The sequence below is a fragment of the Elioraea sp. genome, assembly GCF_051860475.1.
Lineage (GTDB): Bacteria > Pseudomonadota > Alphaproteobacteria > Acetobacterales > Acetobacteraceae > Elioraea.
On sequence record NZ_JBHYDW010000014.1, the window covers coordinates 1 to 54,570 of the forward strand.

52 protein-coding genes and 1 pseudogene (1 of these 53 only partly in view) are annotated in these 54,570 nt (G+C 72.0%); 20 read left to right on the plus strand and 33 right to left on the minus strand.

Features of this window, described 5'->3' with window-relative positions; genetic code table 11:
- Positions 1-53: 53 nt before the first annotated feature.
- The 5 genes from ACTIFU_RS04515 to ACTIFU_RS04535 form a co-directional block, all read right to left on the minus strand.
- The gene (locus ACTIFU_RS04515; protein WP_439577148.1) at positions 54-1,196 is read right to left on the minus strand and encodes a flagellar motor protein MotA; all 1,143 of its coding nucleotides are present in this window, start codon (positions 1,194-1,196) and stop codon (positions 54-56) included.
- Entirely contained in the window at positions 1,196-2,092 is an 897-nt protein-coding gene (locus ACTIFU_RS04520) for an OmpA family protein (RefSeq protein ID WP_439577097.1), read from the minus strand. Before ACTIFU_RS04520 ends, ACTIFU_RS04515 begins: the two co-directional genes overlap by 1 nt.
- An 82-nt stretch (positions 2,093-2,174) precedes the next feature.
- Positions 2,175-2,960 (minus strand): inositol monophosphatase family protein, encoded by a 786-nt coding sequence (locus ACTIFU_RS04525; RefSeq protein ID WP_439577149.1) that lies wholly within the window; start codon positions 2,958-2,960, stop codon positions 2,175-2,177.
- 48 nt (positions 2,961-3,008) lie between these two features.
- Positions 3,009-3,578: an elongation factor P gene (efp, locus tag ACTIFU_RS04530; protein ID WP_439577098.1), complete on the minus strand. Its 570-nt coding sequence runs from the start codon at positions 3,576-3,578 to the stop codon at positions 3,009-3,011.
- Positions 3,579-3,727: 149 nt separating this feature from the next.
- Positions 3,728-6,052, minus strand: a complete 2,325-nt coding sequence (locus ACTIFU_RS04535; protein ID WP_439577099.1) for a xanthine dehydrogenase family protein molybdopterin-binding subunit — start codon at positions 6,050-6,052, stop codon at positions 3,728-3,730.
- A 93-nt stretch (positions 6,053-6,145) separates the two neighbouring features.
- On the opposite strand from ACTIFU_RS04535, the gene ACTIFU_RS04540 reads away from it, so the two are divergent.
- A complete protein-coding gene (locus tag ACTIFU_RS04540) occupies positions 6,146-7,234 on the plus strand; it encodes an AI-2E family transporter (protein ID WP_439577100.1) in 1,089 nt (362 codons plus the stop codon).
- On the opposite strand, the gene ACTIFU_RS04545 is transcribed toward ACTIFU_RS04540, so the two are convergent.
- Positions 7,220-7,936, minus strand: coding sequence for a trypsin-like peptidase domain-containing protein (locus ACTIFU_RS04545; RefSeq protein WP_439577101.1), 717 nt, complete (start codon positions 7,934-7,936; stop codon positions 7,220-7,222). The two genes, ACTIFU_RS04540 and ACTIFU_RS04545, sit on opposite strands and share 15 nt — an antisense overlap.
- Positions 7,937-8,064: 128 nt before the next feature.
- On the opposite strand from ACTIFU_RS04545, the gene ACTIFU_RS04550 reads away from it, so the two are divergent.
- The 5 genes from ACTIFU_RS04550 to ACTIFU_RS04570 are packed head-to-tail and all read left to right on the plus strand — an operon-like array spanning position 8,065 to position 12,683.
- Complete coding sequence (locus tag ACTIFU_RS04550) at positions 8,065-8,859, plus strand: ABC transporter ATP-binding protein (RefSeq protein WP_439577102.1); 795 nt, start codon at positions 8,065-8,067, stop codon at positions 8,857-8,859.
- Positions 8,852-9,544 carry an ABC transporter ATP-binding protein gene (locus ACTIFU_RS04555; protein ID WP_439577103.1) on the plus strand — a complete coding sequence of 231 codons (693 nt, stop codon included), beginning with the start codon at positions 8,852-8,854 and terminating at the stop codon, positions 9,542-9,544. The genes ACTIFU_RS04550 and ACTIFU_RS04555 overlap by 8 nt, the downstream gene beginning before the upstream one ends.
- A gap of 32 nt (positions 9,545-9,576) precedes the next feature.
- A complete protein-coding gene (locus ACTIFU_RS04560; protein ID WP_439577104.1) occupies positions 9,577-10,821 on the plus strand; it encodes an ABC transporter substrate-binding protein in 1,245 nt (414 codons plus the stop codon).
- Between the two features lie 52 nt (positions 10,822-10,873).
- Positions 10,874-11,758 (plus strand): branched-chain amino acid ABC transporter permease, encoded by an 885-nt coding sequence (locus ACTIFU_RS04565; RefSeq protein WP_439577105.1) that lies wholly within the window; start codon positions 10,874-10,876, stop codon positions 11,756-11,758.
- A 1-nt stretch (position 11,759) separates the two neighbouring features.
- Positions 11,760-12,683 (plus strand): branched-chain amino acid ABC transporter permease, encoded by a 924-nt coding sequence (locus tag ACTIFU_RS04570; protein ID WP_439577106.1) that lies wholly within the window; start codon positions 11,760-11,762, stop codon positions 12,681-12,683.
- 93 nt (positions 12,684-12,776) lie between these two features.
- On the opposite strand, the gene ACTIFU_RS04575 is transcribed toward ACTIFU_RS04570, so the two are convergent.
- Positions 12,777-14,345, minus strand: coding sequence for an MBL fold metallo-hydrolase RNA specificity domain-containing protein (locus ACTIFU_RS04575; RefSeq protein WP_439577107.1), 1,569 nt, complete (start codon positions 14,343-14,345; stop codon positions 12,777-12,779).
- A gap of 32 nt (positions 14,346-14,377) precedes the next feature.
- Between ACTIFU_RS04575 and ACTIFU_RS04580 the strand changes: the two genes are divergently transcribed.
- On the plus strand, positions 14,378-14,593 hold the full coding sequence (locus ACTIFU_RS04580; protein WP_439577108.1) for a hypothetical protein: 216 nt from the start codon (positions 14,378-14,380) through the stop codon (positions 14,591-14,593).
- On the opposite strand, the gene ACTIFU_RS04585 is transcribed toward ACTIFU_RS04580, so the two are convergent.
- Together ACTIFU_RS04585 and ACTIFU_RS04590 are read right to left on the minus strand one after the other, a co-directional pair.
- A complete protein-coding gene (locus ACTIFU_RS04585) occupies positions 14,587-14,913 on the minus strand; it encodes a hypothetical protein (RefSeq protein WP_439577109.1) in 327 nt (108 codons plus the stop codon). The genes ACTIFU_RS04580 and ACTIFU_RS04585 overlap by 7 nt on opposite strands.
- Positions 14,910-15,401, minus strand: coding sequence for a hypothetical protein (locus ACTIFU_RS04590; RefSeq protein ID WP_439577110.1), 492 nt, complete (start codon positions 15,399-15,401; stop codon positions 14,910-14,912). Before ACTIFU_RS04590 ends, ACTIFU_RS04585 begins: the two co-directional genes overlap by 4 nt.
- Positions 15,402-15,532: 131 nt before the next feature.
- On the opposite strand from ACTIFU_RS04590, the gene ACTIFU_RS04595 reads away from it, so the two are divergent.
- A complete protein-coding gene (locus ACTIFU_RS04595; protein ID WP_439577111.1) occupies positions 15,533-16,804 on the plus strand; it encodes an amidase in 1,272 nt (423 codons plus the stop codon).
- A 23-nt stretch (positions 16,805-16,827) separates the two neighbouring features.
- On the opposite strand, the gene ACTIFU_RS04600 is transcribed toward ACTIFU_RS04595, so the two are convergent.
- Both ACTIFU_RS04600 and ACTIFU_RS04605 read right to left on the minus strand, forming a co-directional pair.
- Positions 16,828-17,460: a YeeE/YedE thiosulfate transporter family protein gene (locus ACTIFU_RS04600; RefSeq protein WP_439577112.1), complete on the minus strand. Its 633-nt coding sequence runs from the start codon at positions 17,458-17,460 to the stop codon at positions 16,828-16,830.
- 18 nt (positions 17,461-17,478) lie between these two features.
- A complete protein-coding gene (locus ACTIFU_RS04605; RefSeq protein ID WP_439577113.1) occupies positions 17,479-18,201 on the minus strand; it encodes a YeeE/YedE thiosulfate transporter family protein in 723 nt (240 codons plus the stop codon).
- Between ACTIFU_RS04605 and ACTIFU_RS04610 the strand changes: the two genes are divergently transcribed.
- A complete protein-coding gene (locus ACTIFU_RS04610) occupies positions 18,122-18,439 on the plus strand; it encodes an ArsR/SmtB family transcription factor (RefSeq protein WP_439577114.1) in 318 nt (105 codons plus the stop codon). The genes ACTIFU_RS04605 and ACTIFU_RS04610 overlap by 80 nt on opposite strands.
- Here the strand turns inward: ACTIFU_RS04610 and ACTIFU_RS04615 are convergent, their stop codons facing one another.
- The 8 genes from ACTIFU_RS04615 to ACTIFU_RS04650 form a co-directional block, all read right to left on the minus strand.
- A complete protein-coding gene (locus ACTIFU_RS04615; protein ID WP_439577115.1) occupies positions 18,440-18,871 on the minus strand; it encodes a GNAT family N-acetyltransferase in 432 nt (143 codons plus the stop codon).
- Positions 18,868-20,511 carry an NTP transferase domain-containing protein gene (locus ACTIFU_RS04620; RefSeq protein ID WP_439577116.1) on the minus strand — a complete coding sequence of 548 codons (1,644 nt, stop codon included), beginning with the start codon at positions 20,509-20,511 and terminating at the stop codon, positions 18,868-18,870. Before ACTIFU_RS04620 ends, ACTIFU_RS04615 begins: the two co-directional genes overlap by 4 nt.
- Positions 20,508-21,227, minus strand: coding sequence for an XdhC family protein (locus tag ACTIFU_RS04625; RefSeq protein WP_439577117.1), 720 nt, complete (start codon positions 21,225-21,227; stop codon positions 20,508-20,510). The genes ACTIFU_RS04620 and ACTIFU_RS04625 overlap by 4 nt, the downstream gene beginning before the upstream one ends.
- Positions 21,224-21,547 carry an XdhC family protein gene (locus tag ACTIFU_RS04630; RefSeq protein ID WP_439577118.1) on the minus strand — a complete coding sequence of 108 codons (324 nt, stop codon included), beginning with the start codon at positions 21,545-21,547 and terminating at the stop codon, positions 21,224-21,226. The genes ACTIFU_RS04625 and ACTIFU_RS04630 overlap by 4 nt, the downstream gene beginning before the upstream one ends.
- A complete protein-coding gene (locus ACTIFU_RS04635; RefSeq protein ID WP_439577119.1) occupies positions 21,544-22,746 on the minus strand; it encodes a vWA domain-containing protein in 1,203 nt (400 codons plus the stop codon). Before ACTIFU_RS04635 ends, ACTIFU_RS04630 begins: the two co-directional genes overlap by 4 nt.
- A 124-nt stretch (positions 22,747-22,870) precedes the next feature.
- Positions 22,871-23,773 carry an AAA family ATPase gene (locus tag ACTIFU_RS04640; protein ID WP_439577120.1) on the minus strand — a complete coding sequence of 301 codons (903 nt, stop codon included), beginning with the start codon at positions 23,771-23,773 and terminating at the stop codon, positions 22,871-22,873.
- A gap of 91 nt (positions 23,774-23,864) precedes the next feature.
- Entirely contained in the window at positions 23,865-24,461 is a 597-nt protein-coding gene (locus tag ACTIFU_RS04645) for an SRPBCC family protein (RefSeq protein WP_439577121.1), read from the minus strand.
- Positions 24,462-24,575: 114 nt separating this feature from the next.
- A complete protein-coding gene (locus ACTIFU_RS04650; RefSeq protein ID WP_439577122.1) occupies positions 24,576-25,283 on the minus strand; it encodes a DUF4339 domain-containing protein in 708 nt (235 codons plus the stop codon).
- Between the two features lie 225 nt (positions 25,284-25,508).
- Between ACTIFU_RS04650 and ACTIFU_RS04655 the strand changes: the two genes are divergently transcribed.
- Together ACTIFU_RS04655 and prpB are read left to right on the plus strand one after the other, a co-directional pair.
- Complete coding sequence (locus ACTIFU_RS04655; RefSeq protein ID WP_439577123.1) at positions 25,509-26,927, plus strand: sodium:proton antiporter; 1,419 nt, start codon at positions 25,509-25,511, stop codon at positions 26,925-26,927.
- Positions 26,928-26,951: 24 nt separating this feature from the next.
- On the plus strand, positions 26,952-27,875 hold the full coding sequence (gene prpB / locus ACTIFU_RS04660) for a methylisocitrate lyase (RefSeq protein WP_439577124.1): 924 nt from the start codon (positions 26,952-26,954) through the stop codon (positions 27,873-27,875).
- 3 nt (positions 27,876-27,878) lie between these two features.
- On the opposite strand, the gene ACTIFU_RS04665 is transcribed toward prpB, so the two are convergent.
- Both ACTIFU_RS04665 and ACTIFU_RS04670 read right to left on the minus strand, forming a co-directional pair.
- Entirely contained in the window at positions 27,879-29,270 is a 1,392-nt protein-coding gene (locus ACTIFU_RS04665; RefSeq protein WP_439577125.1) for a C13 family peptidase, read from the minus strand.
- 54 nt (positions 29,271-29,324) lie between these two features.
- On the minus strand, positions 29,325-29,687 hold the full coding sequence (locus ACTIFU_RS04670; protein ID WP_439577126.1) for a hypothetical protein: 363 nt from the start codon (positions 29,685-29,687) through the stop codon (positions 29,325-29,327).
- 46 nt (positions 29,688-29,733) lie between these two features.
- Between ACTIFU_RS04670 and ACTIFU_RS04675 the strand changes: the two genes are divergently transcribed.
- Both ACTIFU_RS04675 and ACTIFU_RS04680 read left to right on the plus strand, forming a co-directional pair.
- Complete coding sequence (locus ACTIFU_RS04675) at positions 29,734-30,138, plus strand: YraN family protein (RefSeq protein WP_439577127.1); 405 nt, start codon at positions 29,734-29,736, stop codon at positions 30,136-30,138.
- A gap of 75 nt (positions 30,139-30,213) precedes the next feature.
- Positions 30,214-32,572, plus strand: a pseudogene (locus ACTIFU_RS04680) (xanthine dehydrogenase family protein molybdopterin-binding subunit).
- 201 nt (positions 32,573-32,773) lie between these two features.
- Here the strand turns inward: ACTIFU_RS04680 and ACTIFU_RS04685 are convergent.
- The 8 genes from ACTIFU_RS04685 to ACTIFU_RS04720 all read right to left on the minus strand — a co-directional run bounded on the left by ACTIFU_RS04685 (position 32,774) and on the right by ACTIFU_RS04720 (position 43,744).
- Positions 32,774-34,996 (minus strand): N,N-dimethylformamidase beta subunit family domain-containing protein, encoded by a 2,223-nt coding sequence (locus tag ACTIFU_RS04685; protein WP_439577128.1) that lies wholly within the window; start codon positions 34,994-34,996, stop codon positions 32,774-32,776.
- On the minus strand, positions 34,993-35,424 hold the full coding sequence (locus ACTIFU_RS04690; protein WP_439577129.1) for a MaoC/PaaZ C-terminal domain-containing protein: 432 nt from the start codon (positions 35,422-35,424) through the stop codon (positions 34,993-34,995). Before ACTIFU_RS04690 ends, ACTIFU_RS04685 begins: the two co-directional genes overlap by 4 nt.
- A gap of 3 nt (positions 35,425-35,427) precedes the next feature.
- Positions 35,428-36,987, minus strand: a complete 1,560-nt coding sequence (locus ACTIFU_RS04695) for an acyl CoA:acetate/3-ketoacid CoA transferase (RefSeq protein ID WP_439577130.1) — start codon at positions 36,985-36,987, stop codon at positions 35,428-35,430.
- Positions 36,984-39,065, minus strand: a complete 2,082-nt coding sequence (locus tag ACTIFU_RS04700) for a dipeptide ABC transporter ATP-binding protein (RefSeq protein ID WP_439577131.1) — start codon at positions 39,063-39,065, stop codon at positions 36,984-36,986. Before ACTIFU_RS04700 ends, ACTIFU_RS04695 begins: the two co-directional genes overlap by 4 nt.
- On the minus strand, positions 39,065-39,925 hold the full coding sequence (locus tag ACTIFU_RS04705) for an ABC transporter permease (RefSeq protein ID WP_439577132.1): 861 nt from the start codon (positions 39,923-39,925) through the stop codon (positions 39,065-39,067). Before ACTIFU_RS04705 ends, ACTIFU_RS04700 begins: the two co-directional genes overlap by 1 nt.
- Entirely contained in the window at positions 39,922-40,932 is a 1,011-nt protein-coding gene (locus ACTIFU_RS04710; protein ID WP_439577133.1) for an ABC transporter permease, read from the minus strand. The genes ACTIFU_RS04705 and ACTIFU_RS04710 overlap by 4 nt, the downstream gene beginning before the upstream one ends.
- 92 nt (positions 40,933-41,024) lie before the next feature.
- Positions 41,025-42,125 (minus strand): LacI family DNA-binding transcriptional regulator, encoded by a 1,101-nt coding sequence (locus ACTIFU_RS04715; protein ID WP_439577134.1) that lies wholly within the window; start codon positions 42,123-42,125, stop codon positions 41,025-41,027.
- A complete protein-coding gene (locus ACTIFU_RS04720; protein ID WP_439577135.1) occupies positions 42,122-43,744 on the minus strand; it encodes an ABC transporter substrate-binding protein in 1,623 nt (540 codons plus the stop codon). The genes ACTIFU_RS04715 and ACTIFU_RS04720 overlap by 4 nt, the downstream gene beginning before the upstream one ends.
- A gap of 109 nt (positions 43,745-43,853) precedes the next feature.
- Here ACTIFU_RS04720 and ACTIFU_RS04725 point away from each other — a divergent pair, with 109 nt between their 5' ends.
- The gene (locus ACTIFU_RS04725; RefSeq protein WP_439577136.1) at positions 43,854-44,714 is read left to right on the plus strand and encodes a shikimate dehydrogenase family protein; all 861 of its coding nucleotides are present in this window, start codon (positions 43,854-43,856) and stop codon (positions 44,712-44,714) included.
- 226 nt (positions 44,715-44,940) lie between these two features.
- On the opposite strand, the gene ACTIFU_RS04730 is transcribed toward ACTIFU_RS04725, so the two are convergent.
- On the minus strand, positions 44,941-46,338 hold the full coding sequence (locus ACTIFU_RS04730; protein WP_439577137.1) for an aminotransferase: 1,398 nt from the start codon (positions 46,336-46,338) through the stop codon (positions 44,941-44,943).
- Between the two features lie 67 nt (positions 46,339-46,405).
- Positions 46,406-47,545 (minus strand): glycosyltransferase family 4 protein, encoded by a 1,140-nt coding sequence (locus ACTIFU_RS04735; RefSeq protein ID WP_439577138.1) that lies wholly within the window; start codon positions 47,543-47,545, stop codon positions 46,406-46,408.
- A gap of 46 nt (positions 47,546-47,591) precedes the next feature.
- On the opposite strand from ACTIFU_RS04735, the gene ACTIFU_RS04740 reads away from it, so the two are divergent.
- Positions 47,592-48,347: an alpha/beta fold hydrolase gene (locus tag ACTIFU_RS04740; protein WP_439577139.1), complete on the plus strand. Its 756-nt coding sequence runs from the start codon at positions 47,592-47,594 to the stop codon at positions 48,345-48,347.
- Here ACTIFU_RS04740 and ACTIFU_RS04745 read toward each other — a convergent pair.
- Positions 48,297-49,190 (minus strand): SDR family NAD(P)-dependent oxidoreductase, encoded by an 894-nt coding sequence (locus ACTIFU_RS04745; RefSeq protein WP_439577140.1) that lies wholly within the window; start codon positions 49,188-49,190, stop codon positions 48,297-48,299. The two genes, ACTIFU_RS04740 and ACTIFU_RS04745, sit on opposite strands and share 51 nt — an antisense overlap.
- Positions 49,191-49,259: 69 nt before the next feature.
- Between ACTIFU_RS04745 and ACTIFU_RS04750 the strand changes: the two genes are divergently transcribed.
- The 5 genes from ACTIFU_RS04750 to ACTIFU_RS04770 are packed head-to-tail and all read left to right on the plus strand — an operon-like array spanning position 49,260 to position 53,582.
- Entirely contained in the window at positions 49,260-50,237 is a 978-nt protein-coding gene (locus tag ACTIFU_RS04750; RefSeq protein ID WP_439577141.1) for a DctP family TRAP transporter solute-binding subunit, read from the plus strand.
- Complete coding sequence (locus tag ACTIFU_RS04755; RefSeq protein WP_439577142.1) at positions 50,234-50,707, plus strand: TRAP transporter small permease; 474 nt, start codon at positions 50,234-50,236, stop codon at positions 50,705-50,707. The genes ACTIFU_RS04750 and ACTIFU_RS04755 overlap by 4 nt, the downstream gene beginning before the upstream one ends.
- Positions 50,704-51,990: a TRAP transporter large permease gene (locus ACTIFU_RS04760; protein ID WP_439577143.1), complete on the plus strand. Its 1,287-nt coding sequence runs from the start codon at positions 50,704-50,706 to the stop codon at positions 51,988-51,990. The genes ACTIFU_RS04755 and ACTIFU_RS04760 overlap by 4 nt, the downstream gene beginning before the upstream one ends.
- Positions 51,991-52,015: 25 nt before the next feature.
- Complete coding sequence (locus tag ACTIFU_RS04765) at positions 52,016-52,681, plus strand: cyclase family protein (RefSeq protein WP_439577144.1); 666 nt, start codon at positions 52,016-52,018, stop codon at positions 52,679-52,681.
- A 37-nt stretch (positions 52,682-52,718) separates the two neighbouring features.
- Positions 52,719-53,582: a tetratricopeptide repeat protein gene (locus tag ACTIFU_RS04770; RefSeq protein ID WP_439577145.1), complete on the plus strand. Its 864-nt coding sequence runs from the start codon at positions 52,719-52,721 to the stop codon at positions 53,580-53,582.
- 4 nt (positions 53,583-53,586) lie between these two features.
- On the opposite strand, the gene ACTIFU_RS04775 is transcribed toward ACTIFU_RS04770, so the two are convergent.
- On the minus strand, positions 53,587-54,570 hold the 3' portion of the coding sequence (locus tag ACTIFU_RS04775; RefSeq protein ID WP_439577146.1) for a caspase family protein. Its footprint extends 546 nt past the window's final position; only the last 984 of its 1,530 coding nucleotides appear in the window; the start codon falls outside the window, past its right edge — the gene reads right to left on this strand; the stop codon is at positions 53,587-53,589.

Genomic DNA, 54,570 nt, shown 5'->3' on the forward strand with positions numbered 1-54,570 from the left:
TGGCCCCTGCCAGGGGGTGCCGGGGGACGGCGTCCCCCGGCGCACGCGAAGCGTCATCGCTGCTGATCCTCCGCGATCGCCGCAATCGTGCGCGCGAGCAGTTTGATCTCCGAGCGGATTTCGTTGGTGGTCTGCGTCCGCCCCTGCATCATCTCCTCCAGCATCCGCGCCATGTAGAGCTCGAGATTGCGGATATGCCCGCGCGTCGCATCGTCGATCGCACCGTTCGCCTGCACATCCGCCAGCCGCGACAGCACCGGCCGCAACTCGCTCTGCCCCTCGGCGACACGCAGCAGCAACTGCTGGTTCGCCCGCATCTGGTCGGTGAGCTGGCCGAGCCGCTCCGTCAGCCCGATCACCGCCTGATTGGCCGCGATCCGCCCTTCCTCGCCGCGACCCAACGTGCGCTGCAGCCCTTCGAGGTTCTCGGCGGTCTGCTCCAGGAGCGCCTGGACATAGACCGGCACCGAACCGCCCTCGCCCTCCATCCCGCCGATCGCGCCCGACGACAGGCGCGTCTGCTGCGCCAGCAGGTCCTCGAGATCGTTGAAGAACCGGTTCTGCGCCTGCCCCGCCGTCAGATCGAGAAACCCGAGCACCAGGGCGGCGGCGAGACCGAACAGCGAGGTCGAGAACGCCGTGCCCATGCCCGCAAGCGGCGCCTGCAACCCGCTCTGCAACTGGCCGAACAGCTGCGTGATCTCGCCCGTGCCGATGCTCATCCCGCCGATCACGGCGCCGATCGCGTTGATCGTCAGCAGCAGCCCCCAGAACGTGCCGAGCAGGCCGAGGAAGATCAGCAGCCCCACCATGTAGCGGGAGAGCTCGCGGCTCTCGTCGAGCCGGCTCTGGATGCCGTCGAGAAGGCTGCGCATCGCCAGCGCCGAGAGCGTGAACCGCTCGCGCTTCTCCGACATCATCGAGGCCATCGGTGCGAGCAGCCGGGGCTGGCCGAGCCCCGCGAGCCCGGGCTTGTTGCGCTTGAAGGTCTCGAGCCACTCCACCTCGCGCGTCAGCGCCGAGACCTGGCGGAACACATAGAGGATGCCGATGAACAGCACGGCCAGGATCAGCCCGTTGAGCACCGGGTTGGCCTGGAAGGCGTGGATCAGGTGCTCGTGCAGCAAGGCGGCGAGTGCCAGCACCGCGGCGAGGAAGCCGAGCATGCGGAGCAGGAAGCGCCGCGGGCGAGTGATCATCGAGGGGGTCCTACGAGAACATCGACGCGATCGGGCGGACCGTCGCCGGCATTGAGCCCGAGTGCGCGCACGTCGATCCGGGTCGAGCGCACGCCCGCCTCCATCAGCGCGGTGCGCACCGCGAGCGCGCGCGACAGCGAGGCGCGCCGGGCGAGCCCCGGGTTGGCCGCATCGCCCGCCGCATAGGCGTTGACCGTCAGGCGCGGCGCATCGGCATCAGGGAGCGCCGCGGCGAGCGCGCGCAATTCCGCGCGCATCGCCTCGCTCAGCTCCTGGGCCTCGCGCGGGAACAGCAGCTGCACGCGCTCGGGCAGCGGCCCGGGCTCAGGGCGCGCGCCTGCCGGCTGGGCGGCCGGTGCGGATGGCGGTGCGGATGGCGGTGCTGCGGCGACCTCGGCAGGCCGCGTCGGCTCCGGCGCGGCCACCACCGCCGGCGGCGCTGGCGTCGGCGCGGCGACCGATGGCGGCGGCGCTGGCACGGGCGCCGCGACCACGGGCGGCGGAACGGGCAGCGGAGCGGACGGCGCCGGCGGCACCGGCGGAATGGGCAGAGGTGCAGGCGCGGCGATCGGCGGCAGCCCGGGCGGTTCCTCGGGCGGCAGCGGCAGCGGCAGGGACGGCGCCGCCGGCCGCACGGCCCGCCGGGCGGGCGCGGGCCGCGACCGCTGGGTCGGTCGGCGCTGCGGGGTGGCCTGCGGCACGGCGTCGGGCGCGAGCGGCAACCCGCCCGCGCGCGGCGAACCGCCCGGCATGCGCGGTGCGGGCGGCGGCGGGCCAAGGCTTTCGATCACGCCCCGATCGATCCGCACCGAGGGGTCGCGCGCCTCCGCCGCCGTCGTCATCATCGGAACGACGGCGAGGAGCGCGAGAATCGTCCGGGGCAAGCGCGCCATGTCGCGGAAATTGCTGGCCTTCCCGTGGGGTGGCGACACCTTACGCGATCACGATCCGGCGCACCAACCGCCGGATCGGCACTCAGCCGCGTCCGGCCGCGGCGCCGGCGGCGACGATCTCGCGCAGCGGCACGTGCAGGTGCGGATTGGCCGCGACCACGTTGCCCGAGGCCAGCGGATCGCCACCCTGCTCGTCGGTGACGAAGCCGCCCGCCTCGCGCACCATCAGGACGCCGGCGGCGATGTCCCAGGGGTTCAGGTTCAGCTCCCAGAACCCCTCATAGCGGCCGGCCGCCACCCAGGCGAGGTCGAGTGCCGCCGCGCCGAAGCGCCGCACCCCGGCGACCTGCGGCATCAGCCGCTCGAGCGTGGCCGAGAACGCGCCCTGGGTCGGGATGGTGGCGAACGGGATGCCGGTGGCGAACACTGCCTCCTTCATCTCCCGCCGGGCCGAGACGCGCAGCCGCCGGTCGTTCAGGAACGCGCCCACGCCCTTCTCGGCGACGAACATCTCGGCCTGCGCCGGCGAGTAGATCACCCCGGCGACGATCTCGGTGGTCTTGCCGAGCCGGCGCTCGAGCGCGATCGAGATCGCCCAGTGCGGGATGCCGTGCAGGAAGTTCGTCGTGCCGTCGAGCGGATCGACGACCCAGCGGAACTTCCACGGATCGGGGCCCGAAGCGCCACCCTCCTCCATCAGGAACGCGAACTCGGGGCGGCCCTTGCCGAGTTCGGCCTTCAGCGACGCCTCGGCGCGCAGATCGGCCTGGCTGACGAAGTCCGACGGCCCCTTCACCGACACCTGGAGCTGCTCGACCTCGCCGAAGTCGCGCAACAGGCGCTTCGCGGCCTTCTGGGCCGCCGTCATCATCGTGTTGACGGCGGGGGAGAAGCGCGGCGGGGCCACGGGGGCTGATCAGCCCTTCGCGCGCTCGACGTAGGAGGCGTCCTCGGTGCGCACGACGATGCGGTCGCCCGCCTCGACGAAGGGCGGCACCATGGTCTTCGCCCCGTTCGACAGGATCGCCGGCTTGTACGACGACGACGCGGTCTGGCCCTTCACCACCGGGTCGGCCTGGGCGACCTCCAGCGTGACGGTCTGCGGCAGGTGGATCGCCACCGGCTCGCCCTCCACGAGGTCGACCAGCAGCACCATGCCCTCCTGGAGGAACTGCTTGGCCTCGCCGCACAGGCTGGAATCGACCTCGATCTGCTCGAAGCTCTCCTTGTCCATCAGCGTCAGCCGGTCGCCGTCGGCGAACAGATAGTCGTACTCCTTCTCCTCCGTCATCAGCCGCTCGACCGTGTCGATGGTGCGCCAGCGCTCGTCCTTCTTGGACCCGGTGCGCAGGTTGCGCATCTCGACCTGGATCACGGCCGCGCCCTTGCCCGGCGTGTTGATCTGGCTCTTGAGCACGGTCCAGCGCTGGCCCTCGTGCTCGATCACGTGGCCGGGGCGCATCTGGTTGGCCTGCATCTTGGGCATGGCGTGTCCGTCGGGCGATGGCGGGGCGGGCCGGGGTGTTACCGGCTTTCGCCCGGAGCGGCAACCGGGGTGGCTCTCCCGCCCGCCACCGCAACCATCACCCTACGCCCGCCGCGGCCACCAAACGCGAGGAAGTCTGGCGAGGGCGCTCACGCTGCCTTCGCCGCCGCGATCGTCCGCCACAGCCGCTCCGGCGTGACCGGCATGTCGACATGCTTCACGCCGTCCTCGGCCAGCGCATCGACCACCGCGTTGATCACCGCCGGCGGGCTGCCGACCGCGCCCGCCTCGCCCGCGCCCTTCACCCCGAGCGGGTTCGTTTCGCACGGGATCTCGAGCAGATCGACGTCGATGTCGGGCAGGTCGTCGGCGCGCGGGATGCCGTAGTCCATGAAGCTGCCCGAGACGAGCTGGCCGTTGCCCGGGTCGTACACGGTGTGCTCCAGCACCGCCTGGCCGATCCCCTGCGCCACGCCGCCATGCACCTGGCCGCGCACGATCAGCGGATTGATCGCGTGGCCGACGTCGTCGCAGACGATGTAGCGCACCACGTCGAGGGCGCCGGTCGCGGGATCGATCTCCACCTCGGCGATGTGGCAGCCATTCGGGAAGGTGTGCGCCTTGATCTCGGCCACCTCGGCGGCGTCGAGCGTGGTGGCGTCCTGCCCGGCGGCGGCCTTCTTCCGTTGCGTCAGCGCAAGGTCGATGATGCCGATGCGCCGGTCGGTGCCGACCACGCTGAACGCGCCGCCCTCGAACACGATGTCCGCGGGCGCCACCTCCAGTGCCTCGCCCGCGGCGCGCCTGCCCTTCTCGATCACCGTCGCGGTGGTGGCCAGGATCGCCTGGCCTTCGGAGTACAGGCTGCGCGCCCCGCCCGTGCCGCCGCCGGTGGGGATCTCGTCCGAGTCGCCCTGCACCACGCGGATCTTCCCGGTCGGGACGCCGAGCTCGTGCGCGGTCAGCATGATGTAGGCGGTCTCGTGGCCCTGACCGGTGGACTGCGTGCCGACCAGCACGTCCACCATGCCGTCCTCGGCGAAGCGGATCTCGGCACGCTCGGTCGGCGCCCCGCCCGTCGCCTCGAGATAGTAGGCGAGCCCGATGCCGCGCCGCTTGCCCCGCCGCGCCGCCTCCTGGCGCCGCTGCGGGAACCCGGACCAGTCGATCTTCTTCAGCCCGGCATCCAGCACGCTGGTGAAGTCGCCGCTGTCGTAGGTGGCGCCGGTCGGCGTCTTCCACGGCATCGCCGAAGGCGGAACCATGTTGCGCTTGCGCAGTTCCACGCGGTCGATCTTCATCTCGCGCGCGGCCGCGTCGATCAGCCGCTCGACGACGTAGTTCGCCTCCGGCCGCCCCGCGCCGCGATAGGCATCGACCGGCGTCGTGTTGGTCAGCAGGCCGAGCACGTTCACGTAGACGGATCTGAACCCGTAGACGCTCGGCAACACCTTCGAGCCGGCCCCCGTGGGGATGAACGGCGCGTAGTTCGACAGATAGGCGCCCATGTTCGCAAGTGTGCGCGTGCGCAGCGCGAGGAAGCGGCCGTCCCGGTCGAGGGCCAGTTCGCCGGTGGTGATGTTGTCGCGCCCGTGGGTGTCGCACAGGAACGCCTCGGTGCGGTCCGACGCCCACTTCACCGGCCGGCCGAGCGCGCGCGCGGCGAAGCACACCATCACGTGCTCGGGGTAGAGGAACAGCTTCATGCCAAACCCGCCGCCGACATCCGGCGTGATCACGCGGAACGTCTCGGCGGGCAGCTTGAACACGTGCTGCGCCAGCATGTCCTTGACCTGCCAGGAGCCCTGGGTGTTGGCGTGCAGCGTGAACCGGCCCGACGCCGCGTCGTACTCGGCGACCGCGGCACGCGCCTCCACCGAGGCGACGACGATGCGGTTGTTCACCACCGTCAGCTTCGTGACGTGCGCGGCCTGCGTGAACAGACGCTCGGTCTCGGCCCGGTCGCCGGTTTCCCAGTCGAAACAGAGATTGCCCTTCGCCGTGTCCCACACCAGCGGCGCGTTCGCCTCGTGCGCCCGGGCGAGATCGGTCACCGAGGGCAGCTCCTCGTAGTCCACCGCCAGCGCCTCGGCGCCGTCGCGCGCGGCCTGGAGCGTCTCGCCCACCACGAAGGCGACCGCATCGCCGACATGGCGCACCCGCCCGACCGCGAGCGCCGGGTGCGGCGTCTCGGTGCGCGGCGAGCCGTCGCGGCTCTTGAGCGGGATCACGCAAGGCACGTCGCCGAGCCCGGCCGCGCGGAGATCCTCGCCGGTGAACACGCCGAGCACGCCGGGCACCGCGAGCGCGGGCGCCGTGTCGATCGACCGGATCGCGGCATGCGCGTAGGGGCTGCGCAGCACCACGCCCCAGCTCTGGCCGGGCAGGCTGACGTCGTCGGTGTAGCGCCCGTCGCCGCGCAGCAGGCGCGGATCCTCGACACGGCGCATCGGCTGGCTGAGCCCGAACTTCATCCTGACGCTCCCCGGGGTTGCAACGTTTCGCCGCACAGCATGTGGCGGAGCAGTATGCTTCGCCAAGCCCCCCGGCGTCTTCGGAGTCGCCCCGTGCCCCCAGACCCTCCCACCGGCTACATCCAGTTCGAACGCCTCCTGGCCCTGGCGCTGCCGGGGCTGCTGGTGGTCGCCTGCCTGATCGTGATCGCGCCCTTCGCCGCGGCGCTGCTGTGGGCGGCGGTGATCGTGGTGTCGGTCTGGCGCCCGCTCGAGTGGCTGACCGCGCGGCTGGGCGGGCGGCGCGGGCTGGTCGGGTCGCTGCTCACGGTCACGACGCTGGCCGTGATCGTCGGCCCGGCGGTGGCGCTTGGCGATGCCGCGGTCTCGGCGATCCCCGAACTCCGCGCCATGGCCGGCGATCTCGGCGCGGCCGCACGCACGCACGGACCGGCGCTGCTTGCCCAGCTGCCGCTGGTGGGCGAGCGGGCGGCGGCGGCCTGGACCGCGCTGGTCGAGGATGTCGGACCGCTGGTCGACGCGCTCGGCGCGCTCGCGCCGGAGATCGGCGGCTGGCTTGCGCGCCAAACCCTGGCGCTTGGCGTGACGGTGCTGCAGCTGCTGCTGGTCGCGCTCGGCACGGGCGTGATGTACGCGCGCGGTCCGGCCGGGGCGCAGCTGGTCGGGCGCCTTGCCGAGCGGATCGGCGGCGCGGAGGGAACCGAGACCCTGGACGTGGCGGTGCGCGCGATCCGCGCGGTCTCGACCGGCGTAGTCGGCACCGCCGCGGTGCAGGCCGTGCTGGCCTGGCTCGGCTTCGCGCTCGCCGGCGTGCCGGCGCCGTTCGCGCTGTCGATCGGCGTGCTGGTGCTCGGGATCGTGCAGATCGGGCCGCTGCCGGTCTGGCTGCCGGTGGTGGTGTGGATGTTCGCGACCAGCGACGACACGCTGGCCAACGTCCTTCTGCTGATCTGGAGCGCGGGCGTGGTTCAGACGGTGGACAACGTGCTGCGGCCGCTGCTGATCAGCCGTGGCGCGCGGCTGCCGCTGCTGCTGATGCTGGTCGGCGTGCTGGGCGGGCTGATCTCGATGGGGCTGATCGGCGTGTTCCTGGGCCCCACCATCCTCGGCGTCGGCTACGTGCTGCTGCGCCGCTGGCTGGGGCTCGAGCCGATTCCGATCGCGCCGTCAGCGTCCGGCTGAGGCGATCAGCCGGCGCGCCTCGTCGATCGCCGGGCCGATGCCGAGCACGAACACCTCGCGCCCCTCGGCGCGCAGCAGACCGTCCACGTCGGCCCCGGTCAGCATGCCCAGCAGCGGGGCCGCACCGGGTGCCACGAGAGCCGTGGTGAGGCCGAGCACCGCGCCGTCCGGGCCGACCACCGGGCCGCCCGAATAGCCCATCAGCGCGCCCATCCGGGCGATGAAGCCCTGCCCGAGCCCGTCGATCTCGGCGTCATGTTCCATCACCCAGCCCTTGGCGAGGCCGGGCCCGACCGTGGTGGTGCCGGCCGCCCAGACCGGCTGGGCCGGCAGCGGGCCCGCCCTGGCGGCGCGGGCCGGGGCGAGGAACCCCTCCGGCATGCGGAGCACGGCGAGGTCCATCGCGTCCGAGCGCCCGACCAGGGTTGCGCTCGCGCGCGAGCCGTCGTCGCGCACCAGCGTGGCGCTCTCGACCGCCATGCCCGCAAGCCGCATCACGTGGCTGTTGGTCACGACGTGCCGCTCGTCGATCGCGACCGCCGAGCCCAGCCCGCCGAGCAGGGGCGGCGCGCCGATCACCACCGCGGCGTAGCTCTGCCGCGCCACCGGCTCGGCCGGCGTGCCGACCGTGGAGGGGCCAGGGACCGAGGCACAGGCGGCGGTGGCGAGCGCGAGGGCAAGGGCGAGGAGGGAGGGACGCATCGCGGCGATCCTTGGATGCAGGGGCATGCCTGGATGAAACCGCAATTGCCTGAACGAAGAATGAACAGACGATCGTAGGCAGGGCGCAGTGTCCTGCGTCGGGCGCAATCCGCCCCTTGCGCCGCAGCATGGCTTTTTGGCAGGCTGGTTGGGGTAGGGGGAGGCCATTGGGCAACGACGTCGTTCTCGAGACCGAGGGACTGACCAAGGAATTTCTTGGCTTCGTCGCCGTGAAGGACGTCGCACTCCGGGTGCGGCGCGGAACGATCCATGCCGTGATCGGCCCGAACGGCGCGGGGAAGACCACGGTCTTCAACCTGCTGACCAAGTTCCTCCAGCCCACCGCCGGCACGATCCGTTTCGAGGGGCGCGACATCACCAGGCTGAAACCCGCCGAGGTGGCGCGGCTGGGGATGGTGCGCAGCTTCCAGATCTCGGCGGTGTTTCCGCATCTGACCGCGCTGGAGAACGTGCGTCTCGCGCTCCAGCGCGAGCGGGGCTCCTCCTACGACTTCTGGCGCGCCGAGCGGCTGCTCTCCCGCTACGAGGACCGCGCCCGCGCGCTGCTCGCCGATGTCGGGCTGGACGGCTACGAGGATGTGCAGGCGGGGCTGCTGCCCTATGGCCGCAAGCGCGCGCTCGAGATCGCCACCACGCTCGCGCTCGACCCGCCGATGATGCTGCTCGACGAGCCGACCGCGGGGATGGCGCACGAGGACGTCGACCGCGTCGTGGCGCTGGTGCGGCGGGTGCGCGAGGGGCGGACGATCCTGCTGGTCGAGCACAACCTGAAGGTGGTCGCCGGCCTCTCCGACACCATCACCGTGCTGACGCGCGGGCAGGTGCTGGCCGAGGGCGACTACGCCGCGGTCAGCTCCAACCCCGACGTGAAGGCCGCCTATATCGGGTCGGACGATGCTTGAGGTGCGCGGGCTGGAGGCTTGGTACGGCGAGAGCCACGTGCTGCACGGCGTCCATCTCGACGTCGCCGACGGCGAGATCGTCACCCTGCTCGGCCGCAACGGCGCCGGCAAGTCCACCACGATCAAGGCGATCATGGGCGTGGTGGAGAACCGCAAGGGCGCGGTGCGGTTCAACGGCACCGACACGATCGCGCTGTCGCCGGACCGGATCGCCAGGCTCGGCATCGCCTGGTGCCCGGAGGAGCGCGGCATCTTCGCCAGCCTGACGGTGAAGGAGAACCTGCTGCTGCCGCCCGAGATCGCGCCGAGCCAGGTCGATCTCGACCGCATCTATACGCTGTTCCCCAACCTGAAGGAGCGGCTCGGCAGCCCCGGCACCAAGCTCTCGGGCGGCGAGCAGCAGATGCTCGCGATCGCGCGCATCATGCGCACCGGCGCCAAGCTCATGCTGCTCGACGAACCGACCGAGGGGCTCGCCCCGGTGATCATCCAGCAGATCGGGCGGACCGTGCAGGCGCTGAAGGAGATCGGCCTGACGGTGCTGCTGGTGGAGCAGAACTTCCGATTCGCGCAGAAGGTCGCGGATCGGCACTATGTGATGGAGCACGGGCGGATCGTCGACATGATCCCCCGCGCCGAACTCGGAGCCAGCATGGACCGCCTGCACACCTATCTGGGCGTGTAGCAACGGCCGGAAACACAGGGAGAGACCGAACCATGGCATTCAACCGACGCACGCTTCTCGCAGGCGCCGCCGCCGGCGCGGCGCTGCCGCTCGTCACGCCGCTGCGCCATGCGCGCGCGCAGGCCGCGAACACGATCCGGATCGGCGTGATGAACGACCAGTCCGGCCTGTACCGCGACCTGACCGGCCCGGGCTCCACGCAATGCGTGCGGCTGGCCGTGCAGGAGAGCGGCATCACCCAGAAGGGCGTCAATGTCGAGGTCGTCGAGGCCGATCACCAGAACCGCCCCGATGTCGGCTCCACCGTGGTGCGCCAGTGGCTCGACCGCGACAACTTCGACGTGATCGTCGACGTGCCGACCTCCTCGGTGGCGCTGGCGGTGAACACGCTCTGCCGCGAGCGCAACAAGGTGTTCCTGTGCTCGGGGGCGGCGACCTCCGACCTCACCGGACCCGCCTGCTCGCCGAACACGATCCACTGGACCTACGACACCTGGATGCTGGCGCGCGGCACGGGCGGGGCGATGGTGGCGGCGGGCGGCCGCACCTGGTTCTTCATCACCGCCGACTACGCGTTCGGCCATGCGCTGGAGCGCGACGTGTCGAACTTCGTGCGCAACGCCGGTGGCCAGATCCTCGGCGCCGTGCGCACCCCGTTCCCCGGCACGACCGACTTCTCCTCGTTCCTGCTCCAGGCGCAGCAGAGCCGCGCGCAGGTGATCGGCCTCGCCAACGCGGGCGGCGACACGATCAACTCGATCAAGCAGGCGGCCGAGTTCGGCATCACCCGCCGCGGCACGCGCCTCGCGGGCCTGCTGGTGTTCATCTCCGACGTGCACGCGCTCGGCCTGCCGACCGCCCAGGGCCTCGTCTTCACCGAGACCTTCTACTGGGATCTGAACGACCGCACGCGCGCCTTCAGCCAGCGCGTCGGCCGGATGCCGAACGACATCCGCCCGTCGATGATCCAGGCCGGCTGCTACTCGGCGGTGCTGCACTACCTCAAGGCGGTCGACGCGATGGGTGGCGCGGCGGCGAAGGCGTCCGGCGCGGCGGCGATCGAGCGGATGAAGGCGATGCCGACCTCGGATGACTGCTTCGGCGAGGGCACGATTCGCCCGGACGGGCGTAAGATCCATCCCGCCTATCTGTTCCAGGTGAAGACCCCCGAGGAGAGCCGCGGACCCTGGGACTACTACAATCTGCTCGGCACGATCCCGGCGAACGAGGCGTTCCGCCCGATCACCGAGGGCAATTGCCCGCTGGTCCGCACCTGACGGGCGCGGGGGCGGGGTCACCCGCCCCCTTTCCGGTGCACAGCCGCGAGCCATGACCGATTTCTGGTACGACCTCGAGCCGTTCCTGCAGCAGGGCACGCTCGGCCTGGTCAACGGTGCGTTCTACGCCCTGCTGTCGCTCGGACTCGCCGTGATCTTCGGCATGCTGAACGTGATCAACTTCGCCCACGGGGCGCAGTTCATGCTCGGCGCCGTGGTCGCGTGGATGCTGCTGAGCTATGCCGGCATCGGCTACTGGGGTGCCCTGATCCTGAGCCCGCTGATCGTCGGGCTGTTCGGGGTGGTGATCGAGCGGACGATGATCAGCCGGCTCTACAAGCTCGATCATCTCTACGGGCTGCTGCTGACCTTCGGGCTCGCGCTGATCATCGAGGGACTGGTGCGCAACCAGTACGGCGTCTCCGGACTGCCCTACGGGGTGCCGGACGCGTTCCGCATGCCTCCGGTCGATCTCGGCTACATGCTGATGCCGGCCTACCGGTTCTGGATCGTGGTCGTGTCGATCACCGTGTGCCTCGGCACCTGGTACGCGATCGAGAAGACCAAGCTCGGCAGCTATCTGCGCGCCGCGGTGGAGCGGCCGCAGCTGGTGCAGGCGTTCGGCATCAACGTGCCGCTGATGATGACCGCCACCTACGGCGTGGGCGTGGCGCTCGCCGCCTTCGCCGGCGTGCTCGCCGCGCCGATCTACAGCGTGCATCCCGGCATGGGGGCGAACTTCATCATCATCGTGTTCGCGGTGGTGGTGATCGGCGGGATGGGCTCGATCATGGGCTCCGTCGTCTCCGGCTACGCGCTCGGGATGATCGAGGGGTTCACGCGGGTCTATTATCCGGAGGCGTCGGCGACGGTGGTGTTCGTGATCATGGCGATCGTGCTGCTGGTGCGGCCGACCGGTCTGTTCGGGCGCACCTGAGATGCCGAACTCGCAGCGCGTCACCCTCGCCGCCATGGTCGCGCTGATCGCGATCGGCCCGTTCCTGTTCTTTCCCGTGTTCCTCATGAAGGTGCTGTGCTTCGCGCTGTATGCGAGCGCCTTCAATCTGCTGCTCGGCTATGCGGGGCTGCTGTCGTTCGGTCATGCCGCCTATCTCGGCATGGGCTCGTATCTGTCCGCCCATGCGGCGAAGGTCTGGGGCCTGACACCCGAGCTTGCGATCCTGACCGGCGGGCTGACGAGCATGGTGCTGGGCGCCGGGTTCGGCTTCCTCGCGATCCGGCGCCAGGGCATCTACTTCGCGATGATCACCCTGGCGCTGGCGCAGATGGTCTATTTCTTCTGCGTGCAGGCGCCCTTCACCGGCGGCGAGGACGGCATCCAGGCGGTGCCGCGCGGCCATCTGTTCGGCGTGCTCGATCTGCGCGACGACTTCACGCTCTACTGGGTGGTGGCGGCGATCTTCCTCGCCTGTTTCCTGTTCCTCTACCGCATCGTGCACAGCCCGTTCGGCCAGGTGCTCAAGGCGATCCGCGACAACGAGCCGCGCGCGACCTCGCTCGGCTATCGCACCGACAGCTACAAGCTGATCGCATTCGTGCTGTCGGCGACGATCGCGGGGATCGCGGGCGGCACCAAGGCGATCGTGTTCCAGATCGCGACACTGACGGACGTGAACTGGCCGATGAGCGGCGAGGCGGTGCTGATGACGCTGGTGGGCGGGATCGGCACGATGTTCGGCCCGGCGATGGGGGCGCTGGTGATCGTGACCATGCAGAACGAGCTGGCCCAGTTCGGCGCCTGGGTGACGGTGATCCAGGGCGTGATCTTCGTCGCCTGCGTGCTGGCGTTCCGGCGCGGGATCATCGGCGAGCTTCAGGCGAAGCTGCGGCAACCCCTGTAGGGACTGCGGCTGGGCAAGAGCCCGTCCGGCCCCTCCATCGTGAGCCCAGTCGGGGTCGCGGAGCTTCCTTCGCCGGGCGGCGTCGCGCGCCGCTCAACCCCGCAGCGCCTCGCGCACCCGTCGCAGCAGCGCCTCGCGCGCCCGGTCGTCGCCTTCCTCCTCCACGCGGCGGCGCAGCTCCAGCAGAAGGGCGGCGCGCTCGTTGTGCCAGTCGAACGGCGCGTGCGTCGCCTCGGGCGGCAGCCGGGGGGCGGCACCGCGGGGCTGGGCCGCACCCCGCTCCGGCAGGGCGTAGGAGGCGTCCATCTCGGGCAGGTCCACCGCGAGGCCGCGCTCGCGCAACGCCCGCGCCAGCGCCTCGCGGGCCTCCTGCTCGCCATGCACCAGGAACACGCCGCGCCGGATCGTGCGCCGCGCCGCCACCCAGTCCAGCAGTCCCTGGCGGTCGGCGTGGCCGGAATACACGTCCAACCTGCGGATGCGCGCGCGCACCGCAATGTCCTGGCCCATGATCGAGACCTCGGAGGCACCGTCCACCAGCAGCCGGCCGAGCGTGCCCGGCGCCTGGTAGCCGACGAACAGCACGGTCGCCTCGGGCCGCCAGAGATTGTTGATCAGGTGATGGCGGATCCGCCCCGCATCCGCCATGCCCGAGGCCGACAGGATGATCATCCCACCTGCGACCTGGTTCAGCTTCTTGCTCTCCTCGACCGAGGCGGTGACGCGGATGTTGGGGCCCGACAGGAAGGTCTCGGCGGGTTCGCTCTCCTCCGGCAGCTCCTTGAGATGCGCGCGGAAGGTGCGCGTCGCTTCGGCCGCGAGCGGGCTGTCGATCACCACCGGCACCGCCGGCAGTTCCCCCTGCTCCATCAGCAGGTCGAGATCGTGCAGCAGTTCCTGCGTGCGCTCGACCGCGAAGGCCGGGATCAGCAGGTTGCCGCCGGCGGCCAACGCCGCCTCGACCTCCGCGCGCAGCATCGTCCGACGCCCTGCCGGCGTCGGGTCGTCGCGCTCGCGATCGCCGTAGGTGGACTCCAGCACCAGCCAGTCCGGATCGTGCGGCGCCTCGGCGTCCTCGACGAAGGGCTTCGCGCCCGGACCGATGTCGCCGCTCACCAGCAGGGTCCCGCTGCCCGGCAGGATCAGCTCGACCGAGGCCGAGCCGAGCAGATGACCCGCGTTCCAGAACCGGGCGCGCATCCCGCCGGGCAGGTCGATCCAGCGGTCGTAGTCCACGCCCCGGAACCGGCCGAGTGCCGCATCGGCGTCGCGCTTCGTGTAGATCGGACGCACCGGCGGGCGCCCGCGCGCGGCGTTGCGGCGGTTCAGCCGGTCCACCTCGGCCTCCTGGATGAAGCCCGAATCCGGCAGCATGAAGCGGCAGAGATCGACGCTCGCCGGGGTCGCGTAGGCGGGGCCGCGGAAGCCCTCCTTGACGAGGCGCGGGATCAGCCCCGAATGGTCGATATGCGCATGGGTCAGCACCAGCGCGTCGATCGCGCGCGGGTCGAACGGCAGCGGGCGCCAGTTCAGTTCCTTCACCGTCTTCGGCCCCTGGAACAGGCCGCAATCGACCAGCACCCGGGCTCCGCCCGCCTCGACCAGCAGGCACGAGCCCGTGACCGTGCCGGCCGCGCCGTGGAAGGTGATGGCGGGATCCATGGGATTATCCTCGACCGGGACGGAGGGAGGCGATGGAGACCTGGCAGATCGTCGGCCTGATCTGGGCGGCGGGCGCGCTCGCGCTGGTGCTGCCGGGACTCGGCGCGCGGCTGCGCCAGGGGCAGCCGGTGGTCCGCTGGGGCCTGATGTGGCTGGTCGCCATCCTGAGCCTTGTGCTCGCCTACGAGGTGCTGCTCGCCCTCGGGCTCGACCTCACGCCCGCGGGGCGCTGGCGGGCCGCCTACTGACGCAGCTCGACCGGCGCGGTGGGCGCGGGCGCGCCGGCAGGCGCCTGTGCGGCCGAGGCCCGGCCGAGGCAGTCGCGGTAGAGCCGGTCGCGATCGAGGATCTCGGTGGTGCGGATGCGCTGGGCCTCGAACCCGCCGCCGCTGAAGCGGGATTCGAGCTCGTCCAGCCGCGGACGGTCGGCGCGCGTGCGCGTCATCATCATCCGTTCCGCCTCGGCGCGGCAGGCAGCCTCGACCGACGCCTCGGCGCGCACGGCCGGCTGGGGACGGGCGCAGGCGGCCAGCACCGCGAGGCCGAGCAGGGCGAACAGACGGATCATCGGACGGACCCCGTGAGACGCGTGGCGAGCGCGCGGCGGATGCCGGCATGGTCGAACCGCCCGTCGGGCTCGAGCGGCGCGCGCGCGGCGGCGGCGAGCAGGGCCGGGTGCAGCGTGGTGCCGTCGGGCGCGATGTCGAACAGCCCGCGCGCCCAGGGGGCGGAGGCGAGCAGCTCGATCAGCCCGAGCAGGCGGAAACAGAGCGCAAGGCCGTAGAGCGTGTCCAGCCCGACCGCGTGATCGACCGCGCCTGCCCAGCAGCGCGCATCGGGGTCGGCGATGACGAGTTCGGTCGCACTTCCTTCGGCGCGCCGGAACAGCACCGCGCGCGCCCCGCCCCAGTCCTCGCGCTCGGCCGCCTCGCGCGCGGCATCCCAGGCGCCGATCAGGTCGCGAGCCTCGACCGCGGGCAGCGATTCCGGGCCGAGCGGGACCTCGTAGAGCAGTGCGCCGGCGGGGCCGGGATGGATGCGAACCTGAACGTGCACCCCACCAGCATGGCGTGCGCGGGCCGCTTCCGCCATGAGAGATTCGGCAAGCGGAGGGTTGCGTCGGTGGCACGGCGCGCGCACGCTTGTGTATGCCGTCGGGGTCCGGCGGCAGGGGGCGGGGGATACGCATGGACGAGGCGTGGCGGTTGACCGCGGCAGCGGCGCGGGCGGCGATTGGCGCCGGCCGTCTGACACCGGAGGCTCTGGCCGAGGCGTGCCTGGCCCGGATCGCCGAGCGCGATCCGCTCGTGCGGGCGTTCGTCGCGCACGAGCCTCAGGCGGTGCGCGCGGCCGCGCGGCGGACGGACCCGGCGGCACCGCTCGGCGGGATCCCGGTGGGCGTGAAGGACGTGCTCGACACCGCCGATCTGCCGACCGGCTACGGCAGCCCGATCTATGCCGGGTTCCGTCCGCGCGCCGATGCGGCCGCGGTCGCCTGGACGCGCGCCGCCGGCGGGGTGGTGATGGGCAAGACGGTGACCACCGAGTTCGCCGTCCGCGCCCCGGGCCCGACGCGCAACCCGCTCAACCTTGCCCATACGCCGGGGGGCTCCTCCTCCGGTTCGGCGGCCGCGGTCGCGGATGGCATGGTGCCGCTTGCCTTCGGCACCCAGACGGCAGGCAGCGTCATCCGCCCGGCCGCCTATTGCGGGATCGTCGGCTACAAGCCGAGCTACGGGACGATCTCGCGCGCCGGCATGAAGGTGATGTCCGACAGCCTGGACACGATCGGGGTGATGGCGCGCTCGGTCGCCGACTGCGCGCTGTTCGCCGGCGTGGTCTCGGGTCGCGACCTCGGCGATCCGGACCGGGCGCCCGGCCGGCCTCCGCGCATCGGGCTCTGCCGCTCGCCCACCTGGCCGGCCGCGCTGCCGGAGACGCAGGCGCTCTGGGGCGACGTCACGGCGGCGCTGAACCGGGCCGGGGGAGCCGTGGTTGAGCGCGAACTCCCCACCTCGTTCGCCGCGCTCGTGGATGCGCATCCCGCGATCATGGTGGCGGAGACCGCACGCGCGCTGGGCTGGGAGCTGACCACCCAGGCGCCGCTGCTCTCGGCGGGGCTGAAGGAGCGTCACCTGCCCGCGCTCGCGTGGCCGCCCGAGCGGCTCGACGAGGCGCGCAAGGTTGCCCAGGGCTGCAACCTTGCCTTCGGACCGGCGCTGGAGGGGCTCGACGTGCTGGTCACGCCCTCGGCGCCCGGCGAGGCTCCGGAAGGGATCGGCTGGACCGGCGATCCGGCGTTCAACTTCCTCTGGACCACGCTGCGCGTGCCCTGCGTGACCGTGCCGGCGGGGCTCGGCCCGCGCGGGCTGCCGCTCGGGATCCAGATCGTCGGGCGGCGCGGCGACGACGCGGCGGTGCTCGCCTGGGCGCGCTGGGTACAGGCCGCGCTCGCCTGACCCGCGCCCAGGCGGCGGTTCGCTCAGCGTCGCGCCGGCTCGGCACCGTCCGGCGCGGCCTCGACCGGCGGCGCCGGCGGAGCGAGCACGCCGTCGGCGTCGGTGCCGAGCTCCGCGCGCCACGGCCGCCAGCGTTCCAGGGCGTAGAGCGCGCCGATCAGCAGTGCCGCGAAGCCGAGCGCGAGCGGCCAGAACGGCAGGTCGAGCAGGCCGTGCAGCGTCAGCTTGCCCGGTGACCCGGTGAGCAGCACCGGCCGCAGCACGGGCTCGAGATAGGCAAAGGTGAGCGCGCCGGCGAGCCCGCCGAGCAGCGTGACGCGCGCGTCGCGGTAGCCCACGCCGACCTGTGCCAGCACGGTGCCCGGGCAGGCGCCGGCGAGCGCGATGCCCACCCCGGTGACGAAGCCGCCCAGGAGCTGGGCGCCGTAGAGCACGGCCTTGGGGTCGAGCGTCGGGATCATCCCCGTCAGCGTGCCGAGCGCGAACACGATCAGCCCGGAGGCGACCGAGGCGAGGAAGATGCGCAGCATCAGGAAGTTCCTCAGCTGCATCTGACCCAGGATCACGCCTGGCTCGAACACCCGGCTCTTCTCGAGCAGGAACCCGAAGGCCACGCCCATCGCGAGGCCCGCGGCCATGGCGGCAAGGATGCTCATCGTTCGCTCTCCCTCGGCTCAGCGGAGCGCGCGCAGCAGCGTCGCGGTGGCGATGCCGCCGGCGAACATGGCGGCCACGGCCAGGAAGCCGGAGACGGCGAGCTGTGCCATGCCGGAAATGCCGTGGCCGGAGGTGCAGCCATCGGCGAGGCGGGCGCCAAACAGCAGCAGGAAGCCGCCCGCGAAGGCGAGGGCGAAGCGCACGCCCGGGTTCGAGGTGCCGAGCGAGCGCGTCCAGACCCGCGAGATGCCGGACCGGCGCGTGCCCGAGAGGCTCGCCGACAGCAGCGCGCCGAGCGCGATCCCGCCGACCAGCGCGACCTGCCACCAGTTCTTCGCGCCGTCGAGATACTTGCCGGCATAGGCGAGGCTGCGGATGGCCGGGTCGACCAGTTCCGCGATCGAGGCCGAGACGGTCACGTAGGAGGACGAGGCGCCAAGGGCGGTACCGAGTAGCAGGAAGGCCGGCACCTGGAGCAGCCCGATCAGCGCACCGGTGAGGTAGGGCGACCAGGCCCTGTCCGTCAGGCGTATCATGATGCGGCATCCCTTCACTTGCGCATCGCGCGCGGCTGGCGACATTCTTGGGCGCGAAGATATGCCTTCGTATATGCGAAGGCAAGAACCTTGTGGCAGGCACACGCTTGGCGCGGAAGCGGTCATGGACACGTCAATGATGGACACCGCCGCGCTCGACGAACGCGCCGAGGCGGCCTCCGACCTCCTCAAGTCGCTCGCCAACCCGGTGCGGCTGAAGATCCTGTGCGCGCTGGTGGACGGCGAGCGCTCGGTCGGCGCGCTCGCCGAGCGGATCGGCGTGCGCGAGACGGTCGTCAGCCAGCATCTGATGCGGCTGCGCGCCGAGGGGCTGGTGCGCAACCGCCGCGTCGCGACGTCGGTCTACTATACGATCACCGAGGGCCCGGCCCTCGGCGTGCTGAAGTCGCTCTACGAGGCGTTCTGCAAGCCCCCGGCCTGATCAGAGCCGCTTGGCGAACCAGGTGCGGAACCCGCCGGGCGGCAGATCGTCCAGCCGACCGAAAGGCGTGTAGCCCTGGCGCGCATAGAACCCGGGCGCCTGGAAGCTGTAGGTGTCGACATAGGCGCCGATGCAGCCGCGCCGCCGGGCCTCGTCCTCGGCCGCATGCAGCAGCGCCGCGCCGAGCCCCTGGCGCCGCTGAGCCTCGTCCACCCAGAGCCAGGCGACGAACAGCCAGTGCCAGAAGGTCTGCCCGCGCAGGCCCCCGGCCAGATGCCCCCGGGGGTCGCGTGCGATGATCCAGAGCGGGCGGGACTCCGCTGGACCCGCCGCCGACTCGTTGAATGTCGCAAGGGCCTCGCCGAGCGCATCGACGATCGCGGGATCAGGCTCGGTCGCGAGGGTCAGCGCGATCCCCGCAGGCGGTGTCATCCCTTGGCCGCGCGCGGGTCGCCGGCCAGCGCCTCGGTGGTGTCGAAATCGCGCATCACCGCGTCGTCGGCCATCTCGACCTCGTGCACCGCCTCGGCGTGCTCGCCGGCGAGGTGGCGCGCGCCGACATCGCCGGTCACGCCGCGCACCGCGGCGAAGAAGCGTCTTCCCCACAGCATCGGGTTGCCCTGCTTGCCGCGGAAGGTCGGCATGACGATCTCGCGGCCCTCGTCGGGATCGAACGCCGCCATCAGCCGGTCCAGCATCGGCGCGGTGACCAGCGGCATGTCGCCGAGACAGACCAGCGCCGCGTCGACATCCGGCGGCAGCGCATCGACCCCGGCGCGCAACGACGAGGAAAGCCCCTGCGCGTAGTCGGGATTGTGCACGAACACCACCTCGCGGCCCGGCAATGCGGCACGCACCGCCTCGGCCTCGTGGCCGGTGACCACGATCACGGGGCGCGCGCGGCTCGCCAGCACGTTGTCGACCACGCGCGCGATCATGGTCTTGCCGGTGCGGTCCTTCACCAGCAGCTTGTTCAGCGGCGCCATCCGGCGCGACCGTCCGGCCGCGAGCACGAGCGCGGCGATGCGGCTGCCGCGCTTCGGCGCCGGGCCCTGGTCCTCGTCCGGGGCGCGCGCGCGCGGCAGCGGGCGGAGCTCGATCTCCTTCAACAGACCCCCCACACCCATGTCCATGATGTCGCGCGCGCCGAGCGGCAGATCGGCCATCCGCCGCTGCAGTACCCACTCCACCCCGTTCAGCTTCGGGCGGCGCGCGCCGCCCGGCAGCACCACGGCGGGGATGCCGTCGATCGCGCCGAAGCACAGCAGGTTGCCCGGATCGACCGGCATGCCGAAGTGATGGATCGTGCCGCCCGCGCGCAGGATCGCGGCCGGGCAGACATCGCGCCGGTCCACCACCGCCGACGCCCCGGCGATCAGCAGGATGCGCGCGCCGGCATCCTTCAGCCGTTTCAGCGCGGCCGCGACCTCGGCCGTGTCGTGGTTGCAGCGCTCCTCCGGCAGCAGCTCGGCCCCGAGCGCGACGACGCGGTCGCGCGTCGCCTCCACCGTGCCGTCCAGCACGCTCTCCTTGGTCGCGGCGAGCCGCGTCAGCACCAGCCCGACCTCGCGGCCGGTGAAGGGTCGCACCTCCAGCAGCGGACCGCCCTGGCGCGCGATCGCAGCCGCCGCGGCGACGATGCGACGATCGACCGCGAACGGAATGATCTTCACCGTTGCCACCATGTCGCGCGGCTGAACCACGCTCCAGGGCGGCAGGGTCGCGAGCGTGACCGCCTCATCGAGCCGGTTCAGCCGCTCGATGCGTGCGCGGTCGAGCAGCAGGAGCCCGTGCGTCCCGGCGCTGAGGTTCACCCGGCCGGTCGCAGCGCGGGTGCGTGCGAGCAGCGGGCCGAGACAGGCATCGGCGAGCCGGTCGGCCGCCTCGTCCTCGGCGACGTCGTCGGTCTCGAGCCGCGCGACGATCACGCGCGCGATCCCGGCGGAGGCGAGCGCGAGGGCGTCCTCGCGCGTCAGCACGCGGCCCTTCTTCAGCATCCGCCCGCCCGCCTTGACGGAATGGGCGAGGATCGCGCCGGCGGCGTCCTCGACCGCCTCTTCGCCGAACGTCATGCCGCCTCGCGTGCGGGGGAAACCAGGGGCGCGCGACGGCGCACCGCGACGATCTCGGCCATGATCGCGAGCGCGATCTCGGGCGCGGTCTCGGCCTCGATCGCAAGGCCGATCGGCCCACGGATGCGCGCCAGCGTCTCGCGGGAATGTCCGAGCTCCGTGAGCCGCGCGAGCCGTGCCGCGTGCGTGCGCCGGGAGCCGAGCGCGCCGATGTAGAACGCATCCGAGCGCAGCGCGGCATCGAGCGCGGGATCGTCCAGCTTGGGATCGTGCGTCAGCGTCACCACCGCACTCCGGCTGTCGGGTCTCAGCTCCGCCATCGCCTCGTCGGGCCAGCGGTGGTCGAGCGTCACGCCGGGGAAGCGCTCGTCGGTCGCGAAGGAGCGGCGCGGATCGATCACGGTCACGGCGAAGCCGAGCGGCGGGGCCATCGGCGCGAGCGCCTGCCCGATGTGCACCGCGCCGACCACGATCAGCCGGAGCGGCGGGTTGTGGGGATGGAGGAACCACCGCGCGCCCTCGACCTCGACCGTGCGCGCGACGTCGTCGGCGAGGGCCTGCTGCGCCGCCGCCACCACCGTCTTGGGCAGGTTCGCGCCATGCGTGCCGTCGGGTCCGAGCAGCGCCTGCGCGCCGTCCGGCAGCCTGGTCGCCAGCAGCACGGGACGCTTGGCCTTGCGCGCGGCCTGGAGTGCCTGGAACAGGGTCGGCGTCATCCGAGTTTCTCGACCAGCACGCTCACCTTGCCGCCGCAGGCGAGCCCGACCTCCCAGGCGCGCTCGTCGGTCACGCCGAAGGACAGCACCCTTGGCGTCCCGCTCGCCATCACCTCGCGCGCCGCGTCCGCCACCGCGCCCTCGATGCAGCCGCCCGAGACCGAGCCGGCCATGCGTCCCGACGCGGTGACCGCAAGGCGCGAACCGGCCGGGCGCGGCGACGAGCCCCACGTCTCGACCACGGTCGCCAGCGCCACGGTCTCGCCGTCCGCCACCCACTGTCCTGCGGTCGTCAGGATGTCCTCGGTATCGCCGGTCATGCGGCCGTCCTCCTGGCCTGGGGGGCCGACAAGGCGTGCACCAGCCCCTGGATGCTGTCGATATTGTGCGCGGGGCGGAAGTCGTCCACGTGCGGCAGCATCGCCTTGATCCCTGTGGCCTTCGGCTCGAACCCCTGGAAGCGCAGCAGCGGGTTCAGCCAGATCAGGCGGCGGCAGGATTTGTGCAGCCGCTCCATCGCCTCGGCGAGCCCCGCGCCCCCCTCGCGGTCGAGCCCGTCGGTGATCAGCAGCACGGTCGCCCCCTGGCCGAGCACGCGCCGGCCCCACTCGCGGTTGAAGCGGGCGATCGCCTCGCCGATGCGCGTGCCGCCGGACCAGTCGGGCACCATGGCGCTGACCATCTGGAAGGCCGCCTCGGGGTCGCGATGGCGGAAGGCGCGGCTGACGTTGGTGAGCCGCGTGCCGAACAGGAAGGTGTGGGTGCGCGTGCGGGTGGAGGCGACCGCGTGCAGGAAGTGCAGCAGGATCGGCGCGTAGCGGCCCATCGAGCCGGAGATGTCGCACAGCGCGACGAGCGGCGGGATGCGGGTGCGCCGGCGGCGGCGCGCGATCTCCACCAGCGCGCCGCCCTCGCGCAAGGACCGGCGCAGGGTCTCGCGCAGATCGGCGCGGGGCCCGAGTGGATCGGGCCGGAAGCGGCGCGAGGGCATCGCATCGAGCGGGAGCGTCAGACGGGCGATCGCCGCACGCGCCGCGCGGATCTCGGCCTCGCTCATCGCCTCGAAGTCCATCCGGCGCAGCCGTTCCTCGGCGGAGGCGACGAGGCGTGCCTCGATGCGCTGCTCCTCCTCGGGCGGGCGGGGTGGCTCCTTCGGCCGGGTCTGCGGCGCCATCGCCTCGGCCGCCCGGCGCGCGCCCGCCTTCGGCTTCTGCGGCTCGGCCGGGCGGCGCAGCCCGTCGAGGGCGGCCATGATGCTCTCGGCGATGTTGCGGTCCGGGTTGCGCCAGAACAGCGTGAAGGCAGCGTCGAACACGTTCCAGTGCTCGTGGCGCGTCGCCATCACGGCGCGCAGCGCGGCGTGCACGTCGCGCTTGCGGGTCAGGTCGATGTGCAGCAGCGCGTGCTGCGCCTCGATCACCTGGCCGGGGCCGACCGGCAGGCCGGCGCGGCGCAGCATCCGGCCGAAATGCAGCACGTTCAGGGGAAGGCGGCCGCCGCCCTCGGCGGCAGGGATCATGGGAGGCTCGTCGCGGCGAGGCCCTCACCCTGACCCTCTCCCACTGGCGTGGGAGAGGGGACCCGGCGGCGACGTTGCGTCCCCTCTCCCACCGTGCGGGAGAGGGACAGGGTGAGGGCACGCGTCATCCCGCCTTCGCCTCGGCGACCAGCGCGGCCGCCTGCTCGCCGCGGATGCGCGCGATGTCGTCCTGGTACTTGAGCAGCACGCCGAGCGTTTCGTCCACGCGCTGGGGATCAAGCTCGATCGCGTCCAGATGGGCAAGCGCGCCGCACCAGTCGATGGTCTCGGCGACACCGGGGGTCTTGAACAGGTCCATCTCGCGCAGCCGCTGCACGAACGCGACCACCTGGAACGACAGCTTCTCGGCCGCCTGCGGCGCCTTCAGCGCCAGGATCGCGCGCTCGCGGGCCGCGTCCGGGAAATCGACCCAGTGATAGAGGCAGCGCCGTCGCAGCGCGTCGTGGATCTCGCGCGTGCGGTTCGAGGTGATGACCACCACCGGCGGGTCCGCGGCGCGGATCGTGCCGAGCTCCGGGATCGTCACCTGCCAGTCGGCGAGCAGCTCCAGCAGGAACGCCTCGAACGGCTCGTCGGCGCGGTCGAGCTCGTCGATCAGCAGCACCGCCGGGCCGCCCTCGGGGCTGATCGCCTGCAGCAGCGGGCGTTCGATCAGGAAGCGGCGGTCGAAGATGCCCTTCGCCAGCCGGTCCTTGTCGCGCTCGCCGGCGGCCTCGGCGAGCCGGATCTCGAGCAGCTGGCGGGTGTAGTTCCAGTCGTAGAGCGCCGAGGCGAGGTCGAGCCCGTCATAGCACTGCAGCCGCACCATGCGCCGGCCGAGTGTCTTCGACAGCACCTTGGCGATCTCGGTCTTGCCGACCCCGGCCTCGCCCTCGAGGAACAGCGGTCGCTGCATCCTCAGCGCGAGATGCACCGCGGTGGCGAGCGCGCGGTCGGCGACGTAGTCGCCGCGGGCGAGCAGCCCGAGCGTCTCGTCCACGCCCACGGGAAGGGGTAGTGCGTCCATCTCTCGTCTCAGCCCAGCATCCGGCCCAGCGCCAGCAGACCCAGCACGAACAGCACTGTCAGCGCGACCCAGACGGGAAGGCCGAGCCCCTTCACAGCACCATCAGGCCGACGATCGCGACCCAGGCACCGATCGAGAGCCAGACCCAGGTGGGCAGGCCGAACATCTCGGTCGGCACCGGGAACGGGACGCGTGCGGGACCGGCGGGCACGGGCGCGGCCTCGGCCGCCTCGGCACCCGGCGGCGGGCCGCCGACACGGGCGGCGAAGCGATCGAAGAACTGGTCGGCCATGCTGCGCGCGGTGCTGTCGATCAGCCGCGCGCCGAGCTGGGCCATCTTGCCGCCGACCTGGGCCTTGACGTCGTAGGTCATCAGCGTCGCCCCCGGCCCGTCATCGGCAAGCCGCACCGTGGCCCCGCCCTTGGCGAAGCCCGCGACCCCCCCCTGGCCCTCGCCCGAGATCGTGTAGCCGTTCGGCGGGTCGAGATCCGAGAGATGCACCTTGCCGGCGAAACGCGCGTTCATCGGCCCGATCCGCACGGCGACGCGCGCGGTCATCTCGGTGTCGGACACTTTCTCGATGTGCTCGCAGCCGGGGATGCTGTCCTTCAGCACCTCGGGGTCGTTCAGCGCCTGCCAGACGGTCTCTCGCGGCGCGGGGATGCGCCGCTCGCCGGTCATGTCCATCGGGGGGTCATCCTGCGCGTTATAGGGCGCCGGACCATAGCCACCGAGGCGGGGAGCGGCAAGGCGCGCCGCCCCGATGCCCGGAACGGGCGGGGCGTTCCGTTCGGTCGGGCCTCAGCGCCCGACGCGTCGGGCAAGCATGCCGACGCCCTCGTTGCGCAGCGTGTTCCGATCGAGGACCTCGAACGTGTAGGTGTCGGACGTGTACCCGGAGGTCAGCGTCAGCGCGAACTGGCGATCGGAGAGCGGGGTCGTGCTCCATGTGCCCGCGATCGGCATCGATACCGGTCCGCCAGGACCAACCTGGCTCTGCATGATCCCGGTATATTGCCCGTCGGGCGTGCAGCGGATGTTGATCATGACGTTCAACCGTCCCATCGGCCCCTGAATGGCGTGCGGGATGTGCCAGGCGCCGACCATGAGTTGACGGAAGTCGCGGACCGTCTGCTCGGGCGGCGCCGCCCCGAACAGTGCGGCGAGCTCCTGCACCTCTCCGGCCCGCTGCCAGGCGGGGGTGCCGCGCTTCCAGACCAGTGTGTCTCGGGTGATCTGGCCAGCCTGGATGCGCGCGGCGACGTCGTTCAAGGTGAACGGGCCCTCGGCGGCTCCGCCACGCTCGACATGGAACATGACGGACGGTGGCGGTGGCGGCCGGTCGGGCAGCGGCGGCGGCTGGTCGCGCGCGGGCAGCGGCGGTGGCCCATCGCGCGGTGGCGTCGCGGGCGAGGGCCGTGCGCCGGCGCCGGGCGTCGTCCCCTCGGTCGGGGCCCGCCCCCGCTGAGGCGTCGTGGCCGCGGCGATGCCGCTCGCAGCACAGAGCATCCCGGACAATCCGGTAAGGATCACAGCGCGGCGCCGTCCCGTGCGCGTGACGATCATTGCAGTGCCCCCACGCAATGATGCAGCCAGATTAAGTCTAGTTCACGAGCGCGACGAATCCAACGAAAAACGCCGCGTCGCCTTGGCGTTTCGCCGCGCAGCGACCCTTGCGACGTCATCGCGTTGCGCTACCGTCGTGCCCCAGCCTTCCTTGCCCGCCGGGTGCCGATGTCCTTCCGCAAAGTCGTGCCTGTGCTGATCGCGCTCGGCGTGTTGATCGCGGCTGCCCCGGCCGACGCTGCCGAGCAGGGCGTCGACGGCCGCGCGCTCTCCCTCTGGTGGGTGCTGCCCTTCGCCGGCGTGCTGCTGTCGATCGCGATCGTGCCGCTGATCTCGCCGCACTGGTGGCACCGCTTCTACGGCCTCGTGATGCTCGCCTGGGCGCTCGCCTTCGTCGTTCCGGCCGCATTCACCTTCGGCCCCGAGCCGATCACCGACATGGTGCTGCACACGGCGCTGCTCGAATACGTGCCGTTCCTGATCCTGCTGTTCGCGCTGTTCACGGTCGCCGGCGGGGTACACCTCGCGGGCACGCTGCGGGGTACGCCCGGTACCAACACAGCCCTGCTCGCCTTCGGTACCTCGATCGCCAGCCTGACCGGCACCACCGGCGCCTCGATGCTGCTGGTGCGCCCGATCCTGCGCGCCAACCGCGACCGCAAGCATCGCGCGCATACGATGGTCTTCTTCATCTTCCTCGTATCGAACATCGGCGGCTCGCTCACCCCGCTCGGCGATCCGCCGCTGTTCCTCGGCTTCCTCAAGGGCGTGGCGTTCTTCTGGCCGACCCAGCACCTGTTCGCGCCGATGCTGGTGCTGGCCGCGGTGCTGCTGCTGATCTACCACCAGATCGAGAGCCGCTATTTCCACCGCGAACCCGACGAGATTCGCGAGACGCCCGAAGCCGCCGAGCCCCTGCGGATCCAGGGCGGGGTGAACATCCCGCTGCTGCTGATGGTGGTGCTGGTGGTGCTGATGGAGGGCGTGTGGCACCCCGGCGCGGTGACGTTCCTCAAGCAGCACATCGCCATCGAGGTGGTGGTCGGCGACGTGCTGATGCTGGCGATCGCCGCCTACTCGATCTGGGCGACGCCCGCGCTGGTGCGCAACGCCAACGGCTTCACCTGGGGCGCGATGATCGAGGTGGCGAAGGTGTTCGCCGCGATCTTCGTCACCATCATCCCTGCGATCGCAATCCTGCAGGCCGGGCGCGAGGGCGCCCTCGCCGCACTGGTCGCGGCCACCTCGGACGCGAACGGGAACCCCGACCCGACGATGTATTTCTGGCTCTGCGGCCTCTTGTCCTCGTTCCTCGACAACGCGCCGACCTATCTCGTGTTCTTCAACCTCGCCGGCGGCGACGCGCAGGCGCTCATGGGACCGCTCGCGCCGGTGCTGGGCGCGATCTCGGCCGGCGCCGTGTTCATGGGGGCGAACAGCTACATCGGCAATGCGCCCAACTTCATGGTGCGCGCGATCGCCGAGGAGCAGGGCGTGAAGATGCCCTCCTTCCTCGGCTATGTCGGCTGGGCGACCGTGTTCCTGATCCCGAATTTTGCGTTGCTGACGCTGATCTTCTATCGCTGATGCGAACAGCGACCGGAGGACGCGATGACCTATCTCACGGCGGAGGGACTGCCCGGCGAACCGGCGGGCGTGCGGTTCCGCGCCCTGGTGAGCCGCGGCGGCATCCTTGAGATTCCCGGTACACACAACGGGATGGCCGGGATCCTGGCGAAGCGCGCCGGCTTCGAGGCGCTCTACCTCTCCGGCGCGGCGATGACCGCCTCCATGGGCATTCCCGATCTCGGCATCATCACGGTGGACGACGTCTGCTTCTTCGTCCGCACGATCAGCCGCGCCACCGGCCTGCCGATCCTGGTGGACGGCGACACCGGCTATGGCGGCGTGCTGAACACCATGCACATGGTGCGCGCCTTCGAGGATGCGGGTGCGGCAGCGGTGCACATCGAGGACCAGGAACTGCCCAAGAAGTGTGGGCATCTGAACGGCAAAAAACTGGTCGAGCCCGCCGAGATGGCGGCCAAGGTCGCGGCGGCGAAGCGTGCCGCGCGCCATCTCTACGTGATCGCGCGCACCGATGCCGCCGGCGTCGAGGGGTTCGAGGCCGCGGTCGAGCGCGCCAGGCGCTATCTCGACGCCGGCGCGGATGCGATCTTCCCTGAGGCGCTCACCAGCCGCGACGACTTGGCCCGCTTCGCCGAGGCCGTGCGCGCGCCGCTGCTCGCCAACATGACCGAGTTCGGCCGTACGCCCTACCTCACCGCCTCCGAGTTCAAGGCGCTCGGCTACCGCATGATCATCTGGCCGGTCTCCTCGCTCCGGGTCGCGGCGAAGGCCCAGGCGGAACTCTACGCGGCGATCCGGCGCGACGGCGGCACGATGCACGTGCTCGACCGGATGCAGACCCGCGCCGAGCTCTACGCCACGATCGGGCTCGGCGAGTACGAGGGTCTCGACGCCTCGATCGCGGCGACGGTGGTACCGCCGGACCTGCGCCCGGCGGCGGAGTAGCGATCAGAAGGTGCGCGCGATCGCCTCCTTGAGTCGCTTCTCGAGCGCGCCGCGCGCGGCCGCCGCGTCCTTCTCCATCGCCACCTCGAACTCGTCGAGCACTGGTGCGATGCCCTTGCGGAACCGGTCGTAGAACTCCGGGATCGGCAGCTTCTCCCAGACCGGGTAGAGCAGGTCGATCACGATCGGGCAGAACCAGGTCCAGGCCCAGCCGTAGCGCTGCGCGAGGTGGCAGGTCCGCGCGGTCGCCGAGGACTGGCTCCAGTTCGGCGTGTCGCCGCTGTAGTGGATGGAGTCGGCGTAGTCGTAGGCCTCGCGCGCGCTGATCGTGCCGTCGCCGTTGCTGTCGGGGTTGGAAGCAAGAGCGCCGCCATAGGGCGTGTGGCCCGCCATCGCCGCGATCCAGTCGCGCGCGAAGAAGTCGAACTCGGCATTGCCCCAGGAGGACTGGTCCTCGACGGTGGCCGAGGCGACCGAGGTGTACTGGGCAGGGCTGTTGGCGATGATCGGCGCGTTGAACCCGCCGGCGTGGCACTGCTCCATCATCACCACGAGGCAGCGGAACTTCGGCAGGGTCTTGAGCTTCGCCGCGAAGTCGGCAGCGAAGTAGTCGGCGCCGGACTGGACGCAGAGATAGGACTTGCCCCAGCCGCCCCAGCCGCCATGGTTGTTGGTGTGGATCAGCAGCGAATCCTCGGGCTTGAGGCGCGCGGCGATGTCGTCGAGTGCCGCGTCGAGATCGGCCTTGGTGCCCTTGCCCTTGATCGGCATGCGGTAGGCGGTGTTGTCGCCCGGCCAGGCGGCGATCGGCTTGGGGTTGCCGTTGTAGTTCAGCGTGCCGTCGTGGTTCAGGCAGATGATGTCGGCATCCGGCATGCCGTAATGGTCGCGCAATGTCCGGTACAGGAACTCCATGTCGTTCACGTGCCGCGCGTTCGAGGCGCCGGAGAACAGGATCGCATAGCGCTTGCCCTTGGGCACGCGCTTGAAGCAGCCCGGGCGCGGGCGGATCGGCCAGTAGAGGCCCGGGCGCAGCGCGATCGGCTCGTGGAAGGTGCGCAGCGCGATCTTCGGCGTGCGCATCTCCGGTGGGAAGCGGGCGGCGATTTCGGTGTAGGGCTCGCCGGTCCTGGCGTTGCACAGGATGTAGCGGCAGGGATGCGACCAGTTCGCCCCCGGCATCTCGTCGGCGAACACGACGATGCTGTCCTGCGCGATCGGGATCGCCTGACGGTAGGCCAGCACGCGTGCGCCGGCGATGATCGGCGTGGTGACGACCGAGAGATTCGTGGTCTCGACCTGGCGCGGCGAGAGCGCGCGCACGGCGAGTTCCATCGCGCGCCTGACCGCGGGGGGTTCGGGGGCGATGGGTTCCGGCTTCGTCACGAGTGCCATGGGTCCTGTTCTCCTCTTCCCCGGCATGGGTGGGGATGCGTGGCGCGCGAGGCGTCAGTCGGGGGGATCGAAGGGGGCGGCGAGCGTCCAGTCCGGCACGGTCGCACCCTTGGCGATCGCGTGCAGCGTCGGCGCGGCGCCACGCAGGAACGGCGGATGGGTCGCGTCCGTCCCCTGCACGGCGCCGGTGACGAGATCGATCAGCAGATAGCGGCAGCGATGGCCCCAGTTCGCCTCGGGCGCGAGATCGAGAAACGCGAGCGCGGATGGCTGCCCGGCGGTGAGCGTATCGCGGCCGGTGGAGACGGCCTTACCCGGCTCGATCACACGACGGTCGAGATAGAGTACGGCACCACGAAGCTGCTCCGCCGGGATGGCAGCGATCACCCGGCGGGCGACCTCCGTCCAGTCCGTCATGCACCGGCCCTCCGCGTTCGCCGCTCCCGGCCGTCATGCGAGCGGTATGATGCAGACTAGCAATAAACCGCCCGGGAGTCGAGCGCCATCGTCGCGCCGTCGCGGCGCCGAGGGCTACGGCCGCGACGCCGAGGCGCGCTGCGCCTCCGCCCTGGAGGCTGACGGGTTCGTGATCCTCGCCCGCCGCCGCCGTACCCAGGCCGGCGAGATCGACCTCGTCGCCCGGCGCGGCGATCTCACCGTGATCGTCGAGGTGAAGGCGCGCGCCCGGGCGGCGGAGGCGGCCGAGACCGTCTCGCCCCGCCAGCGCGCCCGCCTGCTCGCCGCGGCCGAGGCGCTGATGGCCGAAGAGCCCGCCTGGTTCGGGTCGGAACTGCGTTTCGACGTGCTGGTGGTGGGCCGCGACGGCACGCTGCGCCGGATCGCGGATGCGTTCCGGGCGGGGGACTGATCCGCGCCCCGGGGGCTGGTCAATCGCCCATCAGCACCTACTCTCTCGCCAGTTCAATCCCCGGGAGAGCCCCTGATGCCGGACACCTCCATGCCCGACGGCACGACCATGCGCTTCGGGATCGGCCAGCCCGTGCCGCGCAACGAGGATCCCGTGCTGCTGACCGGGCAGGGCCGCTACACCGACGACGTCACGCTGCCGGGCCAGCTCTGGTGCGCGATCGTGCGCAGCCAGCACGCGCACGGCGTGATCCGCGGCATCGACACCGAGGCCGCAAAGGCGATGCCCGGCGTGCTCGCGGTCTACACCGGGGCCGATCTCGACGCGGCCGGGTACGGCCGGCTCCGCTGCACGCTGCCGATGACCAACGCCGACGGCACGAAGATGGAGGCGCCCGAGCGCGGCGCGCTGGCGACCGATCGGGTGCGCTATGTCGGCGATCCGGTCGCCTGCGTGATCGCGGAGACGCGCACCCAGGCACGCGACGCCGCCGAGGCGGTGTTCGTCGATGTCGATCCACTGCCCGCGGTGACCGAGGCCTCCGCCGCCGCCGCGCCGGATGCGCCTCTGCTGTTCGACCGCCCGGGCGGCAACATTGTGCTCGACTTCCACTACGGCGACCGCGCGAAGGTCGCGGACGCCTTCGCCGGGGCCGCGCACCGGGTGACGGTGCCGCTCCGCAACAACCGCGTCGTGGTCGCGGCGATGGAGCCCCGCTCCGCCCTCGCCGAGTACGATGCCGCCTCGGGCCGCTACACACTCCATGCTGGCTGCCAGGGCGTGTTCGGGCTGCGCAACCAGCTCGCCGGCGACATCCTCAAGGTGCCGACCGACAAGGTGCGCGTGCTGAGCGGCAATGTCGGCGGGTCGTTCGGCATGAAGGCGTCGGCCTATCCCGAGTATGTGTGCCTGTTCCACGCCGCGAAGGAGTTCGGCCGGCCGGTGAAGTGGACCGATGACCGGTCGGGCAGCTTCGTCTCGGACCAGCACGGCCGTGACCACGAGGTGGTGGGCGAGCTCGCGCTCGACGCGCAAGGCCGGTTTCTCGCCGTGCGCCTGACCGCCTACGCCAACCTCGGTGGCTACATGGCGACGGTCTCCCCCCTGATGGGCACGGGCAACTTCGTCAAGAACGTGCAGTCGAACTACGCCACACCGCTGATCGAGGTGGCAACGAAGTGCGTGATGACCAACACCACGCCCGTTTCGGCCTATCGCGGCGCGGGGCGCCCTGAGGGTAACTACTTCATGGAGCGGCTGATCGAGGCCGCCGCGCGCGCGAGCGGCATCCCGGCGATCGAGCTGCGTCGGCGCAACCACATCCGCCCGGATGCCTTCCCCTACACGACCGCCTCAGGCTCGACCTACGACAGCGGCGACTTCACCACCCTGTTCGACAAGGCGCTCGAGGCTGCCGACTGGGACGGGTTCGCCGCGCGGCGCGCCGAGGCCAAACTGCGGGGGAAGCTGCGCGGCGTCGGCGTTGGCAACTACCTCGAGGTCACCGCGCCGCCGACCAAGGAGATGGGCGGGATCCGCTTCAACGCCGACGGAACGGTAACGATCATCACCGGCACGCTCGACTACGGCCAGGGCCACTGGACGCCGTTCGCGCAGATCCTGAGCGCCGAGCTCGGCGTGCCGTTTGGCGCGATCCGGCTGGTACAGGGCGACTCCGACCTGCTGATCGCCGGCGGCGGCACGGGCGGGTCGAAATCGCTGATGGCCTCGGGGGCGGCGATCGTCGAGGCCTCGGAGAAGGTGGTTGAGAAGGGCAGGCGCGCGGCCGCGCACATGCTTGAAGTGGCGGAGGCCGATATCGAGTTCGGCGCCGGCCGCTTCGTCGTCGTCGGCACCGATCGCGGTGTCGGCATCATGGCGCTCGCCGCCGCGCTGCGCGATGGGCGGATCAAGGGCGAGGGGGTGCCGGCGAGCCTCGATGTCGATCATGTATTCGACGCCGCGCCGTCGGCGTTCCCGAACGGCTGCCACGTCGCCGAGGTGGAGATCGATCCCGACACCGGCGTGGTCGAGGTGGTGGCCTACACCTCGGTGAACGACTTCGGCACGATCGTGAACCCGCTGCTGGTCGAGGGCCAGGTGCATGGCGGTGTCACGCAGGGCATCGGCCAGGCGCTGATGGAGCGCGTGGTCTATGACGAGACCGGACAGATCCTCACCGGCAGCTTCATGGACTACGCCCTGCCGCGCGCGGCCGACCTGCCGCCGATCGGCTTCGCATCCCACCCGGTGCCGGCCCGGACCAACCATCTCGGCGCCAAGGGCTGCGGCGAGGCGGGCTGCGCGGGCTCGCTGCCCTCGATCATGAACGCGGTGATCGACGCGCTGCGGCCGCTCGGCATCACCGAGCTCGACATGCCGGCCACCCCCGCGCGTCTGGCGCGCGATCCGGCAGGCGCGCAGGGCGGCGTAGCCCGCCGCATCACGGCGTCACCGGTCGTCGTCTTCCCGCAGGCGGGGACCGGCGCCCTCTGGGTGAGATGCTGCACGGGAGCGCCCGCACGACACCGGCGGTCCGTCGCGCAATCCAGCCTGGCCAGAGGAGCCTGAGGGGCCTGCGCGAGACCACCGTGCGCGTCTGCCTGCCGGCGGGCCGGGCCCGGGCGCTGACAAGTCAGCGGGAAGGCCCGGCCGAAGGCGGAAACGGCGAGGCGCCGGCGCGCGTGGTCGCGAACCGCCGCACGACAGTGTCGAGCAGCCGCGAGACCGGCCCGTCGGTCGCACCCCGCTCCCACAGGCTGCCGCAGAAGGTGATCGAGCCGACCGAGAACACGGCTCCGCCGTGCGGCGTCGCGAACGCGACGATCTCGGCGCGCAGCAGCGCCTCGGGCGCCTCGCCGCTGACGGTGGCGAGATTGGTCAGCACCTCCTCCGGCACCAGCATCATGCTGGCGGGCGGATCGGCGCTCCGCGCCAGGATCGCCGCCTCCTCCGGCGTGCCGAGACGCACATCGGCGCGGTCCATCTCGAATCCGGCCGCGCCGCCACCCGACAGCCCGGCGTCGCCGAACACCTCGGGCACGCCCTCGAACATCCACGACCAGCGCGGCTCGTAGGAGGCCGGCAGGCGTCGGTAATGCGTTCCCTCGAACCGGCCCTGCGCGGTGAAGCCGACGCCGACCAGCGCCTGCGGCGGCCGCCGGTTGCGCCGCCACAGCCCGCCGAGCTGCCCGTCGAGCTGATGGCAGTACTCGCCCGGCTCGCACTCCCAGGTGCGGATGCCGCCCTCGGCCCGGCGGACCTCGATCAGGTGCGGCCGGGCGGGGTCGCGGGCGATCCGCCAGTAGAACCCGTTGCCGCCGAGATAGACCAGCCGCCCGCCGCTGTCGCGGTACTGCGTCAGCGCATCGAGCGTGCGCGCGGTGTGGTACTCGGGATGGCTGCCGGTCAGCACCACGCGATAGGGCGCGAGCAGTGCCACGCCCTCATCATCGAGATCCTCGTCGGTGACGATGTCGAGCGTGTGTCCCTTCGCCTCCGCCCAGGCGAGGATGTGCGTGTCGGCAGGGTAGTGCCGCAGCCCCGAGCCGCGCGGATCGTCGTAGAACAGGAAGCCCGGGCGCATGGTCAGGATCGGCCGTAGCCGCGAGGAGAGGGCGATGCCACTGCCGTCGTCGTGGCGCTGGTAGGTGGAGCGGCCGAGCGCCGGGTGGTCGTCCGGATGGAACGGATAGGCGCCCCAGGCGGCAACCCGCGCGCGGTAGGACCCGGTCGCCAGGCTGCGCGAGAAGTTGGCATAGGCCTGGTAGGTGAAGGTGGAGGCGAGGAAGGCGATCGACGCATGCGGCCCCTCGCGGCGCGGCAACACGTAGAACGGCAGCCAGTCCTCGCCGCCCTCGCCGGCGAGGTGGAACGCGTAGGCGCCACTCGGCAGGTCGTCGGGGATCGTGTAGCGGAATGTCTCGTCCCAGCCGCAGTCCTCGAGATCGTCGGCATGGAAGTGGATCGCGGCATAGTCCTCCGGCGCATGGCGCCAGCACGTCTCGCGGCCGGACCAGCGGGCGCCGACCACGCCGCGCGTCGGCGCGTTCACGAGCCGGCCGTGATGCGCGCCCGGGCCGGTATCGGTCAGCGTCATCGTGTCGATGCCGATGCCGAAGTCCCAGCGTGCACGGATCGCGGAGGGGGCGCAGGGCAGGGCGAGCGCGTCGGGCCAGGACGCAGGAGCGGCGGCGAGGCTCACCGGGTCCTCGATCCTGCCGCTGAGATGCGCGTGCGGCGCGGCGGCCTCGGCGGCGGCGAAGGTGATGGGGCCGGCGGACCACGGCGCGGTGCCGGGCAGGTCGGCCGAGGCGGTCGCGGCGCTGCCCCCCAGCTCCGTCATGCCGAGCGTGGCCCGGCTCGACATCGGATCATGCGCGAGCCAGAGGCGATACCAGCGCTCGGGCCGCATCCGCGCGTCGAGCGACAGCGCACAGGTCTGTCCGCCGAGCGTCAGCGCGGCCGAGGGGCCGGCCGCACCCGCGCGCAGCAGGATGCGATCCGCCCCGCTCTCGGCGCCGAGCACGGCGGCCGGTTCGCCCGGCGTGCGGAACGACACCAGCGCGGCCCAGCAGCGCGGCGTGTCGGCCGCGAATGCCGGACCGCGCGGCACAAGCCCCCAGGAGCCGATCGCGACCGGCTGGGGTCGCGCGTCCACCACGGTGTCGAGACGATCGTGCAGGGCCGTGAGCCGCATGCCCGGCCCCGCAGGGTTCGGGTCGGCCGAACCGACGCGCACGAGCCGCAGCCGGAGCGGGCCCGGCCCGGCAACGCTGACAAAGCCCCGCAGCGTCCCGCCGGGACGCGCCGAGAGGCGGTCGAGATACCCGGCGATCGCCGGCAGCGTGCGGTTCATCGCGCCACCCATTTCATCACATGAGTCGCGGCGAGGGCGAGCGTGCCGTCCTCCTTGCGCACCTCGACCGGACTGACGGTGCGCGCGGCCGCCTCGTCCACCGTGCCGACGGTGTAGGTCGCGGTCAGCGTCTCGCCCGGATACACCGGTGCGACGAACCGCACGCGGTCATAGCCGAGCGAGAGCGCGACCCCCTCGGCTCCGCCTTCGCGCGCCCGCTTCGCGATCATGGCCGCGACCGTGCTGCACAGGCCGAGCACCAGCGCGCCATGCGCGATGCGCCGGCCGAGCGGCGTGGTCCGCGCATAGGCCTCGTCCATGTGGATCGGGTCGAAGTCGCCGGTGATGCCGGCGAACAGCACGAGATCGGTCTCGGTCAGCGTCTTGCTGAACGACACGCTGTCGCCGGGGGCCACGCCGAGCCGCATCGTTCACTCCGCCGCCCTGGCGAGGGTTGCAAGTCGGGCCGGGGCCGGCCGGGCGGGGCGTTGCGCGAGGTCGCCGGCAAGCCCCATCCGCGCCTCTGCGAACAGCCGCCGGTCCATCCGGCGGAGCTGCGGCGAAACCAGCGGGCGGAACGCCATCGCGCCGAGCACGTCGCGCTCGAGATCGGCTTCGGGCGCGATCTCGATCAGCTCGACGCCCTCGGCGATCAGCCGGAACACCGCGCGCTCGGTGACGATCAGCACGGGCTGGCCGCGCGCGCGCGCATAGGCGCCGCTGAACGTGATCTGCTCGACCTGCCGCACCGCCTTCGGCGCGCCGCCCTTCGCCGCGAGCGTGCCGCCGAAGATCACGCGCCTGGCGTGCTGGCTGATGTTGATGAACCCGCCGGGGCCGACGATCCGCCCGCCGAAGCGGCTGACGTTCACATTCCCCGCGGCGTCGAACTCGGCGAAGGAGAGGAACGCGAGGTCGAGCCCGCCGCCGTCGTAGAAGTCGAACTGGTAGGGCTGGTCGAGCGTCGCGTCCGGGTTCATCGCCGCTCCCGCCTCGTTGCCCGAGGCCGGCGCGCCGCCGACATGGCCCTGCTCGTTGGTCAGGCACACGCGATCGAGCACGCCTTCCTCGGCCGCGACATTGGCGATGCCGGTCATCACCCCGCTGCCGAGATTGCAGATCGCGCCGGGAAAGAGCTCGAGCGCGGCCCGGCGCGCGATGACCTTGCGCGCATCGAGCTTCAGCACCGGGATGTCGTCGAGCGGCGTGCGCACCTCGCCGGAGTAGGCGGGCGAGTAGGCGGTCTCGTAGGTCTGGCGCTGCTCCGGCTCGACCACCACGAGATCGACCAGGATGCCGGGGATCTTCACCGTCTTCGGGTGCAGCGTGCCGGCGCGCGCCATGCGCTTCACCTGGACGATCACCACGCCGCCGCAGCGCCTGGTCGCCTGCGCCTCGGACAGCATCTCGAGCGTCACCGCCTCGAGCTCCATCGAGACGTTGCCCGCCTCGTCGGCGGTGGTGCCGCGCAGGAACGCGACGTCGATGTGGTGGGGCTTGTAGAACAGATACTCCTCGCCCCGGAACGTGACGAGCTCGACCAGATCCTCGGTCGCGGAGCGGCTCTGCCGCCCGCCGCCGTGGCGCGGATCGACGAAGGTGTGCAGCCCGGTCTTCGTCAACAGCCCTGGCCGCCCGGCCGCCATTTCGCGCATCAGCTGCGACAGCGCGCCCTGCGGCAGGGTCCAGCCCTCGATCTCGTCGGCGATCGCGAGATCGGAGATCTTGGGCGAGTTCACGTAGGTGCCGGAGACCGCGCGCTTCAGCATCCCCTTGTGCGCGAAATGGTTGGCGCCGAGCGATACCCCGTCGCCGAGGCCGACGGGATGCAGCGCGGTGACGCCGCGCGGCTCGCCGGTCTCGACGAAGCGTCGGCCGAGTGCCGCCATCAGCGCCTCCGGCACCGCGTGGCCGCCGCCCGAACCGCCGATCAGCAGCGTGTCGCCTGAACGCACCACGCGCACCGCCTCCTCGGCCGTGACCCGCCTCATCTCGTCGCACTCCCGTCGAAGGCGCCCGGGAAGTGGCAGGCGACGAGGTGTCCGGGCGTCACCTCGGCCAGGGGAGGAACCGTCTCGGCGCACACCGGGCGCGCGATCGGGCAGCGGGTACGGAACACGCAGCCCGACGGCAGCGAGACCGTCGAGGGCGGCTCGCCACCCAGGGCGACGCGCCGTCGCGCCCGCGCCGCCGCCACGTCCGGCACCGGCGCGGCGGAGATCAGCGCTACCGTATAGGGATGCAGCGGCGCGGCGAACAGCGCGGCGGCGGGCGCGACCTCCATCACGCGCCCGAGATAGAGCACGATGACGCGGTCGCAGATATGGCGCACCACCGCGAGGTCGTGCGCGATGAAGAGGTAGGTGAGGCCGAACCGCTCCTGGAGGTCGAGCATCAGGTTCAGCACCTGCGCCTGGATGTTCACGTCCAGCGCCGAGATCGGCTCGTCGGCGACGATGAACTCGGGCTCCACCGCAAGCGCGCGCGCGATCGAGATGCGCTGGCGCTGCCCGCCCGAGAACTCGTGCGGATAGCGCGATGCCCAGCCGGGATTGAGCCCGACGGTCGAGAGCAGTTCGGCGACGCGCGCGCGCGCCGCCTCGGCCGTGGCGGCGAGGCCGTGAGCGCGCAGCGGCTCGGCGAGCGTCTCGGCCACGGTCATGCGCGGGTTGAGCGAGGCGTAGGGATCCTGGAACACCATCTGGATGCGCCGCCGCAGCGGGCGGATCGTGCGCGCCGCGGCGGTCGCGATCTCGGCGCCGAACAGGCGGATCGACCCCGCGGTCGGCGCGTGGATGCGCGTGACCAGCCGCGCGAGCGTCGACTTGCCGCAGCCGCTCTCGCCGACCAGGCCGACCGTCTCGCCCTGGCGCACGTCGAGATCCACGCCGTTCACCGCATGCACGACGCGCTGCGGTGCGAGCAGGGTCTCGCGCGGCAGCGGAAAGTGCTTCACCAGGCCGCGTACCGATAGCACCGTCGCGCCGCTCGCCCGGCGTGCGCGGTCCGCCTCGGGCGCCACTGTCGCCTGGGCCGGACGCTCGAGCCGACGCCCGGACTGCGTGACCCAGCAGCGTGCCGCGCGGCCCTCGCCCACCGGCAGGAGCCCGGGCGGGTCGTCGCAGCGCGCCTCGCGGAACGGGCAGCGCGGCGCGAACCGGCAGCCCGCGGGCAGCGCCAGCGGGTCGGGTGGCGCGCCCTCGATCGACACGAGGCGCCGGCTCGTCCCCAGCGCGCGGTCGATGCGCGGCACGGCGTTGAGGAGCGCCCAGGTATAGGGATGGCGCGGCTCCGACAGCAGCGCCTCGGCCGGGCCTTCCTCGACCACCTGGCCCGCGTACAGGACGATGATGCGCCGGCACAGGCTCGCGATCACGCCGAGGTCGTGGCTGATCAGCACCACCGCAGCCCCGGTATCGCGGTTCAGCTCGTGCAGCAGATCGAGGATCTGCGCCTGGATCGTCACGTCGAGCGCGGTGGTCGGCTCGTCGGCGATCAGCAGCGCGGGCTCGTTCGCGAAGCCCATCGCCAGCATCACGCGCTGGCGCATCCCGCCCGAGAACTGGTGCGGGAACGCGGCGATCGCGCGCCTGGGCGCGGTGATTCCCATGCGGCCGAGCAGACCGACCGCGCGCTCCTCCGCCGCGCGATGGTCGATCCGCCCATGCGTCGTCATCGCCTCGGTGAGCTGGCGCGCGATGCGCAGCACCGGATTGAGCGAGGTCATCGGGTCCTGGAACACCATCGCCATGCGGTCGCCGCGCACCCGGCGCAGCTCCTCCGCCGTCATGGCCAGCACGTCGCGGCCCTGCAGTCGCACCGATCCACCCTCGATCCGCGCCGGCTCGTCGAGCAGCCGCATCACCGAGAGCGCGGTCACCGACTTGCCCGAGCCGGACTCGCCGACGATGCCGAGCGTCTCGCCCGGAGCGACCGAAAGGCTGACCCCGTCCACCGCGCGCACCGGGCCGGCATCGGTGTGGAACACCGTGACGAGGTCGCGCACCTCGAGTACCGGTGCACCGGGTACCGCGTCGTGGATGGCGGCCGGCTGGACGCGCGTGTCCATCAGCGCCGCCGCGTGCGCGGATCGAGCCAGTCGCGCAAGCCATCGCCAAGGAAGTTGAAGCCGACCACCACGGTCAGGATCGCGAGCCCCGGAAAGGTCGCGACCCACCACTGCTCGACCAGCTCGCGGCCTTCCGCCACCATCGCGCCCCATTCCGCGGTCGGCGGCACCACGCCGAGGCCGAGGAACGACAGCCCAGCAAAGGTGATGATCGCGTTGCCGAGGTCGAGCGTGACCAGCACGACGAGCGGGCCCATCGCGTTCGGCACGATGTGGCGCAGCAGGATGCGCGCGGGTGACAGGCCGACGACGGTCGCCGCCTCCACGTACTCCTGACTGCGCTGCACCAGCGCGAGCGCGCGCGCGAGGCGTGCGAACTTGGGCCACCACACCACCAGCATGGCGATGATCGTGTTGGTGGTGCCGATGCCGAGCGCGGCGGCGATCGCGAGTGCCAGGATGATCGGCGGGAAGCAGAGCACGAGATCGGTGAGCCGCATCAGCGTCTCGTCCGTCCAGCCGCGCGCGTAGGCCGCGAGCGTGCCGAGCAGGGTGCCGAAGCCGGCCGCGACCAGCACCACCAGGAATCCCGCCATCAGCGAGATCTGCGCGCCCCAGATCAGGCGCGAGAGCACATCGCGCCCAAGCGCGTCGGTACCGAGCCAGTGCGCAGGCGAAGGCGGCTGGAGGCGGTTCTGCACATCGACGGCATCAGGCGCGTAGGGCGCGATCAGCGGTGCCGTGAGCGCCGCGAGGAGCCAGAACGCGACGATCGCCGCGCCGATCGCCGCCGTGCCGTAGCGGCGGCGCCAGCGTGCCGCGCGCGAGCGCGGCGGCAGGGCAGCGGCGGCGGTGCTCACCGTCGGACCCGCGGATCGAGTGCGGCGTAGGAGACATCCACCAGCAGGTTCACCAGCAGATACGACACCGACACCACCAGCGTGATCCCCATGATCGCTGGAAAGTCGAGCGCTGCGGCGGAGCGGAACGTGTAGCGGCCGAGGCCGGGCCAGGAGAACACGGTCTCGGTCATCACCGCGCCGGTGAGCAGGTTGGCGTAGGCGAGGCCGCCCAGCGTGACCACCGGGATGAGAGCATTCGGCAGCGCGTGGCCGAGGATGACGCGGCGCTCCGCGAGCCCCTTGGCGCGGCCGACGCGCACGTAGTCCTGACCGAGGCTCTCCAGCATGGCGGCGCGCGTGGTGCGCGTGATCAGCCCGATCGTCGCCGCCGCCAGCACGATCGAGGGCAGCACGAGATGTGCCGCAGCGTCATGGAACGTCTCCCAGTCGCGGGCGAGCGCGCTGTCGACCAGGAACAGTCCCGTCACCTCGTCGGGCGGGAAGGCGATCGGGTCGAGCCGCCCCGGTCCCGGCGCGATCTCGAGTCCGCCGTAGAACAGCGCCAGCATGACGAAGGCGAGCCAGAAGGTCGGCGAGGAGACGCCGATCAGTGACACTGCGCGCGCGAGATTGTCCACCCAGGTGTCGCGCCAGACCGCGGCGACGATGCCGAGCGGGATGCCGATCAGCAGGGCGAGCAGGAAGGCGATCGTGGCGAGCTCGATGGTCGCCGGCGCGTACTGCGCGATGTCGTCCAGCACGGGGCGCTGCGAGGCGATCGAGATGCCGAGATCGCCGCGCGTCAGGCCGGTGAGGAAGATCCAGTACCGCTCCCAGAGCGGCAGATCGAGGCCCCAGCGCGCGCGCCACTCGCGCACCGTCTCGGGGTTGGAGGCGGCCATGTCGCCGAGCTGCGCGAGCACCGGGTCGCCCGGCACCGTATTGGCGATCAGGAACACGACCAGGGTGGCGAGCACGGCCATCGCCGCGGCGGCGATCAGGCGCTGCGCGATGTAGAGACCCATCCGGCGATCCGTCCGTCCTCCCTGTCGGCCCGCACTCCCGGGGCCGTCGTCCGCCCGGTGGGCGGGCTCTCTTGGAACGTTCTAACGGAAGCCTAGCGAGGCGCCGCGCGCGTGGTCAATGCGGCCGGCCGGGCGGTGCGCGACACAGCGACCCCGAGGCCGCAGGACCGCCGCACCACCAGCCGCGGCATCAGCATCACGCGCCGCGGCGGCGCCTGCGGATCGGCGAGCCGCGCCAGGAACAGCTCCGCGGCCGCCTGCCCCATCCCGGGCGCGTCGATCGCGATCGTGGTGAGCGGTGGCGTCCAGAGCGCGGCCTCGTCGACGTCGTCGCAGCCGACCACGGCGAGATCGACCCCCGGATCGAGCCCGATCTGGCGCAGCCCGAGCATCACCCCGAAGGCAACGGTGTCGTTGAACGCCATCACCGCGGTCGGCGGATCGGGGATCTGGAGCAGTGCGCGGACAGCCGCCGCCCCGTGCTCGCGCGTGTCGGGTCCGGTCGTGATCAGCGCCGGGTCGGGCGCGATGCGCGCGCGCCTGAGTGCGGCGAGATAGCCCGCGCGCCGCGCGGCCGCGGTGCTGGTGCGCCGCCCCGCGCCGACCAGCGCGATGCGGCGGTGGCCGAGCGCGATCAGATGTCCGACCGCGAGCGCGGTACCGCGGCGATGGTCGCTGCCGGCCATGTCCGCGCGCGCACCGCGCACCTCGCGGCTCACCTGCACGCAGGGCAGTGTGCCGGCGGTCGCCGCGGCGATCGTCGCGGGCGTGGTCCCTTCCGGCGGACAGACGATCAGCCCCTCGGCGCCGTACTCGCGCAGCCGCTCGCCGAACCGCACCAGCACCTCCGGCGTCTCGCGCGTGTCGCACAGGAACACGGACCAGCCGAGCCGGTCGAGCGCCTGCTCGATCGCGGCGGTGAGCCGCGCGAAGTACGGATTGGCGAGATCGTTGATCGCGAGCCCGACGGTGTGCGTCCGCCCGGTGCGCAGCGCCGCCGCCGCGCGGTCGTAGACATAGCCGAGCCCCTGCGCCGCCGCCTGCACGCGCGCGCGCGTCCTCGCCGCCACCAGCGGCGAGTTGCGCAGCACCAGCGAGGCGGTCGCGACGGAGACGCCGGCGCGCGCGGCAATGTCGCGCAGGGTGGGGCGGCGGCGCGGCGAAGCCTGCCCGCCGCCGCGCGCGCGCGTCATGCCGGCCTGGCGCCGCCGAGCTCGGCCATCCAGCCCGCCGCCGTCAGCGGGAAGGCGGCGACCGAACTGCGCACCGCCACCTGATAGACCGGCTGGAACAGCATGATGAGGTGCGCCTGGTCCACCATGCGCTTCTGGTACTCGACCCAGAGCTCGGCCGCCTTCGCCGTGTCCGGTTCGGTCGCGGCACGCTGCACGAGCGCGGCGTAGTCCGGCGGCGGCGTCCAGCCGACGCGCCGCGCGACGCGCTCGACGGTGGCGGCGGCCCAGAGCTCGTTCTCGACCGCGGGCGGGTTCCAGAAGGTCAGCACGGCGGAGGAACGGCCGCCGGTGAACTGGGTGCGCAGGTTCACCTGGTCCATCGGGTTCAGCTTCGCCTCGATACCGACGCGGGCGAGATCGGCCTGGATCTTCTGCGCGAGCAACTGGTAGCTGACCCCCGCGACCGCAGCCTGGCCATAGGAGAGCTCGAAGCTGAAGCCGTTCGGCACGCCGGCTTCGGCGAGCAGCGCACGTGCGCGGCCGAGGTCCTGGCGGAACCCGATTTCGCGGGCGATCTCGGGCGTGGAGCCGTTCACGCCGATCGGCAGGAAATGGGCGGGACGCACCGCCGCGCCGCCGAGCAGCGCGCCGATGATGCCGTCATAGTCGATCGCATGGCCGATCGCCTGGCGCGCCGGCTTCCTCGCCAGCGTGGCGTTGAGCTGCGGGTTCTCGGTCACCGCCATGTAGACGAAGTCGAGGCTGGTCTTCTGCTCGACGCGGATGTCGCGCTCGTCCTTCAGGGTGGCGATCTGCTCGGGGATCAGGTTGAACGCCGCCTGGATGTCGCCGCGCCGGACCGCGAGTAGCTGGGCGGCGCTGTCGCTGAAGTGACGGATGACGACGCGCTCGAAGGCCGGTGCGCCGCGCCAGTGGGTCGGATTGCGCACGAGCTGGATCTGCTGGTTGCGCTCCCAGCGCACCAGGCGGAACGGACCCGTGCCGGCCGAGTTCTGGTTCAGCCAGTCGGTCGCCTTGTCCTTCTCCTTCGCGTCCGCCGCGTCCGTGCCGCCCTGCGCGCGCACCGCCCGCGCGTCGTAGAGGCCGAAGCCCGGCGCGCACAGCACCGTCAGCACCGGCGCCTTCGGGTCGTTCATGACAAGGTCGACGGTGCGCGGATCGACCACCACCGCCCGGTCGATCGCCTTGATGTACTGCTGCGTCTGCTCCTTCATGTTGATCAGGCGGTTGAAGCTGAAGGCGACGTCCTCGGCCGTCATCGTGTTGCCGGTGGAGAACCGGACGCCGTCGCGCAGGGTGAAGCGCCAGCCCCTGCCGTCGGGCGTGCGGGCCCACGACGTGGCGAGCGAGGGGCGCGGGGTGATGTAGTCGTCCGGCGCCATGGTCATCAGGCTGTCGTAGCAGGCGAACAGCGTCATCGGCGGCGTGTACTGCGCCATCCGTACCGGATCGAAGGTGACCGTGTCGCTGATGTCGAGGCCGATCACCAGCGTGTCGCGCCGCGCCTGGGCGTAGAGCGGGCCGGCGGGAAGCCCGGCGGCAAGCGCCGCGCCGCCCGCGCCGATCAGGCGCGCAAGCTCGCGGCGGTTGATGGAACGCAACGATCCGGACGGCATGGCTCTCCTCCCTTGGGTGTCGTTGCGGGGAGGCTAGCGGGTTTTCAAACGTTCTAAAAGACGGAACAGTGCGGGCCGCGAAGACCCGGCGGCGGAAAGGGCCCGGAGCATGGCAATCGACGGCACGACGCGTCTCTACGGCATCATCGGCGATCCGGTCGACCGGGTGCGCAGCCCGGGCTTCTTCAACGCGGTGTTCGCGCGGAGCGGGCTGAACGCCACGTTCCTGCCGCTGCACGTCGCCCCGGCCGACCTCGCGGCCGCATGGGACGGGCTGAGGCGCCTGCGCAATCTCGACGGGCTGTCCGTGACCATGCCCCACAAGGCGGCCATGGCGCCGCTGCTGGATCGGCTCGGTCCGAACGCCGCCGCCGTGCGTGCCGTCAATACCGTTCGCCGGGCGGCCGACGGCGCGTGGGAGGGCGAGATGTTCGACGGCGAGGGGCTTGTCGCCGCCCTGCGGGACGCCTCCGTCACGCTTGAGGGCGCGCGGGTGCACCAGCTCGGCGCCGGGGCGGTCGGGCGCGCCATCGCGGTGGCGCTTGCGCGCGCCGGAGCCGGTCCGATCACGCTGATCGACCTCGTGCGCGGGCGCGCCGAGGAGGTGGCGGCAATGGTCGCCCAGGCCGTCCCCGCCGTGCGCATCGCGACCTCCGGCGACCTGGCGGAGGCCGACCTCGTCGTCAACGCGACCCCGCTCGGCCTGCGCGCGGGCGATGCGCTGCCGTTCGATCCTGCCCAGCTGCGGCCCGGCCAGGTGGTGGCCGACGTGATCCCGCAGCCCGAGGTGACACCGCTGCTCGCGGCATCCTCCGCCGCCGGGTGCCGAATCGTCACCGGCAAGGACATGCACGAGGGGCAGGCGCGGCTTGCCGCCGCATTCCTCGGCATCCCGCTTGGTCGTGTCCCCGGGCCTGGGCCCGCGGCCGGACATGAGCCTGTTCGCGGCTCTCGGGCGCGTCCGTGTTGAGGGACATGCGGCGCGAGACAGGGTGTTCCTGATCGTTGAGCACGGCATGGACGGCAACATGCCGCTCGTCGGGCGCATCACCGTCATGCACGCGGGTGCCGTGCGCGAGCATGAGCCGCAACGTGCTGCGCGGTCCTCGGGTCGCGTGACGAATGCCCGCGACACCATCGCGTTCGGTGCGTCGGGCGCGCCGGCTCCCCCTGTTGCCGGGGCCGCCTCGATCGACCTACTCCGCAGCGAGCGCCGGCCGAAGTGTCGCCATCGCGCGATCGAGCCCGCGGCGGAGCCGCGCGCCGATCTCGCGCGCCTCGTCCTCGGTGATGATCAGCGGCGGGGTGAAGGCGATGCGGTCGCCGATCGCGCGCACGATCAGCCCCTCCTCCTCGCAGCCCTGCTGCACCGCGATCCCGGCCTTCAGCGACGGCGGGAACGGCGCGCGCGTGCGCTTGTCGGCCACCACCTCGACGCCGGCGATCAGGCCGACGCCGCGCACGTCGCCGACCAGCGGGTGCGCGCGCGCCTCCTCGAGCGCGGCGAGGAACACCGGCGAGACCCTGCGCACCATCGCGACGATGTCGCGCTCCGCATAGATCTTCAGCGTCTCGACCCCGACCGCGCAGGCGACCGGATGCCCGCCATAGGTGAAGCCGTGGCCGAAGCTGCCGTTCTTCCTGCTGCCTTCGATCAAGGTCTCGTGGATCTCGGCGTTGATCAGCGTCGCACTGAGCGGCTGGTAGGAGGCGGTGAGCTGCTTGGCGCAGGTGAGGATATCGGGCGCGATGCCGTAGGTGTCGCAGCCCCACATGTTGCCGGTCCGGCCGAAGCCGCAGATCACCTCGTCGGCGACGAACAGGATGTCGTGCTTGCGCAGGATCGGCTGGATCAGGTCGAAATAGCCCTTGGGGGGCGTGATCGCGCCGCCGCCCCCCTGCACGGGTTCGGCGAAGAAGGCAGCGATACTCTCCGCGCCCTCCTTCGCGATCAGCGCTTCGAGGTTCTTCGCCATGCGCGCGCTGAACTGCTCCTCGGTCTCACCCTCCTCGTGGAAGCGGTAGTAGTGCGGGTTGTCGATGTGCAGGAACCGGTCGCCGTAGGGCAGGTCGAAATCGGCGTGCATGTGCGGCTGGCCCGAGAGCGAGGCCGCCGCGACCGTGTTGCCGTGATAGCCGCGGATGCGCCCGATCAGCTTCTTCTTGTTCGGCCGGCCGCGCAGGTTGTTGTAGTACCAGATCATCTTGATCGCGGCGTCGTTCGCCTCCGATCCCGAGCACTGGAACGCCGCGCGAGCGAGCGCCCTGCCGTCCTTCGATGCCGGCGCGAGTGCCAGCAGCCGCTCGGCGAGCTCGATCGCCGGCTCGTGCCCCTTCTGGAAGAAGGTGTGGTAGTAGGGCAGCGTCGTGAGCTGCCGGTAGGCGGCATCCGCCAGCCGCTTCTCGCTGAAGCCGAGCGAGGCGCACCAGAGCCCGGCCATCGCCTCGATGTACTCGCGGCCCTCGACGTCCCAGACGCGGCAGCCCTCGCCGCGCGCGACGATCATGCCGCCCTCTCGGTTGAACGCATCGAGGTCGCTCTGCTGGTGCACTAGCGAGGCGATGTCGCGCGCGTGCAGGGAGTTGGGGATCATGGCGTCCTCCTCTCGGCTGTGACCCGCAGTCTCGCGCCAGGGCAGGCGCGTGACAACCTGGGCCCGGTCAGAGCAGCTCGCGGTAGATGTCCAGGGTCGCCGCGCACATCCGTTCGGTGGTGAAGCGGCCGAGCACCGCCTCGCGCGCCCGCGCGCCCAGCGCCGCGCGCGCCGCGTCGTCGAGTGACAGCGCGTGATCGAGTGCGGCGGCCAACGCGTCCGCGTCGCCGGGCAGCACCAGAAAGCCGGTTTCGCCGGGCGAAACGGTCTCCGCTGCCCCGCCATGCGCGGTCGCGACCACCGGGCGCCCCATCGCCTGCGCCTCCACCACGACGCGGCCGAACGCTTCCGGCTCGATCGAGGCGCTCACCGCGACGTCGGCGAGCATCAGCGCGGCCGGCATGTCGGGGCAGTCGCCGACGATGCGCACGCGCCGCCCGAGTCCCAGCCGCTCCGCCAGCGCCTCGAGCCCGGCGCGATAGCCCAGTCGGCCCTGGTCGTCGCCCGCCAGCACCGCGACGGCATCGCGGCGGTGCATGCGCGCGAGCGCCTCGATCAGCACCTCCTGGCCCTTCCAGCGCGTGAGCCGCCCCGGCAGTAGAACGATGGGCGCGTCGTCGGGGATGCGCCAGGCGCGCGCGAGCTTCACGATCCGCTCACCGGAGACGATCGCGGGATCGAAGCGGCGCGGATCGACACCACGCGGAATGATCCGCACGCGCGCGGGATCGGTGCCGTGCCGCGCCATCAGGTGCTCGGCGATGAATCCGCTGATCGCGATCACCCGCTCGCCCGAGGCCATCACGGCGTTGTAGCGGCGCTTGAGCGCGAAGCCTTCGGTGTAGGTGCCGTGATACGTCGTCACCCAGCGCGCGCCGGTGCGGCGGGCGGCCAGACGCGCGCTCCAGGCGGGGGCGCGCGAGCGGGCATGGACGATGCTGACGCGTCGCTCGCGGATCAGCGCGGCGAGCTTCGCGGCGTTGCGCCACATCACCCAGGGGTCCTTGGAGGCGAGCGGCAGGGCGATGTGCTCGGCGCCGCAATGCGTCAGCTCCGGCACCAGCCGCCCGCCGGCGGAGGCGACGAGCGCGCGGAACCCCGCCCGCACCAGCGCCTCGGCAACCTCGATCGTGCCGCGCTCGACGCCACCCGTCTCCAGCATCGGCAGGACCTGGAGCACCGCGGGCGGGAGCGAATCGGCGGACATTCCGTGGCGTGATAGCACGCAGGCCGGATACGGACAGGAGTCCCGGATGGACGGATACGCCATGCTGGAGGGGCCGAACGGACGGATCGCCTACGTGGCGACCCCCGGGCGCGGGCCGACGGTCATGTTCCTCGGCGGCCTGCGCAGCGACATGACCGGCACCAAGGCGACCTTCCTGGAGGCGTGGTGCCGCGCGCGCGGCCAGGCGTTCCTGCGCTTCGACTACACCGGCCACGGTGTCTCGGACGGCCGCTTCGAGGACGGCACGATCGGCGCCTGGTCGGCGGACGCGCTCGCGGCGCTGGATCGGCTGACCGAGGGTTCCGTCGTGCTGGTCGGCTCCTCGATGGGCGGCTGGGCGATGCTGAACGTGGCCCTCGCCCGCCCGGACCGGATCGCCGCGCTGGTCGGCATCGCCGCAGCACCCGACTTCACCGAAGACCTGTTGTGGGACCGCTGGGACGCGGCCACGCGCGCGGCGCTGCTCCGCGACGGCGTGGTGCGCGAGCCGAACCCCTACGATCCGGCGGGCTACGCCTACACGCGCGCACTGATCGAGGACGGGCGGCGGCATCTCTGCCTGCGCGCGCCGCTCCCGCTCGCCTGTCCGGTGCGGCTGCTGCACGGGCAGCGCGACGACGCCGTGCCGTGGCAGACCAGCCTCCGCCTCGCCGACCGCCTCGCCGCCGAGGACGTGCAGGTGACGCTCATCAAGGACGGCGACCACCGGTTGTCGCGCGAGACCGACCTCTCACTGCTGGGCCGCACCCTCGGCGCGCTCCTCGGCGAGGATGGCGGCTAGACCCTCCCGGTAGCTCGGGTAGCGCGGCGTCCAGCCGGTCGTCTCCTTGGTGATCGCATTCGCGACCCTGCGGTTCTCGGCCCAGAACGACAGCGCCATCGGCGACATGCGCCGCGCCGCCTCCTCGAACGGCACTTCGGGCGGTGGCGGCACGCCCAGCAGCCGCGCCGCTTCGGCGATCACCTCGGCCGAGGGCGCGGGCAGGTCATCGGCCCCGTGCAGCACCCGCACGCCAGCGCCCGGGTGCGCCATCGCCGCGAGCACCAGCCCGGCGATGTCGGCGACGTGGATGCGGCTGAAGGCGTGGCCCGGCTTGACGACGCACCGCGCCCGGCCGCCGCGCACCTCATCCAGCGCCGATCGGCCCGGGCCGTAAATGCCGGCGAGCCGGATCAGGTCGAGCGCGGCGCTGCGCCGCGCCGCGACCGCCTCCCACGCCTGCTCGGCCGCGCGGCGGCGCCGGCTGCGGACCTGACCCGGCGCGGGCTCGGTCGTCTCGTCAACCCAGTCCCCGCCGCGATCGCCATAGACGCCGGTGGTCGAGAGATAACCGATCCAGCGCAGCGCGGACGCAGCCGCGATCGCCTCCCGGTGCGCTGCCAGCACCGGATCGCCGGTCTCCTCCGGCGCGGCGGTTGCGAGCAGATGCGTCGCCTCGGCGAGCGCTCGCCCGGGAGTCACGAACCCGACCACACCGATCCCCGTGGCCGCCAGCGCCCGCGCCGCCGGCCGTTCCGGATCGCGCGTGACCACCGAGACCGGCCAGCCGGAGAGGTGCGCCGCGCGTGCCGCCGCACCACCGGTGTAGCCCAGTCCGAGCACGAGAAGACGCCCACTGCCCATGCCACGGTGTTTGACACACCGCGATTGGTTTGCAAATCTCAACGAACCGCGAGGGAGGAAGAACGGTCCATGCGCAGATCATGCCTCGTGCTGCTCGGTGCAGCATTCGCCACCAGCATCACGCTCGCCGTCGAGGCGCAGACCACCCTGCGCTTCGCGCACACCCAGCCGACCAGCGACACGCACCACGCCGCCGCGGTGCACATGGCCGAGCAGGTTGCGCGCGCGACCAACGGCCAGATCCGGATCACCATCCACCCCGCTGGCGAACTCGGCAACGACCCCGCCGTGCTCGAGGGCGTCCGGCTCGGCACGCTCGACCTCGGCCAGACCGGCAATCCGTTCTACACACGGTTCGAACCGAAGCTGAACGCGCTCGACATCCCGTTCCTGTTCGCGAGCCACGACCACGTCTACCGCGTCGTCGACGGCGATGTCGGGCGCGGCCTGCTGGCCGAGCTCGAGAAGCACCGGATGAAGGGGCTCGCGTTCTGGGAGATCGGCTTCCGCAAGATCACCAACAGCCGCCGCCCGATCGTCACGCCCGCTGACCTTCAGGGGCTGAAGATCCGCACCACGCCGAACCCCGCGCATGTCGAGGCGTTCCGGCTCTGGGGCGCCAATCCGACGCCGATGGCCTTCACGGAGGTCTATCTCGCGCTGGAAACGCGCGCCGTGGACGGGCAGGAGAACCCGCTCAACATCATCCGCTCGAACCGGTTCCAGGAGGTGCAGCGCCACCTCTCCTTCACCGACCACGCCTACACGGTCTCGATCGTGTCGATGAACCTGGCGAAGTTCCGCGCCCTCCCCGAAGCGCACCAGAAGGCGCTGGTCGATGCCGCGCGCGAGGCCGCGGCATACCAGCGCCGGCTCAACCGCGAGCAGGAGGGGCAGGACCTCGCCACCATCAAGGCCGCCGGCGTCGAGGTGGTCGAGCGGGTCGATACCGAGGCGTTCCGCCGGCTGGCACTCGAGCCGGTGAAGGCTGCGTTCGTCGCGCAGCACGGCGCGGCGCTGATCGACGCGATCCTGGCGCTGAGGTGATCTCGCCGCGGGCGGCGCGGCGGCTGCTCGGGCGCCTGCTCGACATCGCCGCCGCCGCGCTGCTGCTCGGCGTGCTCGGCGTCACCTGCGCGCAGGTGGCGGCGCGCTACCTGCTCGGCGTGCCGATGCCGTGGGGCGAGGAGCTGACGCGGCTGCTGTTCGTGTGGCTGGTGCTGATCGCGGCGTCGCGCGCGCGCCACATGCGGATCGAGCTCGTCGCGGACCGCGCCCCACCCGGCCTCGCACGCGCGCTGCGCTGGTTCGGGGCCGCCCTCGCTGTCGCGCTGCTCGCGCTGCTGGCCTGGAAGGGGCTCGGCCTGATCGAGCTCACCGCCCATGACCGCTACACCGCGCTCGGGGTCTCGCTGCAATACCTCTACGCGGCGGTCGTGATCGGTGCGGCACTCTGGATCGTCACGATCCTGCTCGACCTGGTGCTGGGGCCGGACGAGGACCGCGCCGGACCATGACGCTTGCCGTGCTGCTGGGTGCAATGCTCGGGCTCGCAGCCCTCGGCGTGCCGCTGGTGTTCGCGCTGCTCGGGGCGTCGCTCACCACGCTGCTGCTGTTCCGGCCCGGCGTGCCGCTGGAAGTCATGCCTCAGTTCTTCGTGGGCGGCATGGACAATTTCGCGCTGCTGGCGATCGCGCTGTTCTTCCTCGCCGGCGAGCTGATGGGTGCGGCAGGCGTCACCGAGCGCATCCTCGGCTTCGCGCGCGCCATGGTCGGCCACATCCGCGGTGGGCTCGCGCAGGTCGGGATCGTCAGCTCCTTCGTGATGGCGGGCATCTCGGGCTCGGCGGTGGCGGACGCGGCCGCGGTCGGCTCGGTGCTGATCCGCTCGATGCGGCGCGCGGGCTATCCGGCCGGCTTCGCCGCCGCGCTGATCGAGACCGCCTCGATCCTCGGCCCCATCATCCCGCCCTCGATCCCGATGATCGTCTATGCGGTGCTCGCCGGCGCCTCGGTCGGCAGCATGTTCCTGGCAGGGATCGTTCCGGGTGTGCTGATCGCGCTCGGCCTCGGGCTGGTCGCGTACTGGCGCGCCGGGCAGCTCGCTCTGCCGCGCGAGCCCCGCGCCACCCTGCCGACCCGACTGCGCGAGACAGGGCGCGCCTCGGCCGCGCTGCTCGCCCCGGTGATCATCGTCGGCGGCATCCGCGGCGGTGCCTTCACGGCGACCGAAGCCGGCGGCATCGCCGCCCTCTACGTTCTGCTGATCGGCGTGCTGGTCTATCGCGGCCTGAGCCTCGGCGGGCTCTGGCGCGCACTCGTGCAGGCGGCGCAGGGGACGGCGTCGGTGCTGGTGATCCTCGGCGCCTCCTCGATCTTCGCCTGGATCATCGCCGACCAGGGCGTGAGCCGCGCCTTCGCCGCCGCGATCACGGGGCTCGACGCCTCGCGCCCGGTGGTGCTGCTGCTGCTCAACCTGCTGTTCTTCGCGATCGGCATGTTCCTCGACCCGATCGCCGCGCTGATCATCCTGGTGCCGATCTTCCTGCCGCTGGTGCAGGGCCTGGGCATCGACCTGGTGCAGTTCGGCGTGATCACGGTGCTGAACCTGATGATCGGGCTGTGCACCCCGCCCGTGGGCTACCTGATCTACATGACCGCGAGCATGGCCGAGGTCTCGCCCACCACGGTGATCCGCGAGTCGCTGCCGTTCCTGGCCGTGCTGATCGCGGTGCTGCTGCTGGTCACCTACGTGCCGGCGGTGACGCTCGCGCTGCCGAGGATCGTCACCGGCCGCTGAGCGCCGGCGCCACGCAAGGAGCCCCATGCGCATCGTCGATCTCACCGTGCCGATCGAACCGCATTTCCGCTGGCCGATGGAGCGGTCGCTGAAATCCGACTTCGCCCGCGGCGACCCGTTCCAGGTGACCTGGCTCGGCCTCGTGGTGCACGGCTTCACCCATATCGACAGCCCGCGCCATATGGTCCCCGGCGGACCGACCTCGAGCGAGGTGCCGCTCGAGGCGACGATCGGCGAGGCGGCGGTGATCCCGCTCGATGACGCGCCCGACACTGCGCCGATCGACGCGGGCCTGCTCGCCGAGCGCGGCGGGCACATCCGCCCCGGCGACATCGTGCTGCTGCGCACGCGCTGGGACGAGCGCCGCCGCCTGCACAGCCCCGCGTTCTGGACCGAGGCGCCGTGGCTCACGCGCGCGGCCTGCGAATGGCTGCTCGCCCGCCGCATCAAGGCGCTCGCGCCGGACTTCCCGCAGGACTACCCGATCCGGGGCCTGCTCGGCGGGCAGACCGCGCCGATCGCCGAGTTCGTCAGCCACGACGTGCTGCTGCGCAACGGCGTGATCCTGATCGAGTACGTCTGCAATTTCGGCGCGCTCCGCACCGCGCGCCCGACCGTCTATGCCCTGCCGCTGAAGCTGCCCGACAGCGACGGCTGCCCGGCGCGGGTGATCGCGGTCGAACCGGACTGACGCAGGACGGGGCGCCTGCGCTACCATCGCGCTCAGGATGCGACGCCGGCCCACGCCCTGGCTCCCGACCCTGCTTGTGCTGGCTGCGCTCGGCGGAGCGGGTGCCTGGTGGCTCGCCACGCCGGAGCCCGTGCCCGTCGCGGCCGAGCCGGCCGCTGCGCCGCCCGCGGCCGTACCGAGCCCGGAGCCCGCGCCGGCCGCGCAGCCCGGCGGTGTCGCCAGCGGCGGCCCTGACGGCTCGGACTACGAGCGCTGCATGGGGCTGGCCATGGTCGATCCGCCGCTTGCCCATGCGGAAGCGCAGGGCTGGATCGCCGCGGGCGGCGGGGACGCGGCGCGCCATTGCGCGGCGACCGCGCTGATCCAGCTTGGCGAACTGGAACCTGCGGCAGAGATGATCGAGGCACTCGGACGCGACGCGTTCGCCCCGGCCGATGCGCGCGCCGCCCTGCTCGCCCAGGCGAGCGAGCTCTGGCTGTCGGTCGGCCGGCCGGACCGCGCCCATGCCGCGGCGACCATGGGTCTCGCCGCGCGTCCTGACGATCCGGAGCTGCTGGCCGACCGCGCCATCGCCTCGGCGAGCCAGGGGCGGTTCGACGAGGCGGTCGAAGACCTTTCGCGCGTGGTCGACCTGCGCCCCGATCGCGCCGAGGCGCTGGTGCTGCGCGCCTCCGCCTGGCGGCAGGCGGGTCAGCCCGCGCTCGCCGAGGACGACCTCGCGCGCGCGCTCGCCCTCGATCCGGCGAACCCCGAGGCGCTGCTGGAGCGGGGCCTCCTTCGGCGCGACCAGCGCGACCTTGGTGCGGCACGCGCGGACTGGGAGGCGGCGATCCGCACCGCGCCGGACAGTGCTGCCGCAGCGCTTGCACGCGAGCATCTCGCCGCCAACGAGGACGGGTGAGCCGTCACTCCGCCGGCCGCACGCGCACCGTCACGAACAGCCTGCCGTCAGGCATGGTGTCGATGATGAACCGGTCCTCGCCGTGGAAGCCCGATTTCGGCGTGTAGCGGATGGCTGGGTTGTCGATCGTCACGTCGCCGTTGCGCGGCTGTTCGGTCAGCCAGATCTGGCGGAACGGCGTGCGGTAGATCGGGTCCTGGTACACCGTCAGGCTGCATGCTGCACCGGTGTTGCGCATCTCGATCCGCCCCGGCGCGCCAGCCGCACGATCCATGCCGGCATGGACCACGGTGACGCAGCGCGGATCGGCCGGGGCGCGGGGTACGGCGGGCGCGGTCGGGGGCGGCGCGGGCGGGCGCGCCAGCGCCGCCTGGCGCTCCGGGGTGGGCGCCGGGCTGGGCCGTGGGGTGGGCGGTGGCGCCGCGGCCTGCGGTGGGAGTGTCGGCCGCGCCGCGGGCTGCGGCGGTGCCGCCGGCGGGGTGGGCAGCGGTGTGACCGGCTGCGGTGTGACCGGCTGCGGTGCCGGGGCCTGCTGCGCCGCTGGCGGATCGACCCGCGTGATGCCGCGGGAACCGCCCAGGGCGGCGATCCTGCTGCGCGCAAGGTCCGTGAACACCCCGCTGGGGTAGCGCCGCAGATAGGCGTCGAACTCATCGGGGTTGCGGCTGTCGCGGATGCTCTCCCAGAACAGCCGCTCGGTGGCGGGGTCGGGGCCGGTCGCCTGCGGCACCCCGGTCCGCGGCGGCTCGGTCGGCCGCGCGGCGACGTCCTGCCCGCGGGTTGGCGCTGGGCGGAAGTGGAACTCGCCCTCCAGGCTGGCGTTCTCCCACGGGATCTGCGCGCCGCCCGTGGCCTCGCGCACGGTCTGGCGCACCCGGCCCAGCATCGGCCGCACCTCCAGCCCCTCGGTCTCGATGTGGCGCAGGAGCGCGGCCGTGAACGGGCTGTTCCGTCCCGTCCCGTCCTGCGCCACCGTCCCCGGCGCGGT

Bases quoted from the DNA above. Each gene is read 5' to 3' on its own strand.
- ACTIFU_RS04520 (WP_439577097.1), bottom strand. From the start codon at position 2,092: ATGGCGCGCTTGCCCCGGACGATTCTCGCGCTCCTCGCCGTCGTTCCG.
- ACTIFU_RS04525 (WP_439577149.1), bottom strand. From the start codon at position 2,960: ATGACGGCGGCCCAGAAGGCCGCGAAGCGCCTGTTGCGCGACTTCGGC.
- efp (WP_439577098.1), bottom strand. From the start codon at position 3,578: ATGCCCAAGATGCAGGCCAACCAGATGCGCCCCGGCCACGTGATCGAG.
- ACTIFU_RS04535 (WP_439577099.1), bottom strand. From the start codon at position 6,052: ATGAAGTTCGGGCTCAGCCAGCCGATGCGCCGTGTCGAGGATCCGCGC.
- ACTIFU_RS04545 (WP_439577101.1), bottom strand. From the start codon at position 7,936: ATGCGTCCCTCCCTCCTCGCCCTTGCCCTCGCGCTCGCCACCGCCGCC.
- ACTIFU_RS04550 (WP_439577102.1), top strand. From the start codon at position 8,065: ATGGCTTTTTGGCAGGCTGGTTGGGGTAGGGGGAGGCCATTGGGCAAC.
- ACTIFU_RS04555 (WP_439577103.1), top strand. From the start codon at position 8,852: ATGCTTGAGGTGCGCGGGCTGGAGGCTTGGTACGGCGAGAGCCACGTG.
- ACTIFU_RS04560 (WP_439577104.1), top strand. From the start codon at position 9,577: ATGGCATTCAACCGACGCACGCTTCTCGCAGGCGCCGCCGCCGGCGCG.
- ACTIFU_RS04565 (WP_439577105.1), top strand. From the start codon at position 10,874: ATGACCGATTTCTGGTACGACCTCGAGCCGTTCCTGCAGCAGGGCACG.
- ACTIFU_RS04570 (WP_439577106.1), top strand. From the start codon at position 11,760: ATGCCGAACTCGCAGCGCGTCACCCTCGCCGCCATGGTCGCGCTGATC.
- ACTIFU_RS04575 (WP_439577107.1), bottom strand. From the start codon at position 14,345: ATGGATCCCGCCATCACCTTCCACGGCGCGGCCGGCACGGTCACGGGC.
- ACTIFU_RS04580 (WP_439577108.1), top strand. From the start codon at position 14,378: ATGGAGACCTGGCAGATCGTCGGCCTGATCTGGGCGGCGGGCGCGCTC.
- ACTIFU_RS04585 (WP_439577109.1), bottom strand. From the start codon at position 14,913: ATGATCCGTCTGTTCGCCCTGCTCGGCCTCGCGGTGCTGGCCGCCTGC.
- ACTIFU_RS04595 (WP_439577111.1), top strand. From the start codon at position 15,533: ATGGACGAGGCGTGGCGGTTGACCGCGGCAGCGGCGCGGGCGGCGATT.
- ACTIFU_RS04600 (WP_439577112.1), bottom strand. From the start codon at position 17,460: ATGAGCATCCTTGCCGCCATGGCCGCGGGCCTCGCGATGGGCGTGGCC.
- ACTIFU_RS04610 (WP_439577114.1), top strand. From the start codon at position 18,122: ATGGACACGTCAATGATGGACACCGCCGCGCTCGACGAACGCGCCGAG.
- ACTIFU_RS04615 (WP_439577115.1), bottom strand. From the start codon at position 18,871: ATGACACCGCCTGCGGGGATCGCGCTGACCCTCGCGACCGAGCCTGAT.
- ACTIFU_RS04620 (WP_439577116.1), bottom strand. From the start codon at position 20,511: ATGACGTTCGGCGAAGAGGCGGTCGAGGACGCCGCCGGCGCGATCCTC.
- ACTIFU_RS04625 (WP_439577117.1), bottom strand. From the start codon at position 21,227: ATGACGCCGACCCTGTTCCAGGCACTCCAGGCCGCGCGCAAGGCCAAG.
- ACTIFU_RS04630 (WP_439577118.1), bottom strand. From the start codon at position 21,547: ATGACCGGCGATACCGAGGACATCCTGACGACCGCAGGACAGTGGGTG.
- ACTIFU_RS04635 (WP_439577119.1), bottom strand. From the start codon at position 22,746: ATGATCCCTGCCGCCGAGGGCGGCGGCCGCCTTCCCCTGAACGTGCTG.
- ACTIFU_RS04640 (WP_439577120.1), bottom strand. From the start codon at position 23,773: ATGGACGCACTACCCCTTCCCGTGGGCGTGGACGAGACGCTCGGGCTG.
- ACTIFU_RS04645 (WP_439577121.1), bottom strand. From the start codon at position 24,461: ATGGACATGACCGGCGAGCGGCGCATCCCCGCGCCGCGAGAGACCGTC.
- ACTIFU_RS04650 (WP_439577122.1), bottom strand. From the start codon at position 25,283: ATGCTCTGTGCTGCGAGCGGCATCGCCGCGGCCACGACGCCTCAGCGG.
- ACTIFU_RS04655 (WP_439577123.1), top strand. From the start codon at position 25,509: ATGTCCTTCCGCAAAGTCGTGCCTGTGCTGATCGCGCTCGGCGTGTTG.
- prpB (WP_439577124.1), top strand. From the start codon at position 26,952: ATGACCTATCTCACGGCGGAGGGACTGCCCGGCGAACCGGCGGGCGTG.
- ACTIFU_RS04665 (WP_439577125.1), bottom strand. From the start codon at position 29,270: ATGGCACTCGTGACGAAGCCGGAACCCATCGCCCCCGAACCCCCCGCG.
- ACTIFU_RS04670 (WP_439577126.1), bottom strand. From the start codon at position 29,687: ATGACGGACTGGACGGAGGTCGCCCGCCGGGTGATCGCTGCCATCCCG.
- ACTIFU_RS04675 (WP_439577127.1), top strand. From the start codon at position 29,734: ATGATGCAGACTAGCAATAAACCGCCCGGGAGTCGAGCGCCATCGTCG.
- ACTIFU_RS04685 (WP_439577128.1), bottom strand. From the start codon at position 34,996: ATGAACCGCACGCTGCCGGCGATCGCCGGGTATCTCGACCGCCTCTCG.
- ACTIFU_RS04690 (WP_439577129.1), bottom strand. From the start codon at position 35,424: ATGCGGCTCGGCGTGGCCCCCGGCGACAGCGTGTCGTTCAGCAAGACG.
- ACTIFU_RS04695 (WP_439577130.1), bottom strand. From the start codon at position 36,987: ATGAGGCGGGTCACGGCCGAGGAGGCGGTGCGCGTGGTGCGTTCAGGC.
- ACTIFU_RS04700 (WP_439577131.1), bottom strand. From the start codon at position 39,065: ATGGACACGCGCGTCCAGCCGGCCGCCATCCACGACGCGGTACCCGGT.
- ACTIFU_RS04710 (WP_439577133.1), bottom strand. From the start codon at position 40,932: ATGGGTCTCTACATCGCGCAGCGCCTGATCGCCGCCGCGGCGATGGCC.
- ACTIFU_RS04715 (WP_439577134.1), bottom strand. From the start codon at position 42,125: ATGACGCGCGCGCGCGGCGGCGGGCAGGCTTCGCCGCGCCGCCGCCCC.
- ACTIFU_RS04720 (WP_439577135.1), bottom strand. From the start codon at position 43,744: ATGCCGTCCGGATCGTTGCGTTCCATCAACCGCCGCGAGCTTGCGCGC.
- ACTIFU_RS04725 (WP_439577136.1), top strand. From the start codon at position 43,854: ATGGCAATCGACGGCACGACGCGTCTCTACGGCATCATCGGCGATCCG.
- ACTIFU_RS04730 (WP_439577137.1), bottom strand. From the start codon at position 46,338: ATGATCCCCAACTCCCTGCACGCGCGCGACATCGCCTCGCTAGTGCAC.
- ACTIFU_RS04735 (WP_439577138.1), bottom strand. From the start codon at position 47,545: ATGTCCGCCGATTCGCTCCCGCCCGCGGTGCTCCAGGTCCTGCCGATG.
- ACTIFU_RS04740 (WP_439577139.1), top strand. From the start codon at position 47,592: ATGGACGGATACGCCATGCTGGAGGGGCCGAACGGACGGATCGCCTAC.
- ACTIFU_RS04745 (WP_439577140.1), bottom strand. From the start codon at position 49,190: ATGGGCAGTGGGCGTCTTCTCGTGCTCGGACTGGGCTACACCGGTGGT.
- ACTIFU_RS04750 (WP_439577141.1), top strand. From the start codon at position 49,260: ATGCGCAGATCATGCCTCGTGCTGCTCGGTGCAGCATTCGCCACCAGC.
- ACTIFU_RS04760 (WP_439577143.1), top strand. From the start codon at position 50,704: ATGACGCTTGCCGTGCTGCTGGGTGCAATGCTCGGGCTCGCAGCCCTC.
- ACTIFU_RS04765 (WP_439577144.1), top strand. From the start codon at position 52,016: ATGCGCATCGTCGATCTCACCGTGCCGATCGAACCGCATTTCCGCTGG.
- ACTIFU_RS04770 (WP_439577145.1), top strand. From the start codon at position 52,719: ATGCGACGCCGGCCCACGCCCTGGCTCCCGACCCTGCTTGTGCTGGCT.